Here is a 55851-nt window from a genome sequence, read left to right as displayed (position 1 = left end):
AGGCGCCGCGGGCGCGGCGGGCCTGGAACTTCTCGCGGATCTCGGCGACGGAGGGGACGACCTGGGGGCCTACGCCGTCCATGACGTAGTCGGCGTGGCCTTCGAGGAGGGACATGACGGCGGTGAGGCGGCCGAGGATCTCGCGCTGTTCGGGGGTCTGGACGAGTTCGACGAGGGACGGGGAGGGGTCGCCCTCCTCGGCCTCGGGGCGGCCGCCGGCGAGGGTCTGGGCGGCTTCGCGGAGGCGTTCGACGAAGGTGCCGGGGTCGACCTCGGTGGCGGCGAGGAATGACTGGATCTCGCCCTGGAGGTGGTCGCGGAGCCAGGGGACGGCGGTGAACTGGGTGCGGTGGGTCTCCTCGTGGAGGCAGACCCAGAGGCGGAAGTCGTGGGGGGAGACCGCGAGTTCGCGCTCGACGTGGACGATGTTGGGGGCGACGAGGAGGAGGCGGCCGCCTTCGGGGGCGCCGGGGAGGTCGCGGGCGGCGGGGGCGAAGGTCTCGTACTGGCCGAGGATGCGGGAGGCCAGGAAGGAGAGCAGCATGCCGAGCTCGACGCCGGTGACCTTGCCGCCGACGGCGCCGAGGACGGTGCTGCCGGGGGTGCTGGTGCGGCGTTCCTGCATCTTGCCGAGGAGCGGGGTGAGGAGTTCGCGGAAGCCGGCGACGTTGGCCTTGATCCAGCCGGCGCGGTCGACGACGAGGACGGGCGTGTCGTGCGGTTCGGCGCCCTCGGGGAGCATCCGGGTGTAGGCGCGGACGTGTTCCTCGGCGGCCTTGGCGTGGCGGCGGAGTTCGGCGACGACGGCGCGGGCCTCGTCGCGTCCGACGTCGGGTCCGGGGCGGACCAGCCTCGTCGCGGTCGCGACCGCGAGGTTCCAGTCGACCATTCCGGACGTGCCTGCACCACCGATGCTCGTCATGCGTCAACGGTACGGGTTCGGGCCCCGTTCGGGTCCTCTCCCGCGGGTGGCGTGGGGGTCAGTTCTGGCCGGTGAGGGCGGCGGAGAGGCGGTCGAGGGCGGGCTGGGCGAGGTCCGGGGAGGGGGTGCGGCCGGCGAGGAAGGCGAAGGCGAGGAGGCGTCCGTCGGTGGTGACGACGGTGCCGGCGAGGGTGTTGACGCCGGTGAGGGTGCCGGTCTTGGCGCGGACGAGTCCGGCGCCGGCGGGGGCCTGTCCGTAGCGGCCGGCGAGGGTGCCGGTGAAGCCGCCGACGGGGAGGCCGGTGAGGAGGGGGCGGAGTTCGGGGTGGGCGGGGTCGGCGGCGCGGGTGAGGAGGGCGGTGAGGAGGGCGGCGGAGACGCGGTCGCGGCGGTCGAGGCCGCTGCCGTCGGCGAAGCGGGCGCCGTTGAGGGGGAGGCCGAGCTTGCCGAGTTCGTCGCGTACGGCCTTCTCGGCGCCCCGGAAGGAGGCGGGCTGCCGGTGGGCGAGGGCGGTCTGCCGGGCGAGGGCCTCGGCGAGGTCGTTGTCGCTGTTCGTGAGGGTGCGTTCGACGAGGTCGGCGAGGGGGGCGGAGTGGGTGCGGGCGAGGGGGGCGCCCTGGGGGGTGCGGCCGGGCGCGGGGTCGCCGGTGACCTTGAGGCCGGCGTGGGCGAGGTGGCCGGCGAAGGCGGTGGCGGTGTCGAGGGCGGGGTCGCCGGAGCGGGGGGCGGGGCCGCTCGTGCTGTTGTCGAGGCGGCCTTCGCGGGTCATGAGGGCGGTGACGGGCGCGAGGTTCTCGTTGGGCCCGATGGGGTGGACGGCGGGGCCGGGGTAGAGGCGCGTGTCGTAGGCGAGGCGTACGGAGGTGTGGCCGCGTTTCCGGAGGGCGCGGGCGGTGTCGGCCGCGAGCCTCTTCAGCCGGGCGGGGTCGAGGGTGGGGTCGCCGCCGCCGGTGAGGGTGACCGTCCTGCCGTCGGGGGCGGCGGAGACGGTGGTGGCGATGCGGTGGTCGGGGCCGAGGGCGGTGAGGGCCGCGGCGGCGGTGGCGATCTTGACGGTGGAGGCGGGCGTCATGGGGGTGCCGGCGCCTTCGCCGTACAGCTGGCGGCCGGTGGCGGTGTCGACGACGGAGGCGCTGCGGACGGTGCCGAGGCCGGGATCGGCCAGGAGGGGGACGAGGACGCGGGCGAGGTCCGCGGGGCGGGTGCCGGGGGCGGCCGGTCCGGTGAGGGCGGTGAGGACGCCGGGGGCGCTGGGCGCGGGGGCCGGTCGGGCGGGTCGCGGAGGGGCGGAGGGCGCGGCGGCCGGGGCGGGGTGACGCTCGCCACCGGTCGCGGGGGCGGCGGCGCGGGCCCGCTCGGCCGTACGCTGGCCTCCGTCCCATGGGCCGGCCGCGGTCGCCGCTGCGGCGGCGAGAGCCAGACCGAGCACGGCGGAGCCCGCCGTGAGCTGCCACACCCTCGGCTCCGGCATTGCTGACCAGCCCCTTTCGCGATCACGTACGTGCGTGAGAGACACTTAATCACCGCGCGTCGTCGCGAGCATTCACTTGTGTTGATTCAGGAGGAGCCACCCGTGGAGTTCGACGTTCTCATCGAGATCCCCAAGGGATCGCGTAACAAGTACGAGGTCGACCACGAGACCGGTCGCATCCGTCTGGACCGTCGCCTCTTCACGTCGACGGCCTACCCGACCGACTACGGCTACGTGGAGAACACGCTGGGCGAGGACGGCGACCCGCTGGACGCGCTGGTCATCCTTGACGAGCCGACCTTCCCGGGCTGCCTGATCAAGTGCCGCGCCATCGGCATGTTCCGCATGACGGACGAGGCCGGCGGCGACGACAAGCTGCTGTGCGTCCCGGCGACGGACCCGCGCATGGAGCACCTGCGCGACATCCACCACGTGCCGGAGTTCGACCGCCTGGAGATCCAGCACTTCTTCGAGGTCTACAAGGACCTGGAGCCGGGCAAGTCGGTCGAGGGCGCGGACTGGGTCGGCCGCGAGGAGGCCGAGGCGGAGATCGAGAAGTCGATCGCGCGCGCCAAGGAGCAGGGCGCTCACTGACGCCCCTGGTCCGATGGGCTTCGCGGGAGGCGGTACACCCTTCGGGGTGTGCCGCCTTTCGCGCATCCGCGTTTCGCACGCCCGTCTGACGCCCATACTGGAATTCAAGATTCCCCGGGTGTGAGCGGAGAGAGTGGTGGCGGAGCCGGCGGGCCCCGAGGAGGCTCCGGAGGACCGGAAGCCCCTGTCGGACGAGGCGACCTCGGAGTTCGCCCTGCCGGAGGGGCTGGTGCCGGAGCCGCCGCCGGCCGAACCGGAGGGCTCGGCCTTCGTGGTGCCGGAGGGGCTGGCGCCCGAGCCGCCGCCGGAGCCGGAGGGCTCGGCCTTCGCCACCCCGTCGACGTACTCGGCGAAGGACTCGCCGCCGGCCTTCACCCCGGCGTACGGGGTCCCCCTGGCGCGGCTGCCGCACAACGCGCCGTGGCAGGACCGGATGCGGACGATGCTGCGGCTGCCGGTGGGTGACCGTCCGGTGCCGGAGCGGGCGCCGAAGGACGAGACGGGGCCGTCGGTGCCGCGTGTGCTCGACCTGACGCTCCGCATCGGGGAGCTGCTGCTGGCGGGCGGGGAGGGCGCGGAGGACGTCGAGGCGGCGATGTTCGCGATCTGCCGGTCGTACGGTCTCGACCGGTGCGAGCCGACGGTGACCTTCACGCTGCTGTCGATCACGTACCAGCCGTCGCTGGTGGACGATCCGGTGACGGCGAACCGGACGGTGCGGCGCCGGGGCACGGACTACACCCGGCTGGCGGCGGTCTACCAGCTGCTCGCGGACATCAACGCGCCGGCGCACGAGGTGTCGCCGGAGGAGGCGTACCGGCGGCTGGCGGAGATACGGCGCAACCGGCATCCGTACCCGGGCTGGGTGCTGACGGCGGCGGCGGGCGTGCTCGCGGGCGCGGCCTCGACGCTGCTGGGCGGCGGGGCGTGGGTGTTCTTCGTGGCGGCGCTGGGCGCGGTGCTCGGCGACCGGCTGGCGTGGCTGTGCGCGGGGCGCGGGCTGCCGGAGTTCTACCAGTTCCTGGTGGCGGCGATGCCGCCGGCCGCGATGGGGGTGCTGCTGACGCTGCTCCACGCGGATCTGCGGCCCTCGGCGGTGATCACGGGTGGCCTGTTCGCGCTGATCCCGGGGCGGGCGCTGGTGGCGGCGGTGCAGGACGGTCTGACCGGTTTCTACATCACGGCCTCGGCGCGGCTCCTGGAGGTCGCCTACTTCTTCGTGGCGATCGTGGTGGGCGTGCTGTCGGTGCTGTACGTGGCGGTGCAGTTCGACGCGCAGCTCAATCCGGAGGGGGCGCTGAGCCCGGTCGAGCGGCCGGTGACGCAGATCGTGTCGTCGATGGTGCTGTGCGCGACCTTCGCCATCCTGTTGCAGCAGTCGCGGGGGACGGTGCTGTTCGCGACGTTCAACGGCGGGGTGGCCTGGGTGGTGTACGCGTCGATCGCGGTGACCGGCGAGGGGTCGACGGTGATGGCGACGGCGGTGGCGGCGGGTCTGGTGGGCCTCTTCGGGCAGTTGATGGCGCGGTACCACCACACGTCGTCGCTGCCGTACGTGACGGCGGCGATCGGGCCGCTGCTGCCCGGTTCCGCGACGTACTTCGGGGTGCTGGCGATCGCCCAGAACAACCTGGACCAGGGCTTCACCTCGCTGGCGAAGGCGGCCGCCCTGGCGCTGGCGATCGCGATCGGGGTGAACCTGGGAGGCGAGCTGGCCCGCCTCTTCATGCGGGCCCCGGGCGCCGTCTCGGCCCGCAGCGCGGCGAAGCGGACCCGAGGCTTCTGAGCCGTCCGGGCGGCGGCGCGAAGAAGCCCCGCCGCCGGCCGGGAGGGCCGGGGGCGGGGCTCTGTGGTGCGGTGGGGCGCCGTCGGGGGGGTCAGCGCTGGACGGGCCGGCCGTCCCCGCCGTGCGGCGGGGGGTTCTGGCCGTCGTGGCCGCCCTGCCGGCCGTATCCGCCCTGGCCGTCGTAGCTGCCCTGGCCGTCGTAGCCGCCCTGCCCGCCGTATCCGCCCTGACCGGGCTGCTCGCCGTAGCCGGGCTGGGCGTTGTAGCCGGGCTGGGCAGGGTGACCGGGCTGGGCGTGGTGACCGGGCTGGTTGCCGTACGCGCCCTGGTCGCCGTATCCGGCCTGGGCGCCGTAGCCGCCCTGCTCGGCGTAACCGCCCTGGCCGCCGTAGCCGCCTTGGCCCGCGTACCCGCCCTGGCCCGCGTACCCGCCCTGGTCGCCATAGCCGGCCTGACCGCCCTGAGCGGCGTAGCCGCCCTGCTCCGCGTAGCCGCCCTGGTGGCCGTACCCGGCCTGACCGGTCTGCCCCGCCTGGCCGGTCTGCCCCGCCTGGCCGCCGTATCCGCCCTGACCGCCCTGACCGCCGTAGCCGCCCTGCTCGGCGTAACCGCCCTGGCCGCCGTAGCCGCCCTGGCCCGCGTACCCGCCCTGGTCGCCGTACGCGGCCTGGTTGCCGTAGCCGCCCTGGCCGCCGTAGCCGCCCTGCTCGGCGTAACCGCCCTGGTGGCCGTAGCCGCCCTGGTCCCGGCGGCCGTCGTGGCCGGGCTCGCCGTCCTGGCCGGGCTGCTCGCCGTAGGGGCCCTGGTCGCCGGGGGCCGCGGGGGCCGACGGGTCGACGGGGGCCGGTCCCTGGGCGGCGGCCTTCTTCGACTGGGAGCGGGCCCGGAGGTACTCGATCACGATCGGGACGACCGAGAGGAGGACGATGCCGACGAGGATCATCTCGATGTGCCGGTGCACGAAGTCGACCTTGCCGAGCGAGGCGCCGAGCAGGGTCACGCCGGCGCCCCAGAGGACGCCGCCGATGATGTTGAAGGTGATGAACGAGCGGTAGTTCATCTTGCTGACGCCGGCGATGATCGGCGTGAACGTGCGGATGATCGGCACGAAGCGGGCCAGGATGAGCGACTTCGGGCCGTGCTTCTCGAAGAACTCGTGGGCCTTCTCGACGTTCTCCTGCTTGAACAGCTTGGAGTCGGGGCGCCGGAACAGCGCGGGACCGACCTTCCGGCCGAACAGATAGCCCACCTGGTCGCCGATGATCGCGGCGGCGACGACCAGCGTGCAGACCAGCCACAGCGGGGAGTCGAGCTTGCCGGTGGTGACGAGGAGGCCGGTGGTGAAGAGCAGCGAGTCGCCGGGGAGGAAGAACCCGATGAGGAGGCCGGACTCGGCGAAGACGATGGTGAGGACACCGATCAGGCCGAAGGTCTGGATCAGGTAGTCCGGATCCAGCCAGCTCGGTCCGAGGGCAAGCGTGTTCACGGTTCCGGGCTCCTGGCGGTCGGTGTGGGGGCATGTCGGGCGGGGACATGCCGACGGCGCGCCCCAAGCTATCAACGTGGAGGGAAGGGCCCCGGTTCCGCCCGGGTGCCACGGGATGCAGAGCCGCGCCCTTCCGGCGACCCTGGGTGACCAGGAGGTGAGTGCCGATGGGCATCGAGGAGTACGGAGGCGGTCAGGGACCGCACCCCGAGGTGCTGGTGGTGACGACGAACGACGTCCCCGGCTACGAGGTACGGCAGGTGATCGGCGAGGTCTTCGGGCTGACGGTCCGCTCGCGTCATCTGGGCAGCCAGATCGGCGCCGGTCTGAAGTCGATGATCGGCGGTGAGCTGAAGGGTCTGACGAAGACCCTGGTGGAGACCCGGAACCAGGCCATGGAGCGTCTGGTGGAGCAGGCCAGGGCGCGCGGCGCGAACGCCGTGCTGATGTTCCGCTTCGACGTGACGGAGGCCGCGGACGTGGGCACCGAGGTATGTGCCTACGGGACGGCGGTGGTCATCGCGCCGCGCGCCTGAGCCCTCCCGGGGTCCGGGGCCGGGCCCGGTGGGGCCCGTGCCGCTGCGTGACCGCAGCGGCTCCCGGGCTCCACCGGCGCTCCGGCCGGGCGCTACGGGCGCTCCGGCCGGGCGCTACCGGCTCCGCGTCTCCGCCCGCCGGGCGTTCGCCCGGACGGCGGCGGCGAGGTGTTCGGGCAGTCCCTCGTGGATCGAGGCGTAGAAGGCGTGGAAGTTCTCGTCGGCCAGGTACGTCTCGGCGATCCGGACGTGGGTCGCCGGGTGGCAGTCGAAGAACCAGGTGGTGAGGTGGCGGCGGTGGGCCTCGGCGAGGTCCATCGCCTCCGCCGTCTCCGGGTCCAGCCCCCGGTCCATCAGGTCCGCGTAGGCGGCGCCCCAGGCGTCCACCTCGTCCTTCATCCGCTGCCAGTCCTCCTTGGTGTAGGCGGCGGCGCGGGCCTGGGCCCGGGTGTGCGAGTCGGTGCCGCCCCAGCGGCGCGCGGACTCCTCCGCGTACCGCTCGGGGTCCTTGTCCCCGAAGACCTCGAACTTCTCCTCGGGGGTGAGGTTGATGCCCATCTTCTTCGCCTCCATGGCGTGCTCGACGGCCGCCGCCATCCTCCGGAGCCCGTCGATCCGCGCGGTCAGCAGGGTGTGCTGCCGCCGCAGGTGTTCCCGCGGGTCGGCGTGCGGGTCGTCGAGGAGGACGGCGACCTCTTCGAGGGGGAAGCCGAGCTCCCGGTAGAACAGGATCTGCTGGAGCCGGTCGAGGTCCGCGTCGTCGTAGCGGCGGTGGCCCGCCGCGCTCCGCCCGCCCGGGCTGAGCAGTCCGATGGCGTCGTAGTGGTGCAGGGTGCGCACCGTGACCCCGGCGAAGCCGGCGACCTGTCCCACGGAGTAGCCCATGCGGCCGTCCCCCTCTGCTCTGTCGGTACGCCGTCAGCCTCGGTCCTGACGTGACGTGAGGTGCAAGCCCCGACGCCCGGCCCGTTCGAGGTGTTGTGCGGCATTTGCTCACTTATGGTGGGGCGGTGGCCACCGATCATGACGCGACCGCCCCCGCCGAGTCCCCGGTACGGATCCTGCTGCCGCAGGTCCTCCCCGCCCTCGTGGTGGGCGTCGGATCGGCGCTGCTGTTCCTCGGCGTCAGCAAGCTCGCCGAGGAGCTCCAGTCGGTGCTCTGGGAGACCCTGCCCGACGCCCTCGACATCGGCCCCTACTCCTCCCTGTGGGTGATCACCGTCCTCACGGCCACCGGCGTCGCCGTCGGGCTGGTGATCTGGAAGGCGCCCGGGCACGCGGGACCCGATCCGGCCTCCGAGGGGCTGGGCGGGCCGCCGATGGCCCCCGGCGTGGTGCCGGGCCTCCTGATCGCGAGCATGCTCGCCCTCGCGGGCGGCGTCAGCCTCGGCCCCGAACAGCCGACGATCGCCTCCGCGATCGCCCTGGCCGCCTGGCTGGGGCTGCGGGCGGCGCCGGGCGTGCCCGGCGCCTTCTGGGTCTCGCTCGCCATCGCCGGCACCTTCGGCGCCCTCTTCGGCACCCCCGTGGCCGCCGCCCTGGTCCTCTCCGAGGCGCTCGTCGGACGCCCGGGGCAGGGCTCGCTGTGGGACCGGCTCTTCGCGCCGCTGGTCGCCGCGGGGGCCGGGGCGATGACCACGCAACTCCTCTCGGACCCCAGCTTCGCGATGGGCCTTCCCCCGCTGACCGACCCCGGCTGGGAGGACCTGCTCGCCGCCCTCGTCGTCGCCGCCCTCGGCGCCCTCTTCGGCCTGCTGGGCTGCTGGGCCTTCCCGCACCTCCACCGGGCCTTCGGGCGGCTGCGGCACCCCATGGTGATGCTGCCCGTCGGCGGTCTGGTGCTGGGCCTCCTCGGCGCCCTCGGCGGGCAGCTGACGCTCTTCAAGGGCCTGCACGAGACCGAGGAACTCGTCGCTTCCATCGGGGAGTACTCCTCCGGCGAGCTGGCCAAGCTGGCGGTCGTGAAGCTGGCCGCGCTGCTGGTCGCCGCCGCCTGCGGCTTCCGGGGCGGCCGGGTCTTCCCCGCGGTCTTCATCGGCGCCGCCTTCGGCCTCGTCGCCCAGGCGCTCGTCCCGGAGATCCACCCGGCGGTCGCCGTCTCCTCCGCGGTCCTGGGCGTCCTCCTCGCGACCACCCGGCAGGGCTGGGTGAGCCTCTTCATCGCCGCCGTCATCGCCTCCTCCCCCGCCATGCTCAGCCTGCTCTGCCTGGCCACCCTGCCGGCCTGGCTGATCGTCACCGGCCGCCCCCAGCTCGAACTCGACCACCAGGGCCGCGCCCTGCGCTGACCCGCCCGCCGAAGCCCGGCCCGGCCGCGACCCGGCCCAGCCGCGGAAGGAGCTCCCGATGGCCCCCCTCCACAAGGGATCCGACGACACCGACAGCGAGCACTTCCGCCGGCTCGCCCTCAACCCCTTCTACGGCGAGGCGGACCCCGTCGGCGGGATGACCCAGGCGCCGCCCCGCCACCGGATGCCCGACGGTCCGCTGCCCCCGTCCAGCGCCTACCAGCTGGTCCACGACGAGCTGATGCTGGACGGCAACTCCCGGCTCAACCTCGCCACCTTCGTCACCACCTGGATGGAGCCCCAGGCCGGTGTCCTCATGGCCGAGTGCCGCGACAAGAACATGATCGACAAGGACGAGTACCCGCGCACCGCCGAGCTCGAACGCCGCTGCGTCGCCATGCTCGCCGACCTCTGGCACGCCCCCGACCCGGGCGCGGCCGTCGGATGCTCCACCACCGGATCCAGCGAGGCGTGCATGCTCGCCGGGATGGCGCTCAAGCGCCGCTGGGCCAAGCGGAACGCCGACCGGTATCCGGCCACCGCCCGGCCCAACCTGGTGATGGGCGTCAACGTGCAGGTCTGCTGGGAGAAGTTCTGCGATTTCTGGGAGGTCGAGCCCCGGCTGGTCCCCATGGAGGGCGACCGCTACCACCTCGACGCCGCCTCCGCCGCCGCCCTGTGCGACGAGAACACCATCGGGGTCGTCGCCGTCCTCGGCTCCACCTTCGACGGCTCCTACGAACCCGTCGCCGAGATCTGCGCCGCCCTGGACGAGCTCCAGACGCGCACCGGTCTCGACGTCCCCGTCCACGTCGACGGCGCCTCCGGCGCCATGGTCGCCCCCTTCCTCGACGAGGACCTGGTGTGGGACTTCCGCCTCCCCCGCGTCTCCTCCATCAACACCTCCGGCCACAAGTACGGCCTCGTCTACCCGGGCGTCGGCTGGGCGCTGTGGCGCGGCGCCGAGGAGCTCCCCGAGGAGCTGGTCTTCCGGGTCAACTACCTCGGCGGCGACATGCCGACCTTCGCCCTCAACTTCTCCCGCCCCGGCGCGCAGGTCGTCGCCCAGTACTACACGTTCCTGCGGCTGGGCCGGGAGGGCTACCGGGCCGTCCAGCAGACCAGCCGGGACGTCGCCCGGGGCCTGGCCGAACGCATCGAGGCGACGGGCGACTTCCGGCTCCTCACGCGCGGCGACCAGCTGCCCGTCTTCGCCTTCACCACCGCCTCCGACGTCACCTCCTTCGACGTCTTCGACGTCTCCCGCCGGCTGCGCGAACGCGGCTGGCTCGTCCCCGCCTACACCTTCCCCGCGCACCGCGAGGACCTGTCCGTGCTGCGGATCGTCTGCCGCAACGGCTTCTCCGCCGACCTCGCGAGCCTGCTGGTGGAGGACCTGCACCGGCTGCTGCCCGAACTCCGCGCGCAGTCGGGCCCCTCGACCCGGGACAAGGGCGCCGCGACCTCCTTCCACCACTAGGACGTGCCCACGGTGGCGTCGTCGCCGCAGGCCAGCGTGAACTCCGTCCAGCGGACGCCGTCACGGGTCAGCTCGTACCGGCAGCGCGAGCGCTCCCGGAGCAGTCCGGCGGGGGTCCGGCGGACGTGGGCGCTGCCGTCGTCCAGTTCGCGGAAGGTCCGGCCGCCGTCCAGGCTGCGGTAGCCGGACCACTGGGCGGCGATCTCCACCCGGCCGCCGGGGCCGGGCACCGGCAGCCCCTCCAGCGAGCGCGGCTCGTCCGTCGCGCCCGGGGTCCACGTCCGCTGCCAGGTCCGGCCGCCGTCCCGGGAGCGATGGAGCGCCCACAGCGGGTTCTTCACCGGCTCGCCGCCCGGCCGTTCGCCCATCTCCGCCGCGTACACCGCGTCCGGCCCCACCACGATCCGGGCGTGACGGCCGGGGCCGTCGGCGGGGCCCGGCAGCCGGCTCACGGTCCAGCCTCGGCCCGCGTCCCGGGACACCGCGACCGCCGGTCCGCCGGTCAGCGGGTCCGTCCCGGACACCCACCAGGATCCGTCGGGCTCCACCACCGTCATCGGGATCGGGTGCGCCCCGAGGAGCGGCTGCCGCACCAGCGTCCGCCGCCGCCCGTCGGACGGCGAGACGACCGCCAGCCGCTCGCGGGCGCACCGTTCGGCCGGGGCGCCCGGGTCCGTGGCGCACTCCGTGGTGAGTCGCGCGCCCCGCGGTATCTCTGGGGTGCGGCCGGCCGTGCGCGGGTCGGTCGGCCGCCAGTTCCGGCCGCCGTCGGCGGTGAACCAGCTCCGTCCGGTCCGCTCGCCGCGGCCGTCCTCGATCAGCGCCCGCCCCGGTCCGAGCACCGAGAGGATCGCCGACACCCCTGCCGTGCCGCGCAGTTCGGGCAGCGGGGAGGCGCGGAGCTCCCAGCGGGGGGCGCCCCGGTCGAGCACCGCGACCCGCTGCCGGCAGAAGCCGTTCTCGGGGCGGGCCGCGTCGTCGACGCACTCGGCGAGGAGCGCGAAGCCGCTGCCGTCGGCGGCGAGGCCCAGGTCCGCGACCCAGCCGGGCAGTCCCGCCCCGTCGGCGATGTCCGGCGGATCGCCGAACGCCCCCGCGCCGGGCGTCCGTTCGCCTCCGCCGCTCGGTGCCGGTCGGGCGTCCGGGGCGGGCTCGGGCCCCGTGGTGCAGGCGGCGAGCAGCCAGGCGAGCAACAGTGCCACGAGCGCGCGGAGCGGAGCCGGCGCCCGCGAGGCGGGTACGCGCATCGGACTTCCCCCTGTCCGTCGGGCGGTTCGCGGTGAACCGTCTGCTTCTGTTACACCGCTCACCGCCTTCGGGTTCCCACCTCGGCGCCCCTTTCTTCCTCGGTCCCGCACGCGAGGCCGCCCGGTTCACCTCCCCAGGCGCCGGAACCTCCTGACCGCCAGCGGGAAGAACACGGCGAGCAGTGCCAGCGGCCACAGCACGGCGGCGGTCACCCATCCCGGCTCGCCGCCCGGGTTGCCGAAGAGGTCGCGGACGGCCGTCGCGGTCGCCGACATCGGGTTCCACTCCACGACCGTGCCGAGCCAGCCCGGCATCGACTCCGGCGCCGCGAAGGCGTTGGAGAGGAAGCCCACCGGCCAGACCAGGATCTGCACGGCCTGCACCAGCTCCGGCTTCCCCGCCACCAGGGCCAGGTGGATCCCGATCCAGAGCATGGCGAAGCGCAGCAGCAGGAGCAGCCCGAGCGCCCCCGCGAAGGCCGCGGGTCCGCCCTGGGCGCTCCACCCCATCGCGTACCCGACCCCGACCATCACGAGCAGTCCGGCCGCGGACTGGAGCATGTCGGCCGTGGCCCGGCCGACGAGCACCGCCCCGTCGGTCATGGGCATGGAGCGGAAGCGGTCGACGACGCCCTTCTCCAGGTCCCGGGTGACCGCCGTCATCGTGCCTTCGAGCCCGAACACCATGGTGAGGGTGAGCATCCCGGGCACCAGGAAGTCGACGTACTCCCCCTCCACGGCCCGGCCGCCGCCGACCAGATAGCCGAACATCAGCAGCATCATCACCGGGAAGACCAGTCCGACGAGGACCGCCACCGGCTGCCGCGCCCAGTGGGCCAGCTCGCGCCGGGTCATGGTCCAGCAGTCGCTCAGCGCGTACGCGGCGCTCATGCCGCCACCTCCGTCCTGTCCGTGAGGCGCAGGAACGCCTCGTCGAGCGTGGGGCGCCGCAGCGCCACGTCCTCGGCCTCGATGCCGGCGGCCTCCAGGGCTCGTACGACCTCGGCGAGCGTGGCCATCCGGTCCCGGACGGGCGCGCTGATCAGCCTCCGGTCGCGGTCGACGTCCGTCTCGGCGGGGCGGAAGGGCAGCGCCCGTACCGCCTCGTCGAGGCGGGCGGCGTCGCGGACGACGACGTCGATCCGGTCGCGGCCCGCCCGCGACTTCAGTTCGCCGGGGGTGCCCTCGGCGACCACCCGGCCGCCGTCGACCACCGAGATCCGGTCGGCGAGCCGGTCCGCCTCCTCCAGGTACTGCGTGGTCAGGAGCACGGTGGTGCCGCCGTCGACGAGGGACCGCACGGCCTCCCACACCTCGCCGCGCCCGCGCGGGTCGAGTCCGGTGGTCGGCTCGTCCAGGAAGAGCACCTCGGGGTCGGTGATGAGGGAGGCGGCGAGGTCGAGCCGCCGCCGCATGCCGCCGCTGTACCGCTTGACCGGCTTGCGGCCGGTGTCGGTGAGCCCGAACCGCTCCAGGAGCGCGTCGGCCCGCTGCCCCGCGCCCCGGGCGCCGAGGTGGAAGAGCCGGCCGAACATCTCCAGGTTCTGCCGGCCGCCCAGTTCCTCGTCGAGGGCCGCGTGCTGTCCGAGGAGCCCGATCCGGCGCCGGACCCGCGCGGCCTCCTTCCGCACGTCGTGTCCCGCGACCCGCACCAGGCCCTCGTCGTGCCGCAGCAGGGTCGCGAGGACCCGTACCGTCGTGGTCTTGCCCGCGCCGTTGGGGCCGAGCAGGCCGTGGACCGTGCCGCGCCGGACGGCCAGGTCGAGGCCGTCGAGCGCGGGCTTGTCCCCGTACCGCTTGCGCACGCCTTCCATGAGGATCGCGTCGCCACCCACAGACATCCGTTTCCTCCTGCTATCCGTCTAGTCAAATTTGACCAGCAACCCGGCGGAGAGGGTATGCCCCGCCCGAGGGCTAGTCAAACTTGATTAATAAGTGTGCTCGCGGGCCGGGTCCTACGGGCCCGCGGTCTCCCCGTCGCCACCGGTCGCGTACGGGTTCTCCTGCCCCTCGGCGAGGACGCCCACGAACGGATCGCCCTCCCCCGCGAAGGTGTACGCCCCGCCCTCGATCCGCTCGATCAGCCCGAGCGTCCACGCGCGGCCGGCGTCCGCCGAATGCACCCAGAGGTGCATGATCTCGCCGATGTGCCCGAGCTGCCCCGGGCCGCCCTCCGGCGTGTAGTACTCCGTCACCGACGTCCGCCAGGCGTCGAGCCCCCGCAGTCGCTCCCGCAGCAGCTCCACCGCCTCCGCCCGCGGCAGGTCGACGACGAAGCCGACCGCCGCCGACAGGACGTCCATCTGCTGGTCGTAGGTGGACAGCGCCTCCCGCAGCAGCCGGAGGTGCTCCGCCCGGCCCGCCTCGGTGATCTCGTACTCGACCCGGGGCGGACCGCCCGCCGTGCTCGGCGCGATCTCGTCGGCGCGCAGCAGTCCCTGCTTCGCCATCTGCTTGAGCGCGTGGTAGATCGAGCCGGGCTTGGCGCTGGACCACTCGTGCGCGCCCCAGTACTCCAGGTCGTTGCGCACCTGGTAGCCGTGGGCGCGGCCGTGCTGCTTCACCGCGCCCAGGACGAGAAGGCGGATCGCCGACATCCCCACGTACCTCTCTGGTCGATTCCGACCAGGGTAGGCGGGTCAGGACCCGGCGGTACGACCGCTCTCCTCCGCGATCAGGTCGAAGGAGCCCTTGCCGTCCAGGGACTCGCGGATCACGTCCGCGTGCCCGGCGTGCCGGCCCGTCTCCTGGACCAGGTGGAGCAGCATCCAGCGGACCGACACCCGCCCGTCCGCCGGGAACCACGGCGCGGGCGGCAGCGGGAAGGTGTCGTCCAGGCTCGGTGCGGAGCGGACGAACTCCTCGGTCTCCTTCGCCACCCCGTCCCAGAAGCCCAGCACCTCGGGGATCGTCTCGCCGTCGACGAGCCGGAACGCCTCGCCCCAGGTCTCCTCGGTCCGCTGCCGCTCGTTGGGCTTCCCCTGCGCGAGGCGCAGCCAGTTCAGCTCGACCTCGGCCACGTGCTTGACCAGGCCGGAGAGGCTGAGCTCGCTCGCGCTGGGGCGGCTCGCCGCCTGCTCCTCGGTGAGGCCGAGGAGCGTGCGGCGGAGCGCGGCGCGCTGGGCCTCCACGAAGTTGAGGAACGCGCCGCGCTCGTCGCCGGGGGCCTCCGCGGGAACAAGAGCCACCATGATGTCCGCCTTCCGTCTGTCCGTCTCTCGGGCAGTGCCCACGTTACGGAGGAAGTAGGACAGCTCTTGTCCTAGAAGAGGAACGTCCCAGAAGAGAACGTTCTAGAAGGGGAAGCGGCTGCGGCCGTGCTGGATCGAGATCCACTTCTGGGTGGTGAACGCCTCCACCATGGCGTCGCCGTTGAGCCGTCCGATGCCCGAGTGCTTCTCGCCGCCGAAGGGGACGATCGGCTCGTCGTGCACCGTGCCGTCGTTGATGTGGATCATGCCGGTGTGGATGCTCCGCGCCACCCGGACGCCGCGCTCGATGTCACCGGTGTGGACGGCGCCGCTGAGCCCGTACGGGGTGTCGTTGGCGATCCGCACGGCCTCGTCCTCGCCGTCGAAGGGGAGGATCAGGGCCACCGGGCCGAAGATCTCCTGGGAGAGGACGGGCGCGTCGGCGGGCACGCCGGTCAGCACCGACGGGGAGACGAGGCTGCCCTCGACCGTGCCGTGCAGCAGCGCGGTGGCGCCGGCCGCCACGGCCTGCTCGACGGCCCCGGAGACCGACTCGGCCTGCTGGGTGTTGATGAGCGGGCCGATGTGGGTGGCCGGGTCGGCCGGGTCGCCGACCCGCAGGGTCCGCACCTTCGCCACGAACTTCTCGGTGAACTCCGCCTCCAGACGGCGGTCGACCAGGATCCGGTTGGCCGCCATGCAGACCTGTCCCTGGTGGACGAAGCGGCTGAAGACGGCCGCGTCGACCGCGTAGTCGACGTCGGCGTCGTCGAGGACGATCAGGGCGCTGTTGCCGCCGAGTTCGAGGACGGCGTGCTTGAAGTTCTGGGCGCAGACCGTGGCGACGTGGCGGCCGACCCGGTCGGAGCCGGTGAAGGAGATGACCTTCGGGACCGGGTGGGTCAGCAGCGCGTCGCCGATCTCGGCGATGTCGGTGACGACGACGTTGAGCAGGCCGGCCGGGAGGCCCGCCTCCTCCAGGATCTTCGCGACCAGGGTGCCGCCGCAGATCGGGGTGTTCTGGTGCGGCTTGAGGACGACCGCGTTGCCCAGGGCGAGGGCGGGGGCGACCGACTTGATCGAGAGGAGGAAGGGGAAGTTGAAGGGGGAGATGACACCGACGACACCGACCGGGAGGCGGTAGACGCGGTTCTCCTTGCCGTCGACCGGGGACGGCAGGATGCGGCCCTCGGGGCGCAGCGCCAGCTGGACCGCCTCGCGCAGGAACTCCTTGGCGAGGTGCAGCTCGAAGGCGGCCTTGAGGCGGGTGCCGCCGAGCTCGGCGACGATCGTCTCGGCTATCTCGGCCTCGCGGTCCTCGACGATCCGCAGGGCGCGCTCGAAGACCAGGCGGCGGGTGTAGGGGTTGGTCTCGGCCCAGGCGGTCTGCGCGCGCTCGGCGGCCCGGTAGGCGCGGTCCACCTCCTCGGCGGTCGCCACGGTGATCGAGGCGAGCTTCTCCCCGGTGTAGGGGTTGAAGTCGATGATGTCCCAGGAGCCGCTGCCCGGCTTCCACTCGCCGTCGATGAACTGGTGGGCCAGGTCGGTGAAGTGCGACATGGACGAAGAACCCCTCTGCCGGCTGCCGGTCGCCCGGGCGCGTGCGGGCGCCGGTCGCCGGGGCTACTGATGCGCCGTCATCGTACTGATGTCTCAGGAGAGTTGAAGGAGGCCCCGGAGAAGATCACGGCTTTCGGCCGGATCCGGACTGTCCTTCGCGAGTTTCTCCATCACGGCGGCGTACTGGGCGACCTCCTCGCGCTTGTCGAGGTAGAGCGCGCCGGTGAGCTGTTCCAGGTAGACGACGTCGGAGAGGTCGGACTCGGGGAAGCTGAGCATGGTGAAGGAGCCGCTCTCGCCGGCGTGGCCGCCGAAGCTGAAGGGCATCACCTGGAGGGTGACCCCCGGGTGCTCGGAGACCTCGATGAGGTGCTTCAACTGCCCCCGCATGACGGCGCGGTCGCCGTACGGACGGCGGAGCGCGGCTTCGTCGAGGATCACGTGGAAGTGCGGGGCGCGCTCGGAGACGAGGACCTTCTGCCGTTCGAGGCGGAGGGCGACGCGGCGGTCGATCTCGGCCCGGGAGGCGCCGGGCATGCCCCGGGAGACGACCGCGTGGGCGTACTCCTCGGTCTGCAACAGGCCGTGCACGAACTGCACTTCGTAGACGCGGATGAGGGAGGCGGCCGCTTCGAGGCCGATGTACGTCTGGAACCAGCCGGGCAGGACGTCGCCGAAGCTGTGCCACCAGCCGGCGAGGTTGGCCTCGCGGGCGAGACCCAGGAGCGCGCCGCGCTCGGTCTCCTCGGTGACTCCGTAGAGAGTGAGCAGATCCTCTATGTCCCTGGCCTTGAAGCTCACCCTTCCCAACTCCATGCGGCTGATCTTGGATTCGGAGGCGCGGATCGAGTAGCCGGCGGCCTCGCGCGTGATGCCCCTCGACTCGCGCAGGCGCCTCAGCTGGGAGCCCAGCAGGATGCGCCGGACGACGCTCCCGCCCGCTCCGTTCATTTCGCCTGCGGTCACGGCTCCAGCCTTCCCTTCACGGTGACGAGCCCCCGTCGAGCCCCGGATTCTGCCACCAAACGCTTCAGCGCGTACACATCTGGTTACGGAAGGGGATGCGAAGGGACGGCTTCCGGACGGGAACCGGACACGCCGCCGTCAAGAAGATTTCCACAGATTCACCACAGGGTCGGACAGGTCCGGCACCTGCCACCGCGTGCACGTGCATCTGCCCTTGCATCCCGTGGGCGCATTCGGAACCATGGACCCCGCGCAGCCGCGTCTCGTGTCGCGTTGTCGTGTTGTTGCACCGTTTCGCACCGTTGTCGCACCACCGCCGCGATTCCCGGGAGTGCCTCGCATGGGGACGAATGGATCGACCGTGCTCGAGCCTTTACGGCAGGGTCTCCCGCCGATCGATCCCGGCGCCGTCTCCACCTCCGCCTCCTGCGCCCTGCCCGCCCGCTACGAAGCCGTGCGCGGGGCCCGGAAGTTCACCAGCGCGACCCTGGACAGCTGGGACCTCGGCGACCGTTTCGACGACGTGGCCCTCGTGGTCTCCGAACTCGTCACCAACGCGCTGCGGCACGCCGTCCCGGAGGGCTCGCCGGACGAACCCCAGGGTCCGCCGGTGCGGCTGCACCTGATGCGCTGGGCTTCCCGTCTGGTGTGCGCGGTGCGCGACCCCAGCCGGCAGAGCCCGGAGGCGCGCGGCGGCGAGGAGGACTTCTCGGCCGAGTCGGGCCGGGGCCTGTTCCTGGTGGAGTCGTTCAGCGACAGCTGGGGCTGGCACCCGCTCGCCGGGACCTTGCAGGGCAAGGTGGTGTGGGCGCTGTTCCGGGTGGGCCCGGAGGAGTAGCCGGCGGTCGAACGTGAGGAAGGGCCCGGGCGGGCGACCGCCGGGGCCCTTCTCTCCTTTTCCGGGTACGGGTCCCTCGTCCGCGTCCGGGGTTTCCGCGCGCCCGTCCACGGGCGGGGCGGACCAGGCGCGTCGCGCCCGTCCACGGGCGGGGGTCAGACGAGGTGGTCGAACTCCCCGTCCTTGACCCCCAGCAGGAGGGCCTCTATCTCGGCCGGCGTGTAGACGAGCGCCGGGCCGTCCGGGTGGCGGGAGTTGCGCATGGCAACGTTTCCCCCCGGCAGTTTGGCGAACTCGACGCACGAGCCCTGGGAGTTGCTGTGCCTGCTCTTCTGCCAGACGACACCGCGCAGCTCGGTGGCCGCCATGCCGTTGTACGCGTGGTGCGCGTGATGCACTGGTAGCTCCCCGAGTTGCTTCGTTCGTATGTCAACTTCCCCGGATCATAGCTGCGTTCATATGCCGCTGCATGAGCAGATGCACGTGCACGAGGCGTGGCGTAGCCACTACGCGACGCTGCGTGCGAGAGGCGTCCGGCGACACGGGAACGCCCCCGCGATCTTCCCATCCGGGTGGACGGAAGCGCGGGGGCGGTGGTTCCCCGGGCGCGGGCCCGGTTCGGCTCAGCGCTCCTCACGGAAGTCGACGTGCCGGCCGGCGACCGGGTCGTACTTGCGCAGGGTGAGCCGGTCGGGGTCGTTGCGGCGGTTCTTGCGGGTGACGTAGGTGAAGCCGGTCCCGGCGGTGGACCTGAGCTTGAGGACCGGACGTATCTCGTTGCGTGCCATGCGGCCGAGGGTAAACGAAAACGAATCCCATTGCCAATATGATCTCCCGCCCCTGCCGACGGAGACATCGGCGCAGCTCAGAGGGGTGGAAGCTCGGACAGGAGACGGCCGGCGCGGTCGTACAGCCGGAGGCCCAGGGCGCCCCCCTCGCGCGTCACCGTGTACCAGACGCCCCAGCCGGGGCGGCCCGGCAGCTCCAGGAGGGCGGCGGCCGTGGCCCGGCCGCGGTCGTCCACGAGCTCGACCCGGCCCGCGTCCCGGGTCCCGTAGTAGAGGCCGGAGTGGAAGGCGCCCTCGCCCTGGTGGCTGATCCCGGGCCGGGCGAGGTCGATGTTGCCGTCGGTGACGCTGCGGAACTGTTCGAGCGGGTCCTCGCCCCCCTGCCAGTGCTTGCCGTCGGCCGTGAGCCACACCTTCCACCCGGGGGCCGCCGCCACCCGCTCCCCGGGCGCGACGGTCCGCACCGGCGTGGGGATCTGCCGCCCGGAGGAGAAGGACGCGGAGGTCCGGGGGACGGCCGGCGGGGGCGGGCCCGCGGTCGGGGCGAAGGCGCTGGTGGCGGGCCGGGCCGGCGGGGCGGCGAGGCCGGCGGCGGGGTGCGGGTCGCGGCCCAGGGACGTACCGGCGGCCACCGCGAACGCGACGCCGAGCACGGCGAGGACGGAGAGGGCGACGGTACGGCGCCGGCGGCGCGCGCGGCCGGCGCGGACGACCGCCGCGACGGGCGCGGGCCCCGGGGTCACGTCGTGGGCGGCGCGGGCGAACTCGGCGCGCAGCAGGTCGTCCCACGCGCCGGCGGCGTCGGGCCCGGCATCGGGTGCGGGGGTCATGGGCGGGCTCCGTAGGGGGTGCGGAGGGGCGGGCCGGGCAACGGCGCGGGAGCGGGAAGCGGCGCGGGGCCGGAGGCGAGCCGGGGGTGGGCGCGCAGCGCGGCGAGGCCGCGCCGGGCGTGGGTCTTCACCGTGCCGATCGAGCACTGGAGGACGTCGGCGATCTCCTGCTCGGTCAGGTCGTCCCAGTACCGCAGGACCATCACGGTGCGCTGGCGGGCGCTCAGATCGGCTAACGCCGCCAGGAGCACGGCCCGTTCCTCGACGTGCTCGGCGTGGCCCGCGTCCCGGTGCCGGGCGGGTTCCGGCAGCACCGGGACGAGCAGGTGGGCGACCCGGCGGCGGCGCAGGCGGCTGAGGTTGTTGTTGACGAGGGCGCGGCGCACGTAGAGGTCGACGCCCTCGGCCGGGATCCTCCGCCAGCGGCCGTACACCTTGGCGAGGGTCGTCTGCACCAGGTCCTCGGCCTCGTGGAAGTCACCGGTGAGCAGCTGGGCCGTGCGGACGAGCCGGGGCCAGGCGGCGGTGGCGAACGCGGCGAAGCCGTCGTCCGTCTCGGGTTCTGCTGCGTGCGTCACGGTGGCGGACCTCGCGATCGGGAGGTGGTACGGCGGGGCCCGCCCCGTGCCGGGCCCCGCCGAGCGTGGTGGACGGCCCGTCAGAAGTCCATGGCGGGCAGCTCGACGAGGAGCCGCCCGTCACGGGCGTGGAAGGCGACGGAGACGTCACGGTCGGAGGGCGCGGTGTGGGCGTACCAGACGCCCCAGCCCGGGCGGCCCGGCAGCTGGAGCAGGGTGGCGCGGGTGACCCGCCCCTCGGCGTCGGTCACGTCGACCCGGCCGGGCGCCTCGGGGCCGCCGTAGATCCCGGAGTGGAAGGTGCCCTCGCCCTGGTGGCTGAGGGCCGGCCGGGTCAGGTCGAGGTTGCCGTCGACGACGCTGCGGAACTGCTCGAAGCCGTCGGGGCCGGTCCAGTGCTTGCCCTCGCGGGTGAGCCAGAGGGTGTAGCCGCCGCCGGCGTCGACGCGCAGGCCCTGACGGACGGTGCGGACGGCCGGGGCGGGGGCGGGGGCGGAGACCTCGGCCGCGGAGGGGGCGGGTACGGAGGCGGTGACGGGCGCGGCGGGGGACGGGGCGGCGGTGGCCGGGGCGGCGAGGGCCGCCGCGGCCGCCGCCGCCGTCACGGCGGCGCCCGCGGCGAGCAGGTACTTCTTCATGGGACGGCTCCTGTTTCGGCGGACGGTCTTCCACCCTTCTCAACTCCGCCCGGCCCGGCCCGGGATGACAGCGCGGCGCAAGATTTTCCCCGCGGCGGAGGTTTTCCCGGCGGCGGAGGACCTCCCGGCGGTGGAGGACGTCCCGGCTCAGGCGTCGGCGAGCGCCGCCGACAGGTCGTCCAGGGCGTCCACGAGCAGCCGGCCCGCCTTCCGCAGCAGCGGGTCGGTGACCTCGGTGTCCCAGGCGGCGACGGTCTCGCGGAGGTCGTCCCAGACGGGTTCCCCGCGCTCGCGGACCGCCTTCGCACCGCGTTCGGTCGCCTCGCGCAGCGCCTCCGCGAGACCGGCGGCGGCGGGCAGGGGCGGGGCGCCGTGCTCGGGCAGATGGGCCTCCAGGAGCATGGCCGCCCGCCCGAACTCGGCGAGCGCGTGCCCCGCGCCCTCGGCCGCCGCGTGCGAGAGCCCCCGGTGCCGGACCAGCTCGTGGCCGGCCCGCCCCAGCGCGTCGTGCCAGGCCACGCGCGCGGCCCGGGCGGACAGCAGGGCCTCGCGCACGTCCGGGCTGCCGGGGCCCTCGGGAGCGGCGTACCGGGCGGCGACGGCCGCCGCGTACCGCCCGGAGGCGGCGAGCCAGTCGGCGAGCCGGCCCCGCAGCCGGGGCGTCTCCCAGGCCGGGTAGACGGCGTAGGAGAGCATCGCGAGGAGACCGCCGAGGAGGGTGAGCAGGACCCGGTCCCGGACGGTCTGGGAGACGCCGGACCCCTCCATGCCGAGGAGGAAGACGACGTACGCGGCGACGCAGACCTGGCTGACCGCGTACCCCGTCCTCATCAGCAGGTACATGCCGAAGGCGCAGAGGACGGCGAGCGCGGCGGAGAGGTACGTCCCCGGGTGCGCCGTCTGCACGACGGCGCTGGCCAGCCCGACGCCGACGAGCGTGCCGCCGAAGCGGGCCACCGAGCGGGAGTACGTCTGCGAGAAGTCCGGCCGCATCACCATCACGGACGCCATCGGCGCCCAGTAGCCGTGCCCGAAGGGCAGCACCAGACCGAGCAGATACCCGGCGGCGGCGACGGCCGAGACCCGGATCGCGTGGCGCAGGATCGCCGAACCCGGCCGCACCTCGGCCCGCATCTTCGCGAGGACGAGCGGCGCGAGCCGGACGAGGGTGGGGCGGCTGCGGGGCGTGGGGCGCTCGGGGAGGACGGTGGCCTCCGGCGGCCCGGGGCTCCCGCCGGGAGCCGGACCGGCCCCCGGCCCCGCACCGGACCTCTCCGGCCCCGCCCCGGGCTGCCCCGTCTCCGTCCGCGGGTCCGCCGTGTCCACGACGTCGCCGAGGAGGGCTGACAGCCGGAGGGCGGCGCGATGGGAGCGGTCGGAGAGGATCGATCCGGTGTCGGGGGTGCGCAGGGCGGCGACGGCGGCCGGCGGCAGCCGGACCGGCTCGCCGTGCCGGATGGCGCGCGCGGCGGCGTCGAGGATCTCCCCCGCCGCGGCGAGCAGCTCGCGGACCCGGTCGCGCTGCGGGCCCTCGGCGGGGGCGCCGACGGCGGGGTCCGCGAGCGAGGCGAGGACGGGCCGGATCCGCTCGGCGAGCCGCCGGGGCCCGTGGAGTTCGGCGGGCCGGCGGCGGGCCTGCCGCGAGGTGACGGCGGCGGCGATGCGGGCGGTCATGAGCGGGACCGGGTCGAAGGGCGCGACCGGGTCGTGGCGCAGCCGGCGGGCGTAGTCCGCCTCCGCGGCGAGCGCGTCGGCGAGGGCGTCGCGCTGGGCGCCCCAGGGCCGGACGGGCAGCAGCACCACCAGCGCGGCCTGCACGACCCCGCCCGCGAAGATCATGGCGGCGTGCCCGGCGGCGGTCGCGACGGAGGTGGGCAGGGTGACCGTGACCAGCATGATCGCCACGTTGGAGGAGGCGATGATGCCGGCCGTGGGGCCGGCGGCCCAGGCGAGCCCGGAGAGGAAGGTCCACAGCACCAGCAGGGCGAGGAAGAGGACCGTGTGGGTGCCGGTCAGATAGCCGAGGAAGGTGGAGACGGCGAGGCTGCCGCCGGAGGCGAGCGCGAGGGTGGGCCGGGGCCGCCAGGACCGCTGGAAGGTGGCGATGGCCGCCTGGAAGGCGCCGAACGCGGAGGCCGCGGCGACGGCCGGCCCGAAGAGGGCCAGCGAGAAGCCGAGGACGAGCGCGAGCCCGAGGGCGCCGCGGGCCGCGACGACCGGCGCGAGCCGCCGCCGCTCGACGGTGAGGCCGGAGCGGGCGGTCTCCTTCAGCGCCCGGAGCCAGCTCATGATCCGAGCGTAGCGACCAACCCCCCGTAAGCCGACATTTCACCCACGGCGCCGGGGCCCGTCCGAGCCGTTCGCGTCGGATCGGGCCGGGCCGTCCGGGGCGTGCGCGCCCGGCGGGCCGGACCGACGGGAAGGGTCGGACAGGCCCTACCCCCGGGCGCGGCGGTCCAGACGCGCCCGGTCCGGGATGAGGGTGGCGGACTCGGCGGCGGTGGCGCCGTGGTTCCAGCCGTCCTCGTCCCACATCGCCCGGACGCGGGTCGCCCGCGTCTCCGGGAAGAGCTCGTCCGTGCGGGCCGTCACCGCGACCTCCCGGGAGGCGAGGACCGGGAGGAGCGTCGGGGCCTCGGCGGCGACCCTGCGGGACGTCGCCTCCAGACGGGCGCCGAGCCGGTTCGCGTACGCGAGGAGGAAGGACTGCCGGAAGGACTTGGTGCGCTTGCGGCCGCCCTTCCGCTGCTCCGCCTCGGCGCGCGTCATCGCCGCGGTGCCCTGGACGAGGAGGGAGGTGTACAGCAGCTCGACCGGATCCAGGTCCGCCTCGAAGCCGACCACCGTCGAGAAGCCGTACGTCTCGTTCCACACCGCCCGGCAGTGGTTCGCGCCCGCCACCGCGTCGAGCAGGATCGCCTTCGCCTGCTCGTAGGGCGGCTCCACGCCGATCCGGATCGCGCCCGGCGTCTGCGGCGACGGCGCCCCGGCCGCGAGCCCGGCCTCGTCGAGGCTGTGGCGGGCCATCAGCTCCTGCGCCTTCGCGGCCAGCGCCTCGGCCTCCTCCGGATAGCCGGTGGCCTCCGCCTTGGCGAGCAGCGCCCGGATCCGGGTGAGCATCCGCGGCTCCCCCGCGGCGGCCGGCGGCAGCGTCTCGCCGGGTACGGGTCCCACCGCGTCGAGCCGGGGCAGCCGGACCAGCAGCCGGTACAGCTCCAGGACGGCCGTCGCGTGCGAGAAGCGGTCGGCGGTGCCGGCGCCCGCCCCGGCCCCGTCGTCCAGTGCTTCGAGCTGCTCGCGCCAGCGCCGGGGCAGCGTCGCGTACCGGGCCGTCTCGGCCCGCACCAGCACGCCGAGCAGCCGCAGGTGCTCCTCCGCCAGCTCGCGGCGGACGGTGCGCGCGAGGTCGGCGGGCTGCCAGCCGTGCTCCCACAGGGTCCGTACGAGCTCCTCGCCGCGCCGCGCGAGGCCGGCGTCGGCGGCCGGGTCGGCGGCGAGCAGCGAGGCCGCCGTGTCGAGGGAGCGGTCGTCGCGGCTGTGGAGCGCCTCCCCCAGCGCCCGTCCCACGGTGGACTCCCGTGCCTCGTCCCGCATGACCGCGCCCTCTCCGTGCCTCTCGTCGCCTCGCGCCGCCTCGCGTCCGGCCTCCTCCGATGGTCTCAGGACGGCCGGGCCCACCCGGTCGCACCCCGTCCCGGGGTAGGTCTGGCCCTACCCCGGGACGCCCGGCAGACGGCGTGACCCGACCCCCGGCGAAACGGTTCGCTGGAGCCATGACCAGCACCCTTTCCCTTCCTCCCGCCGCCGTACGGCTCCGGGGGCTCGTCCGGCGGCACGGGGACGTCCTGGCCCTCGGCGGCGTCGACCTCGACGTCGCCGCCGGCACCTTCACGGCCGTCATGGGCCCCTCCGGCTCCGGGAAGTCCACCCTGCTGCGCTGCGCCGCCGGACTCGACCGCCCCGACGCGGGCCGCGTCGAGGTGGCGGGCACGGCCCTGGAGGGGCTGAGCGAGCGGCGGCTGACGCTGCTGCGGCGGGACCGGATCGGCTTCGTCTTCCAGTCCTTCAACCTGCTGCCGACGCTGACGGCCGCGCAGAACGTGGCCCTCCCGCTCCGGCTGGCCGGCCGCCGCCCGGCCCGCGGCGCGGCCCGGGCGGTGCTCGCCCGGGTCGGCTTCGCGGTCCTCGAGCGGCACCGCCCCGCGCAGCTCTCCGGCGGCCAGTGCCAGCGGGTCGCCCTCGCGCGGGCGCTGATCGCCCGCCCCGCCGTCCTCTTCGGCGACGAGCCGACCGGCGCGCTGGACTCCACGACCGGCGCGGAGGTGATGGACATGCTCAGGGCCCTCGTCGACGAGGAGGGCCGCACGCTCGTCATGGTCACCCACGACCCCGTCGCCGCCGCCCGCGCGGACCGGGTCGTCTTCCTCGTCGACGGCCGCCTGGCGGGCGAACTCACCGCCCCGACCCCGACCGCCGTCGCCGCCCGCCTCGCCCGCCTGCGCCCGGCGACGGGCGGCGCGCGCGGGGAGCCGGTCGAACCGGCGGGTGCGGTCGAACCGGCGGGTGCGGTCGAACCGGCGGGTGCGGTCGGATCGGCGAGCCCGGTCGGATCGGCGGGTGCGCCGTGCTGAGCGTCGTCCTCGGCGGGCTGCGGGTGCGCTGGGCCTCCTTCCTGGGCGCGTTCCTGGCCCTGGCGCTCGGCGTCGGGCTGCTGACCGCGACCGGGCTCGGCCTCGCCGCCGCGCTGGACCCGCCGGCGCACGCCCCCGAGCGGTTCGCCTCTTCCCCCGTCGTCGTCCTCGGCCAGGACCGGCTGACCGTCGAGGTCCGGCGCGGCCCCGGCACCGCGCTCGTCTCCCGGCCGCTCGACCGTCCACAGCCTGTGGACACCGCCGTGCTGCGCGAGCTCCGCGCCCGGTGGACCCTCACGGAGCGCCCGGCGGACCCCTCGGACACGGCCGCCGCCCACCCCGACGCCGTCGGCCTCGACGCCCCCGCCGCGCGGGTCAGGGCCCTGGTCGGCGACCGGGCGCAGGTGCTCACCGGCGACGAGCGCCGCCGCGCCGACCCCGGCCACGAGCGGGACGGCCAGGAGCTCACCGGCCTGAACGCCCTCCTCGGCACCGTCGGCGGCGTCGCCGCCTTCGTCTCCGTCTTCGTCGTCGCGTCCGTCTTCGCCTTCTCCGTGGCACTGCGCCGCCGCGAGTTCGGCCTGCTCCGCACCGCCGGGGCCACACCCGGCCAGGTCCGGCGGCTGCTGCTCGCCGAGGCGGCGGTGCTGGGCGTGACCGCGTCCGCGGCGGGCTGCGGGCTCGGCGCCCTCGCCGCGCCCCCGATGGCGCGGGCGCTGGTCGCCCGGGAGCTGGCGCCCGGCTGGTTCGCCGCCGTCTCGGGCGGGACCGCCGGATGGCCGTACCAGCTGGCCTTCTGGACGGGGCTCGGCGTCGCCCTCGCCGGGTCGTCCGCCGCCGCGCACCGCGCCGGGCGGACCGGGCCGACGGCCGCGCTGCGCGAGGCGGACGTCGACCGGGACGTGCTGCCGCCGGGCCGCGCGCTGCTCGGCGCCGGGCTCCTCGCGGCCGGGCTCGGACTGCTGGTCTGGACGTACGCCACCGAGCCCGAGGCGCTGCTGAAGCGCAAGACGTACACGACCCTGCCGATGCTCCTGACCGGCGGCGCCGCCCTGCTCGCCCCGCTCCTGGCGCGGCCCGCGGCCCGGCTGCTGCCGGTCCCGCGGGGCGGGGCGGTCGGGCTGCTCGTCCGGGCGAACGGCGCGGCGGCCGCGCGCCGCACCGCCGCCGTCCCCGCGCCGGTCCTGGTGACCGTGGCGCTGGCGGGGACGCTGTCCGGCGCGTCGGAGAGCGTGGCGCGCGCCAAGGAGACGGAGGCCCGGGACCGGACGTCCGCCGCGTACGTGGCCGAGGGCCGGGAGGTGACGCTCCCCGGCCGGACGCCGGCGGGGACGGTCGTCGCCGCGTCCGGGCCGACCTCCCTCTTCGTACGGGACGGGGCCGAGGCGGTCGTGAAGTACCGGGCCCGGGCGGTCGCCGACCCGGCGGCCTTCGCCGAGCTGGCCCGGCTCCCGGTGGTCGCGGGCGACCTGCGGGACCTGGACGACCGGTCGATCGTCGTCAACGAGGAGTTCGAGCGGCGGCGGGTCGGCGAGGAGGTGGAGGTGTGGCGGGCGGACGGCAGCGGCCCGGTACGGCTCCGGGTCGCGGCCGTCCTGGCCCGCGGCACCGGCGACAACGGGCCCTACGTCACCCGCGCGCAGGCTCCGGGGTCCCGTCTCGACCGCCTGGAGTCGAACCGGCCCCTGGCGGCGGACGCCGGCCCCGCCGCGGCCCCGCCGGCCGCGAACCGGGCCGCCCGGCTGGGCCTGCGCCTGCTGCTCGCGCTGGTCCTCCTCTACACGGTGATCGGCCTGGCCGGCACGCTGCTGATGGCCACGTCGGTCCGGGGCGGGGAGCTGGCCTCGCTGCGCCTGGCGGGCGCCACGCGCGCGCAGGCGCTGCGGGCGGTGACGGGCGAGGCACTGCTCGCGGTGGCGATCGGCACGGTCCTCGGGCTCGCCGTGACGGCCGTGGTCCTCGGGGCCCTCGGAGCGGGCCTCGCCGCGCTCTCGGCGCCGGTCGCGCTCGCCGTCCCCTGGGCCTGGGCGGGCGGGGCGTCGACCACCTGCCCGGTCGTCGCCGTCGCCGCCCCGGCCCTCCCCGCGTGGCGCCTCAGTCGCTGAGCGGCGAAGGTGGGACGGGGCGGTGGCCGGGGTCGGAGCCGGGCCACCGCCCCGCCCCCGTGCCCTCCCGCCGCGCGCCGGGAGGGGTCAGGGCCGCAGGACCAGCTTGCCGCGCACGTGCCCCGATTCGCTGAGCTCCTGCGCGCGGGCGGCCTCCTTGAGGGGGAGGGTCTCGGCGTGCCGCAGCCGCAGGGTGCCCGCGAGGACCCCCTCCGCCTGGGCGGTGAGCCAGCCGCGCACCCGCTCGAAGTCCGACTCGGGAAGGCTGTAGGCGATCCCGTACGCCTCCGCGTCCGTCGCCGCGATCGTCGCGATCCGCTCCTTGCGCGCCGTGCCCTCCCCGCCGAGCAGCTCGATCGCCACGGGCAGCACCCCGTGCCCGGCCGCGTCGAAGACCGCGTCGACGCCCTGCGGGGCGGCGGCCCGCACCCGGTCGGCGAGGCCGTCGCCGTACGCGACCGGGACCGCTCCGAGCCCGCGCAGATAGGCGTGGTTGGCGGTGGAGGCCGAGCCGACGACCGTGGCGCCGGCGGCGACCGCGAGCTGCACCGCGATGGTGCCGACGATGCCGGCCGCGCCGTGCAGGAACAGCGTCTCCCCCTCCCGTACGCCGAGCTGCGCCAGCACCCGGGCCGCGGTCTCGCCCGCGACCGGCAGGCCCACCGCCGCCTCCCAGGACAGCCCGGCCGGCTTCGGCAGGACGTCGCCGGCGAGGGCGTACTGCGCGTAGGCGCCGGTCCTCGACCAGCCGAACACCTCGTCGCCGACGGCGAGTCCGGTGACGCCCTCGCCGAGCGCGTCGACCGTGCCGGCCACCTCGATCCCCGGCACGGCGGGGAACGTCGTCGGGAAGTGGGCCTCCAGCAGGCCCCGGCGCACCTTCCAGTCCATCGGGTTGACGCCCGCCGCCGCCACCCGCAGCCGCACCTCGCCGGGTCCCGGCTCCGGCACCTCGGCACCGGTCTCGTGCCGCAGCACCCCGGGCCCGCCGAACTCCTCGAACACGATCGCTTCCATCGTCGCCATGTCGCCCTCCCTGTCCGCCCGTTCGGCTCCCGGATCCCCCGGGCGCCGGTCTCTCGGCGTGATCGACGTGATCCATCCTGCGCCGCACGACCGCCCCGCCAGGCCCTCCCTCCAGCCAGTCCCACCCGTCCGAAAGACCAGCCGCCCGGGCCCGCCCACTGGCTAGGCTGGCCGCCATGGACGCGTTCACGCTGACCACCGCGTACGAGATCCTCCGCCGGCCGCTCGACCAGGTCCTCGGGCAGCTCTCCGCCACGCTCGCCCCGGCCGTCCCGCACACCGGCGCGGCCGAACTCTCCACGCACTGCGCGCACTCGCCGTTCAAGACGACCGGCGCGGCCGACGGGCTCGGCACCGCCGACCTGGCGCCGCTGCTCGCCGCCGGGGTGCCCGGCGAGCCCTGGCAGGGAACGGTCCGGCTCGGCGGCCGGAGCCGTACGGTCCTCGCGGTGACGAGCGGCGCCACCGCCCGCCACTCGCTGCTCGTGCTGCTGCGCGAGGACGGCTCGCCGCCCGCCGGACCGGACGGGCTGGCCCTGGCCCAGGGCCTGTGGAACCTGGTGACCGCGCATCTGGACCGCTTCGCGACCGAGGCCATGCCGGGGGCGCTGGCCCGGTCCCGGACCGCCGCCGACACCCGCGCCCGGGTCACCGCCGAGCTGACCACCGCCCATGTGGCCGCCCTCTCGGGCCTCCTCTCGGTGCTCCGCAGCGGCGGTCTGGACGCCCCGGCGGCCCGGGCGGCCGCCACCGAACTCGCCGCCGCCGCGCTCGTCGAGGCCCGCGCCGCGCGGCGGCAGGACCGGGAGATCGCCGAGGAGCCGGCCCGCGAGGCGTTCGGCCGGCTGGCCGAACAGCTCCGGCCGATGCTCCGGCACAGTCCGGTCCGGCTCGAACTCGGCCCGCCGCCGGAGAGCCGCTCGCTCCCCGCCGACGTGGCGCACGGCGCCCGGTCCATCGTCCGGGCGCTGCTCCTGATCCTGCTGGACCAGGAGGGCCTGAGCCGGGTGCACGTCGGCTGGCGGCTCACCGAGGACGAGCTGTGGGCGGCCGTGCGCGACGACGGGCCGGGCCTCTTCGAGGCGTGCGAGATCGGGGCGGGCACGGTCCGGGACCGGCTGGACGTCCTCGGCGGGCGGCTGGAGATCGAGGCGGTGCCGCACTGGGGCACGACCATGACCGCCGTCCTGCCGCTGGCCTCCCCCGACCCCCGGGTGGCGGCCGTCCACCCGCTGGCCGGGCTGGGCGAGCGGGAGGTCGAGGTCCTGACGCACCTGGCCCTCGGCCACCGCAACCGCCGCATCGCCGCGGAGCTGCACATCAGCGAGTCCACGGTGAAGTTCCACGTGGCGAACATCCTCGGCAAGCTCGGCGTCGCCTCCCGCGGCGAGGCGGCGGCCCTGTTCCACGCGGCGGCGTAGCCCGGGCTCCGGGCGGCGGCCCGCCGCCTCCGTCCCGCCCGTCCGTCCCGCCCGTCCGTCCCGCCCGTCCGTCCGTCCGTCCGGGATGTCGTGCTCCGCCGCTGTCAGTGGCGGATGCCAGACTCGCACCCATGAGCGAGAGGTGGGCGCTGGCCCCGGAACCGGAGGGGGAGGGCGCGGTCCTCGTCCCCCTCGGGCCGGACGGCGCGCCCGCTGGGGAGGCGCGCCGCGAGCCGGACCTGGTCGAGGCCGTCCGGTCCCGGCCCGGCGTCGCGCGCTGGGTGTGGCGGTCGACGGCCGAGGTGTACCCCCGGCTGCTCGCCGCCGGCGTCCGCGTCGAGCGGTGCTACGACATCGAGGACGCCGAGCAGCTGCTCCTGGGCCACGAGGGCCGGCTCGGCGAGCCCCGCTCGGCGGCCGCCGCGTGGGCCAGGATGCGGGACGCCCCGGTCCCGCCCGATCCGCCGCAGCGCACGGCCGAGCCCGGCTCCCAGGACTCCCTCTTCGAGCCGCGGCCGGTCGCGACCGTCCCCTTCGAGGGGCTCCTGGCGGTCTACGCGGAGCAGCAGCGCCGCCACGACCGGGCCGGGCACCCGGGCCGGATGCGGCTGCTCACCGCCGCCGAGTCCGCCGGGATGCTGGTGGCCGCCGAGATGCACCGGGCCGGGCTGCCCTGGCGGGCCGACGTGCACCGGGAGCTGCTGCACGAGCTGCTGGGCGAGCGGTACGCGGGCGGGGGCGAGCCGCGCCGCCTCGCGGAGCTGGCGGACGAGGTGTCGGCCGCCTTCGGCCGCCGCGTCCGGCCCGATCTGCCCGCCGACGTGGTGCGGGCCTTCGCGCAGGCCGGGATCCGGCTGCGGTCCACCCGCCGCTGGGAGCTGGAGGAGGTCGACCACCCGGCGGTGGAGCCGCTGATCGCCTACAAGAAGCTGTACCGGATCTGGACCGCGCACGGCTGGTCCTGGCTGGCGGACTGGGTGCGGGACGGCCGCTTCCGGCCGGAGTACCTGCCGGGCGGCACGGTCAGCGGCCGCTGGACGACCAACGGCGGCGGGGCGCTCCAGATCCCGAAGGTGATCCGGCGCGCGGTCGTCGCCGACGAGGGCTGGCGGCTGGTGGTCGCGGACGCCGACCAGATGGAGCCGCGGGTGCTGGCCGCGATCTCCCGCGACCCCGGTCTGATGGAGGTCGCCGGTCACCCCGACGACCTCTACACCCGGCTGTCCGACCGGGCCTTCTCCGGCGACCGCGACCACGCCAAGATCGCCCTGTTGGGCGCGGTCTACGGCCAGACCAGCGGCGACGGGCTGAAGAACCTGGCGGCGCTGCGCCGCCGCTTCCCCCGCGCGGTCGGCTATGTCGACGAGGCGGCGAAGGCCGGCGAGGAGGGCCGCCTGGTCCGCACCTGGCTGGGCCGCACCAGCCCGAGGGCGGTCGGCGCCGGTGACGACGGCGAGGCGGGTCTCCCCCAGGAGGGGCCCGAACAGCCCGTCGCCGAGGAGGGCTTCACCCCCGGCTACGCCTCGGGGAACGCCCGGGCGCGCGGCCGGTTCACCCGTAACTTCGTGGTCCAGGGCAGCGCCGCCGACTGGGCCCTGCTGATGCTGGCGGCCCTGCGCCGCTCCCTCTCGGCCGCCGGGATGCGGGCCGAGCTGGTCTTCTTCCAGCACGACGAGGTGATCGTGCACTGCCCGGCGGAGGAGGCCGGGGCGGTGACGGAGGCGATCCGGGCGGCGGGCGACGAGGCGGGCCGGATCGCCTTCGGCGAGACGCCGGTCCGCTTCCCGTTCACGACGGCGACGGTGGAGCGGTACGCGGACGCCAAGTAGCGTCCGCGTACCGCCCTTTCCCCCGTGGTACCGGCCTACTTGGCCGGGATCTTCGCCCACTTCGGGTCGAGGGCGATCGTCTTGAGCTGCTCCATGGTGAGCGCGGGCTCGGCCCGGGTGGCGGCCTCGTGCTGGGCGCCGGTGTTGAAGGCGGAGACGACGACGCGGAAGCCGGCCCTGGTCATCGTGTCGGCGGTCCACCAGACGACGCCCTCGCCACCCTTCTCGCCGGGCTGCTGAGTGAGCTTGACCCTGCGGCCGTCGGGCAGGGTGGTGACGTCGCCGGAGCCGAAGAGGTCGCCGGAGGCGCCGCCCATGCCGTACTGGACGTTGACCTGGACGAGGCTCTTGCCCTTGCCGTCGTCGACGACGACGAAGGCGAACTCGCCCTCGCCGCCCTTGTCGGCGACCGTGAGCCCCTTCGGCAGCAGGGCCCGCAGGGTGTTCTGCACGCCGTTGCCGGCGATCCGCGGCGGCGCCTTGGGCGCCTTGCCGGGCTGGGCGGGCGCGGTGGGCAGCGGCGGGATCTGCCGGAGCAGCGGCCGCCACGCCTCGGCGGCGACGAGCTTCTTGAGCTGGGTGGCGGTGAAGGGCGGGTCCTCCCGGGTGATCGTGCCGCCCTTCTCGATGGGCGCGTTGTACTCGCTCGCGTCGACCAGGAAGCCGTCCTTGGTGAGCAGCACGGCCCGCCAGCTCTTGGTCTCCTCGCGCTTGTCCGGGTACTCGTAGCCCTCGATGACCATCACCCGGGAGCCGTCCGCGATCCGGCCCTCGACGCAGCGGTCGTAGGGGACGTACGCCTGCTCGGGGCAGGTCACCATGTCGAGGCCGGCGTCCGGACCGCGTCCGGCGCGGGAGAGGGAGATGCCGACGGCGGCCTCGCCCCGGCCGTCGTCGTAGACGCCGCCGAGGGCCTGGCCGGTGCCGTCGAGGCCGTCGAACCGCCACTGGCCGGCCGGGGTGTTGGCCTTGAGGACGTCCGCGATCTGGGAGAGGGGGATCTCCGCCATGCCCGGCTTCAGCGAGTCGGAGGCGGGTTCCCCGGTCGACCCGGGGGTCGGCGTGGCGGTCGGCGCGGGGGTCCTGGGGGCCGCCACGGACGCCTTCTCGGCGGACTTTCCGGGGGTGAGGACGGAGCCGGCGTACACGCCGCCGATGCCGATGCCGGCGAGCGCGAGGGCGCCTCCGGTGACGGCGAGCCGGCGGCGCAGCAGCCGGCGGCGGCCGCGGGCGAGCCCGCCGGAGACCAGTTCGGGCCGGCCGTCGAGGCCGAAGCTCTCTCCGGTGCTGCGGAGCGCGGAGCCGAGTTCGTCGGCGAACCCGCCCTCGGGGTCGTGGTGTTCGTGCTGGGACATGACGAGATCACCGTCTCTGCTCGAAAGGGGTGAAAGAAGGAAAGCGGTCCGGCGGCCGGGTCAGCGGGTGGCGAACTCGCCGATGCTGCCGCCGAGTCGCTGCCGCAGCTTGCCGAGCGCCCGGGTGCAGCGGGTGCGGACGGCCGCGGAGCTGGTGTGCAGGGCGTCGGCGGTCTCCTCGACGCTGCGGTCCTCCCAGTAGCGCAGCACCACGACCGCCCGGTCCTTCGGGGGCAGTGCGGCGAGCGCGTCGAGGAGGGCGATCCGCAGCAGCGGGTCGGTGCCGTCGTCCGGGGTGTGGTCGGGCAGTTCGCCCAGCGGGCGCTCGGTGGCGGAGCGCCGGCGCTGGTGGCTGAGGAACGTCCGGACGAGCACGGTCTGGGCGTACGCGGCGGGGTTGCCGATCCGGGCGACCCGCCCCCAGAGGGCGTACATCTTGCCCAGCGTCTCCTGGGTGAGGTCCTCGGCGAGGTGGACGTCCCCGCTGGTCAGCAGGCAGGCCGAGCGGAACAGCTGACCCGTGCGTGCCGAGGCGAACTCCAGGAACTCGTCCGCGCGGGACGTTCTCATGCCCCTCCTCTCCGTTGCGGTCGCGTGTGGTGACGTGCGGTCGCCCTGAGCGAGCGGCGGGCTCGCCCGGGTGGCGTCACACCCCTTCGACGCGGCGGGGCCGGGGAAATGTTTCATCGAACCCGCTCTCGAACGCATCCAAAGAAGCGGAATCGGGTAATCCTTTTGGTATGAACACTCTCAGCGCAGAGATCCTGGCCGCTGGGGTCTGGCAGTCAGGTCTGGGACAAGTACTCGGCGGCCTCGTTCTCGTCGCCATCCTGATCGGGGCCTTCTGGTTCGGTTACCGGGTCCGCACCCGCGAGCCGCGCCCACCCGAGCCCGAAGAGCAGCCGCACCGCCCGGACACCGGCGCGATCCCCGGCGAGATGTCGGAGTACCGCCGGGGCACCGAGATGCCGCACACCGACGGCGAGCACCGGCTCATGCCGTACCAGCTGAAGGACGGCGGCGGCACCGAGACCTCGCCCACGCCACCGAGCGAGGAGAAGCGCAAGTGGGGCGGGATCTCCAGCGGTGGCTTCGGCAGCGGAGGCACCGGACACGGCGACTGACGTGCACACCGTCCCGCGCGCCCGGCTGCGGGCGATGGCCCTCGGACTGCTCGGCTCCGCCCCCGAGGCGGACCGGGCCGTCCGGACCACGGAGCGCGCCCTCGCCTCGTACGGCCCCGGTCCCCGCGCCCGCCGGGGACCCGGGCCCGTCCCCGATCCCGGCCCGCCCCCGGAGGCCGTCCTGGCGCGGGTCTGTCTCGGCCGGCTCCGGGCCCGCGAGGCCCGCCGAACCGACCCGTGGGACCCCTGGTCGGACGCCCCCGGCCCCTCGCCCGGCCTGACCCCGGCGGAGCGGCTCGTCCTCGTCCTCCACGACCTCTTCGACGTCCCGTACGAGACCCTCGGCCTCGTCCTGGAACGCGCCCCCGCGGCCGTCCGCCAGATCGGCGCCCGCGCGCGGGCCAGGGCCCGGGGCACCGAGGAGATGCCCCCGTCCGATCCGGCCCGCCTCCGCACGGCCGTGGACGCGGTCCTCGCCGCCGCCCGCGAGGGCGACCCGGCGGCCCTGCTCGCCCTGCTCGACCCGGACGCCGGCCAGCGCGCCGACCCCGGCGCCGTGCGCGGCGGGGTCCGCCCCGGCCACGGCGCCCCGGCCGTCGCCCGCGACCTCGGCGCCCGCGCGGCGATCGCCCGCCCGGTCCTGGTGGACGGCACCCCGGGCCTGGTCGCCGCCCCGGACGCGGTCTACGTCTTCACGGCCCCGGCCGGCCCGATCACCTCGATCGACGTCCTGGCCGACCCGCCCCACGTCTCCCGCCGGGCGATCGCCACGCCGTAGGAACGGCCCGGGACCGGACGCCCGGCACCGGCCCCGGGCCTCGGCGCCCGCCCGGGCCCCCGCCCCGCTTCCTCAGTCCCGCCCGTCGGCACTCGTCCCGGCCCGCCCGGCGATGTGCCCGGGTACGGCCGCGGCCAGCTCCGCCGGCAGCGCGGGGTCGGGCACCGGTACGCCGAAGGTGGTCACCACCGGCAGCACCCCGGCCCACAGCCCGAGCTCCGCGTCCTCGGAGTCCCCGTCGTCCGGCGGCCCGCTCCGCGTCTTCACGGACGCCTCGGTGAGGTCCAGCGCCAGCAGCGAGGTGGCCGCCAGCTCCTTGCGGCTCGGCCGGCGCACGTACTCCCACTGCCCCGGGCTGCTCTGCTCGGTCAGCGCCCGCAGCCCCCGCAGCTTCTCCTCCGGGTCGGTCACCAGCTCGGGCACGCCGTAGACCATCGCGCACCGGTAGTTCACCCCGTGCTCGAACACCGACCGCGCGAGCACCAGCCCGTCCACGTGCGTCACGGTCACGCAGACCGTGGTGTCCGGCGCCCGCACCAGACTCCGGCTGGCCACCGACCCGTGCACGTACAGCCGGTCCCCCTCGACCCCGTACGCCGTCGGCACCACCATCGGCACCCCGTCCACGGTCACCCCGAGGTGGCACAGCCATCCGGCCGCCAGCACCGCGTCGAGATCCGCCCGACGGTGCGACCCCTTCTCCCGCATCCGCCGCAACCGAGTCCGCTCGGTCACCTCGATCTCGTCCCGACCCATGCTTCCCCCAACTTCTCGAAACCTGTGGGGACATCATGCAACCCCGGCCGGCCGGAACGAGCGGGGCTACCGCCGGTCGCCCGCGCCGACCCCCGCCACCAAGGCGTGCGCCCGGGTCGCCGTGTGGGTGAGGCTGACCAGCCAGGAGCGGACGCCGGCCGCCTCCGCGAGGGCCGCCGCGCGGCCGAGCAGGACGAGGGAGGGCCGGCCGTCGGGGGCCCGCCGCACCTCGATCTCGGTGAGGGCCGCGCCGGAGAGGCCGGTCCCCAGGGCCTTCAGCACCGCCTCCTTCGCCGCGAACCGGACCGCGTACCGCTCCGCCGGGTCGTCGAGGACATCGCAGTAGGCGCGCTCCGCCTCGGTGAACGCCTTGGTCCGAAAGCGTGGTTGCCGGGCCAGGGCGGCCCGCATGTCGGCCACGTCCACCAGGTCCGTCCCGACGCACAACACCCGTCTCCCGACCAGGTCTTGCGTCCACTCCGCGTGGGGCACCACTCGCGATCCGTCTCCTTGCCGCACGACCGCCCTCAGGCTAGGGTGCCTGCCGCCACCCGACACAGCACCACAGTAGCGAGAGGTCCCCGCGATGAGTGTGCGGTTCACGATCGAGGCCAACCCCGCACCTGCGAGCAGCGCCCGTCGCGCCGAGATCCTCCAGGACCCCCGGTTCGGTCAGTACTTCACCGACCACATGGCCCGCGTCGTCTGGACGAAGGACGGCGGCTGGCGGGACGCGGCCGTCGTGCCGTTCGCCCCCATCCCGATGCACCCGGCCGCCGCCGTCCTGCACTACGCCCAGGAGATCTTCGAGGGCATGAAGGCCTACCGGCACGCGGACGGTTCGGTGTGGACCTTCCGGCCCGAGGCCAACGCCGAGCGCTTCAACCGCTCCGCCCGCCGGCTCGCCCTGCCGGAGCTGCCCGTCGACGTCTTCCTCGAATCCGTCACCCAACTGGTGCGCGCCGACCGCGACTGGGTGCCGGACCAGGGCGAACAGAGCCTCTACCTGAGGCCGTTCATGTTCGCCTCCGAGGCGTTCCTCGGCGTGCGGCCCGCGGCCGAGGTGACGTACATGGTCATCGCCTCGCCGGTCGGCCCGTACTTCTCCGGCGGCGTGAAGCCCGTCTCCATCTGGCTCTCCGACCAGTACACCCGGGCCGGGCGCGGCGGCACCGGGGCGGCGAAGTGCGGCGGCAACTACGCGGCCAGCCTCGCGCCCATGCTGGAGGCCGGCGAGCACGGCTGCGACCAGGTCTGCTTCCTGGACGCCACCGAGGGGCGGTACGTCGAGGAACTCGGCGGCATGAACCTGTACTTCGTCACCCGCGACGGCCGTCTCGTCACCCCCGAGCTCGGCACCATCCTGGAGGGCGTCACCCGGGCCTCCATCCTCACCCTCGCCAAGGAGCTCGGCCTCGACGTCGAGGAGCGGCAGGTCGACATCCGCGAGTGGCAGGAGGGCGCCCGCACCGGCGAGATCCGCGAGGTGTTCGCCTGCGGCACCGGCGCCGTCGTCACCCCCGTCGGCCGTCTCGTCTGGGAGGGCGGCGAGGTGACCGCCCCGGACACCGCCGCCGAGGACTCGGTCACCATGCGGCTGCGCCGCCGGCTGGTGGACATCCAGTTCGGGCGCGCCGAGGACCCGCACGGCTGGATGCGGCGCCTCGTCTGAGCGGGCACGCCCCCGGCGGCCGGGTCCGGTCGGACCCGGCCCGGTCAGGCCGGGGCGGTGAGCAGGCCGAGGCCCACCGCATCGTTCGGGCAGGCCCCTCCGCAGTCGTCGCCGGTCTGGGTCCGCCCCTCCGTCACCGGCAGACAGGCGTCCGCCAGGTCCGCCGCGGTCAGCGCCCGCCCCTTGCCGACGCCCCGCCCCACGGCGAGCGCCACCACCCCGGCCGCGTAGGCCGTCGCCCCGGACGTCCCGCTGGAGACCAGCCAGCCGTCGTCCGGGGCGGTGTCGTCGTAGGCGCTGTTGCGGCGGTCGAACATGCATCCCGGCTGGGTCGGGAACACCACGTAGTCGCCGTGCGGCAGCATGCCGCACGGCCCGGACAGGTCGGGGACCCGGCGGCCCGGGAAGACGTCCGAGCGGTAGCTGGACGCCAGGTCCGCCGCGCGCCTGCGGCCGTCCGGCGTCACGTGGACGCCGCCGACGGTGATCGCGCCCGGCGTCGCCACGGACTGGAACATGGCGGTGCGCCGGTCCGTGGAGCCGTTCCCGGCGGCGAACAGGACCGTGATCCCGCGCCGGACCGCGTCGGCGACCTCCAGGTGGAGGTGCGGTTCGGCGCGCAGGGTGCCCCAGCTGCACGAGATGACGTCCGGGGCCAGCTCCACCGCCCGCTGGAAGGCCGCCACCGGGAAGGAGAAGCTCTCGCAGGCCATCTTGACCATGGTGAGCTCGACCGCCGGGGCGACCGCGAGCAGCAGGGCGGACATGGCGGTGCCGTGGCCGCGCTCGTCCACGGCGGGATCGAGGGCGGACAGCGCGGGGACCACCGAGGTGCGGTAGCCGTGGGCGCGGTGGTGCGGGTGGTCGTACAGGCCGGTGTCGACCATCACCACCCGGACGCCGTCGCCGCGGTTCCCGGCCTCGTGCGCCGGCCCCGCGCCCGCGAGCCGCACCGCGTCCTCGGGCAGGCGCAGCCGGCGGGGGTCGCGGGGCAGCGGCGGGACGGCCCGGGGCGGCGGCGGGGCGGCCAGCTCGAAGCCCGCCCGGGGCACCCGTACCTCCGCGACCAGATCGGGGTGCGGCCTGGAGCGGAGCGGGCCCGCGGCGGCGAACTCGTGGCGGACGGTCTCCCGGATGTACTTGTTCCGCACCGGCCGCACCGGGTGGCCGAAGACCTCCGCGAGCAGGTCCGGGGGGCCCGAGACGGTGAGCCCCACCTCGGTGCGGGCCTCCACGGCGAGGCCCTCGCGGGCGTACGCGTCGGCCAGCCGGTCCACGGTGCCGGGGGCCGGGAGGAACGCCTCCACCCCGTGCCGCAGGAGCAGCGCGGGGTCGTCGCCGAGCGTCGGTCCGCCCGCCGAGCGGGGCACGACCGTCACCACCCCGCACCGCTCGAAGCGGGCCCTCTCCGCCTCGCTCACCGCGCGACCGTCCTGTCTCCCGCCGCGTCCGCGGCCTCCCGCAGCCGGGCGCGGTCGAGCTTCCCGCTCGCCGTCAGGCCCACGTCCCCGTCGGCCGGGAACTCGATCGTGGCCGGCAGCATGTAGTCGGGCAGCCGCAGCGCCAGCTCCCGGCGCAGCTCCTCCTCGCGGCGGGCCGTGTCGCCGTCCGACGCGCCCAGGACGAAGAGGGTGATCGCCCGGCCGGTGAGCGGGTGCTCGACCGGCACCGCGCAGCAGTCCGTCACCCCGGCCGCGGCCAGGGTCGCGGCCTCGACCTCGGAGAGGTGGACGAGGTTGCCGTTGATCTTCAGGGCGTCGTCGCGGCGGCCCAGGAAGACCAGCTCCCCGTCTTCGGGACGCTGCCGCACGTAGTCGCCCGAGCGGTAGTACCGCCGCCCCGAGCCGGCCGGGAGCTCGACGACGGAGCGGGCGGTGCGCTCCGGCTCGCCGCAGTAACCGACCATCACCTGCGGCCCTCCGATGAGCAGTTCACCGGTCTGCCCGTCGGGCACCGGCCGCAGCCCGTCGTCCACGACGAGGACGTCGACGGCGGGCAGGGGACGGCCGATGGGCAGGAACTCCCCGCCGTCCGCGCCCGGGGCGTCGGTGAGGAAGAGCGTGGCGCTGTGGGTGGTCTCGGTGGGCCCGTACCCGTGGACGTACCGCAGTCCCGGCACGAGGGCGGAGAACGCCTCCAGGACGGAGACCGGGCACGACTCGCCGCCGAACCAGAGCCGGCGCAGCGAGCCGAGGTCGCGCCGCCCGGCGTCGCTGAACCGGCCGACGAGCATCCGGATCACCGACGGCACCAGCAGCGTGTCGGTGATGCGCCACTCCTCGATCGCGCGGGTGACCTGGCTGGGCATGCGCAGCCGGGGCAGCAGGTGGACGGTGCCGCCGACCAGGAACGTCGACCACAGGTCCACGACGGAGGCGTCGAAGAAGAGCGGCGCCACGTTGAGGAAGCGCATGCCGTCCTCGAAGCCGACGGTCTCCTGCACCCCGGTCAGCAGGGCGCACATCGACCGGTGGCTGATCACGACGCCTTTGGGCGAGCCGGTCGAGCCGGAGGTGAAGACGACGTACGCGTGGTCCTCGGGGCTCCGGCCGGCCACCCCGGCCGGCCGGGGCTCGGCCTCGGCCGACGGGTCCCAGCCGAGGCCGTCGTCCACCGGGTCCGCGCCGACCACGACCACCTTCCCGGCCGGCGCGCCGTCGAGCAGCTCGCGGTGGGCGGGCCCGACCACCGTGACCGTGGGCGCGCACTTCCCGAGCAGCAGCCCGATCCGGGCCGCCGGCAGCGACTCGTCCAGCGGCACGTAGCGGGCGCCGAGGCGCAGCGCGGCCCACATGACGGCCACCGAGGCGGCCGACTTGTCCGTCAGCAGGGCGACGGTCCCGCCCCGGCCGACGCCGAGCCCGGCCAGCAGGTCCGTGAGGGCCTGGACGCGCCGGGCGAGGGACCGGTACGACACCTGCTCGCCGGTGCCCAGGTCCACGACGGCGATGTCCGTGCTGTCCCGCCGCCGTTCCAGCAGTTCGTCGGCGAGCGTGACGTTCATCGGTCCTCCGTGTGCGTCCCGGAGAGCCGGCGGCGGATCGCCTCCAGCAGTTCCGGGAAGGTGTCCATCTGCTGGTCGTACGAGCCGAAGTGCCCCATGCCGTCCATGGCGTGGAAGGTGCTCCCCGTCAGTTCGTGGAGCTCCTCCGCGACGTCGAAGGGCACCCAGGGGTCGTCCTTCGAGTGGAACTGCTCGATGAACGACTGGTGGGCGCGGACGGCGTCCCAGTCCCACGGGGTGTCGAAGAAGCCGCTGCGCCGCTCCAGTTCGAACCCGCAGTCGTGGTGGTGGCCGGCCACGGCGAAGGTGCCGAGGAGCGGCGCCTTCTCGGCGTACCGGAAGGCGGCCAGCGCGCCGGACGAGTGACCGACGATGACGGTCCGCTCGTCCGGGCGGACGACGTCGCTGAGGTAGGGCAGCCAGTAGCGCATCCGGCCCTTGATGGGGTCGGGGAAGGTCTCGGCCACCACCTCGACGCCGAGGGCCTCCAGTTCCCGCTTGAGGTAGGGGAACCAGATGCCCTCGACGCTCGCTCCGGCGTTCCCGTGGATCAGCACCACGCGCACGTCCGAACGGATCTCAGACAGGGGACACCTCGTCTTCGAGCAGTTCCTCCAGGAGTCCGGCGAGGGAGCCCAGGGTCGCGAAGTTCTCCGTCGTCAGCAGCTCGGGTTCGAGCTCGATGTCGTAGAACGTCTCGAAGGCCAGCGTCAGTTCGATCATCTGGGTCGAGTTGAGCGACAGGCCGCCGTTGAACAGCGGAGTGTCCGAGTCGAGTTCGACCCGCTGCCCGGGGAAGATCTGGGCGATCACCCCGCGGAGGTCCTCCTCGATCACCTTCTGGGTCTTGCGGTCGTCCACCGGTGCCTCAGCTCCCCTCGGTCTTCGTGGAGCCGGCCTCCTGCGCCGTCTCCTCCGCCGACTTCGGGCGCGTCTGGAGGAAGAGCGGGGTGCGCGGGATGTTCTGCGCGTCCTGGTGGAACGGGTTGCGCTTGTTCTTCAGGGAGAGGTACATGGTGCGCCGGGCGCGGGCCTTCTCCTCGTCCGAGTAGAAGAGGAAGGCGATGTTGCCGGCGTTCTCCCGGCCGACCTCGGTGAGGGTCAGGTCCTCGTCGGTCTCGACGGCGTAGCCGCCCTCGACCAGCCAGTCGACCTCGCGGCGGTACTTCTCGAAGTTGGCGACGTCGGCCTTGCGGACGGTGCCGAAGACCGGGAAGAAGACCATGACCCGGTTCTCGACCTCGTCCTCGGAGCAGATGCGGCCCTGCTCGATCGGGATGATGCCTTCCTCGACCTCCCGCATCCACCGGTCGACGTCGGTGTGGTTGCGGTAGCTGCGCTCGCCCATGTAGTTCTCGGCGGCCGGACCGATGCCGAGGGTGTAGCTGGCGCGGTAGCCGTTGCCGCCGCAGGCGTGGTTGAGGCCGATCTCGCCCGCGTCGTCGAGGTGGGTGAAGAAGTTGATCAGGAGCTGCTTGTCGTAGCCGTACCCGGCCAGGCCCTCCTTGATCTGCCGGTACTGCTCGCGCTCGATGGCCCCCGACGGCTTGACGTCGGCGACCTTGCCCGCCCTGATCTGCTGGTCGAGGCGGGTGCCCTCCCACTGGTTGAAGCGGTACGTCTGCACGAAGCTGGGGCGCAGCTCGCCGCAGATGCCGGCCAGGTCCTTGGCGAGGACCTCGTCGTCCTGCCCCGGCAGGTTGTACATGAGGTCCAGGGCGAAGGTGCGGATGCCGGCCTTGCGGATGTTCTCGGCGGTCTGGTGGACCTGCTCGACGGTGGCCTTGATGGTGAGCTTCTTGCGGATCTCCGGGTCGAGCGTCTGCACGCCGAAGGAGATGCGGGTGATGCCGAGGGACTTCAGCATCTCGATGTAGCCGTCCTTGGAGAGGCCGAGCGGGCTGCCCTCCAGGGAGATGCCGTCGACCTCGCTGAGGTCGAACTCGCGGTGGACGGCCTCCAGGATGGCGGCCATCGACTCCTGCTCCAGCGCGGAGGGCGTGCCGCCGCCGAACTGGACGTACTTGATCTTGGTGCCCTGGAAGTACTTCGACCGGGCGTTGCGCTGGATCTCCTTGACCATCGCCTGGACGAAACGCTTCTGCCGCTCGCCCTGGTACTTCGCCGCCGACTCCTTGAAGCAGGCGCAGAAGTTGCAGAAGGCCTCGCAGAACGGGATGTGGAAGTAGAGCAGGATGTCCGTCTGCTCCGGGTGCGACTGGCGGTCCAGGAAGGAGAAGTACTCCGCCTTCTTGCCCTCGGAGTCGAGGGCGTCCTGGAAGGCGCAGATCTTGGGGTAGAACCAGGTGACGTTGGTGCGCTTCTCCGGGCTCTCGAACTCGTCCTTCAGGTAGAAGTTCGAGTCGAGGCCCAGCATGAAGGGGTTCTCGACGTGGGTCGTCATGACCTAGGCTCCCGCTCTTGGGGTCAGGAAGGCTGGCTGGAGGGCTCGGCGGAAGCCTCGGTGGGCTCGCCCTTGGTGCCCCGGCTCTCGTGGATGACCGGGTACTTGTTGCTCATCTCGCCGTTGATCTCGATCCACTGGAACTTGTCTTCCGGCAGGTCGACGTCCGCCCAGATCGCCTCGGGCGGACACTCGGAGACGCACGCGTTGCAGTCGATGCATTCCTCGGGGTTGATGTAGAGCATGTCGGGACCCTCGTGGAAACAGCTCACGGGGCAGACGTCCACACAGTCCGTGTACTTGCAGCCCACGCATTCGTCGGTGACGACATACGCCATGGTTCTCTCCTCCCTCAGGCGTGGACGGGCGCCACTTCGGTGATCCGCCGCATCCAGCCGAACCGGTCGACGGACTCTCCCCGGTGGATCCCGGCCAGCAGGTCCCGGAAGCGCGCGGTCACCGGACCGGCCTCCTCCGAGGCGAGCCGGTACTCCTCGCCCTGGTGACCGAGGGAGACCACCGGGGCCACCCCGGCGGCCGTGCCCGTGGCGAAGCACTCGGTGACCGAGCCGTCGGCGATGCCCTTCAGGACCTCGGCGAGCTCCACCGGCCGCTCGACCACGGCGGTCCCGGCGTCCCGGGCGAGCTTCACGACGGAGTCGCGGGTGACGCCGGGCAGCACGGTGCGGTCGAGCGCGGGCGTGGTCAGCACGCCGTCGATCACGAAGAACGCGTTCAGCTCGCCGATCTGCTGGACGAAGCGGCCCTCGCCGTCGAGCCACAGCACGTGGTCGTTGCCGTAGTTGGCGGCGATCTCGGCGGGCACCACACCGGCCGCCAGCCCGCCCGCCGTGTTCAGGTCGCCGGTGCCGCCGGGCCAGGCCCGCACGTACCCGTCCAGCGTCATGGCCTTCAGCGGCCCGGACTCCGCGGCGGCCGGCACCGAGCCGAGCACGTAGAAGAGGCAGGCGCCCGCGGGCCCGGGGGTCAGCTCCGTGCCGTCCGCGGCGAGCACCGCGCGCAGTCGCAGCGAAGCGCCCGCCTCCCGCGGCAGCCAGCCCTCGTCCAGCTCGACCATCGCCCGGACCGAGCTCCACACCCGGTCGAAGTCGACCTGCGGCATCGCGAGCCGGCGGGCCCCGTTGTTCAGCCGCTTGATGTGGCTGTCCGGACGGAAGACGGCGACCGAGCCGTCCGCGAGCCGGTACGCGGCGAACTCGTCGACGACGGTCTGCCCGGCGAGTACGGCGCCGGCCGTGGGCCGCAGCGGCGGGATGCCGTCCCGGTCCGCCACGGTCAGTCCCTGCCAGCTGCGCCGCTTGCCGGTCCGCATGAAGAACGCGTGGTCGGTGAGGACGGCCCCGGCCGACCCGTCCGCCTCGGCCCGCGGCCTCGGGGTGGTCGTGGGGGTGACGGTCAGTTCGTTGCTCATGCGGGGGCACCCTTCTTGTCCTGGTGGCCGGCGTCCTCGACGCCGACCCTCACCTCTGCGAGGACCGAGGCGACGAGGCGCTCGACCCGGTCGAGGTCGCCCTCGAAGTGGATACGGGCGACGCGGTTGCGGAAGATGTCGCCCGGGTCCAGCACCGCTCCCGGCTCCTCCTCCGGCAGGAGGCCGCGGAACTCGGCCGCCTCCGTGAAGGCGTCGATGCCGTGGAGCGTTCCCGTGAAGGTGCCGGACCGGTCGGTCGTGACGAACGCGAGACCCGCGCTCACCGGCGACAGCGCGCCGGGATCGTGGGACAGCCCTCGCGCGGCGTCCGCCGTGGCGGCGCACAGGTCCACGCCGGGGCCGGCGAGCACCAGCTCGGGGATGTTGTCCCCGGCGAGCCGGGCCCCGACCTCGATCAGGACCGGGCCGCGGCCGCGGACGATCCGGGTCTCGATGTGGAACGGCCCCACCGTGAGGTCGAAGGCGGCCACCACCTGGCGGGCGAACCGCTCCAGGACCTCGCCGTGCGGCGAGCACTCCGGCGCGGTGGCGATGTGGCCCATCTCGAAGAAGTCCGGCGGGGCGGAGAGGAACTTGCTGGTGACGCTCGCCAGGTGCGGCCCGTCGGCGTCGACCCAGCCGTCGAGGGAGAACTCGGGGCCCTCCACGTACTCCTCGACGACGGCGGTCCGGCGCGGGTTCGGATGGAACTTCACCTCCTCACCCGGGTCGTGGACGACCGCGCGGGCCCGCGCGTACTCCTCCTCGTCGCGGCAGAGGCTCACCATCAGGCTGCCGCCGCAGTCGACGGGCTTGACCACGACCGGGAAGGGCAGCGGGCAGGGGCCGGCCTCGTCGGGGCCGACGGCGATCGAGCGCGGGTGGGCGACGCCGCGCTCCTCGCACCGGCGGCGCATGACGTCCTTCTGCCGCACGGCCTCGGCCGCCGGGGCGTCGAGCGCGGGCAGCCCGAGGGTGCGGGCCAGCTCGGCGGCCTCCGGCACCGCGTACTCGAAGCCCGCGATCACCCCGCTGGGCGCGGTGCCGGTCTCCGCGACGGCCTTCTCGACCAGGCGGAGCAGCCCGGCCACCCCCGCGTCGGGGTGCCAGTCGACGACGGTGGCGCCGGCGCGCACCTCGGGCGGCAGCAGTTCGGGGAACTGGGTGGGGACGAGACAGGGGACTCCGGCGGCCACCATCCGGGCGGTGAGCCGAACCCCCGCCGACAGGGGCTGGACGACGATCAGCATGCGCGTACGCTCCCCGCCCCGCGGCCTTCGCCGGGGTTCCGGCCGATGTGCAGCGTGAAGATCATCGGCACCGGGCCGAAGTTCTCGATCAGCCGGAGCCCCTCCGCAGCGGCGGCGGGCCCGGTGGTCACGCAGGCGTCGTACTCCCCGGCCGCGCACAGCGCCGCGGCGCGCGAGTTGCTGCTGGCCAGCGTGATCTCGCCGCGCTCCGCGACCAGGCTGCTGGGGGCCGGGTGGCTGACGATCGTGGACACGGAGGTGCGGTCCGGGCGACCGGCCAGCACCATGTCGTGGGTGTCGAGGATGAAGCTGTCGGCCATCTCCAGCCGGTGCAGGTTCTGGAAGACGAGGTCGTGCAGCCGGGGGTAGACGGCACAGGCGAGGATGGCCTCGGTGCTGTCGAAGGCCATGGCGTCGAGGCCGTCCTCCACCTCGGCGTGGAGCACCACCTCGCCGGCGATCCCGCGCTCCGCGAGCCAGTGGTGGGCGGCCTTCTCCAGGTTGGTGCCCGCGGGCCCCAGGGTGTGGATGACCGTGACTCTGGACAGGGCGTCCTCCCGGTCGCCCTTCGAGCCGACGTGTTCGTCGTTCATGCGCGTCGTTCCCCGTTCTCGTCGGCCCGCGGGACGGGCCACAGCCAGCCGTGCGCGTCGGACGCGCGTCCGTGCTGGACGTCCAGCAGGCCGCCGCGCAGAGCCGTGGTCATCGGTCCCTCTCCCCCGTCGCCCACCGTCAGGTCCTCGGCGCCGATGCCGAGCCGGCCCACCGGGACCACGACGCCGGCCGTGCCGCAGGCGAACACCTCGGCCAGCCGGCCCGAGCGCAGGCCGTCCCGGACGGCGTCGATCGTGGTGTGCTCCTCGGCGGCCGCGATCCCGCGGTCCCGGGCCAGGGTCAGCAGCGAGTCGCGGGTCAGGCCCCGGACGATGGTCCCGTCGCACGGCGGGGTGGTCAGCCGGGAGCCCTCCGCGTCGCGCCAGACGAGGAAGAGGTTCATGGTGCTGAGCTCCTCGATCCGGCTCCGTTCCAGCCCGTCGAGCCACAGCACCTCGTCGTACCCGGCGGCCTGCGCCTCGGTGCGGGTGAGCAGGCCGGCCGCGTAGTTGCCGGCGCACTTGGACTCTCCGGTGCCACCGCGCACGGCGCGTACCGTCTCGGTCGCGGTGGTCACCGACAGCGGCCGGAAGTCGGCGCCGAAGCAGGGGTCCGCCGGGTAGGCGAGGATCACGCAGCGGTAGCGCCTGGAGGGCCGGAGCCCGAGGTCCGCCTCCGTGGCGATGAGGAGCGGCCGCAGGTACAGGCTCTGCCCGTACCCGCCCGGCACCCACGCCGCGTCGGCCGCGACCAGCTCGGCGCACGCCCGTACGAACAGCTCGGGGGGCATCTCGGCCATCGCGAGCCTGGCGGCGGACCGGGCGAGGCGGACTCCGTGGTCCTCGGGACGGAAGAGGCGCACCGAACCGTCCTCGGCCCGGAACGCCTTCAGGCCCTCGAACACCGCCTGCCCGTAGTGGAGTCCGAGCGTGGCCGGGTTCATCGTCAGGTCGGACCGGGGTTCGATCCGCGGCTGCGACCAGCCGGTGTCCGCGTCCCAGTCGACGACGGCGGTGTGCGGGGTGGAGTGACGGCAGAAGCCCGGATCCTTGAGGATCGCCGCGAGCTCCGGCGTGCTGCGGGACTCAGACATGGACTTCGGCACCCCACAGGGCGAGCGGGGCCAGCGGCCCGCCGTAGCGGTCGGGCTTGGCCTCCGGGCGGCGGAGCAGCGTCCCGAAGAGGAAGTCCACGGCCTCCGCCTTGTAGGCCGCGTCGTCCTCGTTGCGCTCGATCTCCTCGATCAGGCCGACGAGTTCGCGCACGGACTCCACGATCTCGGCCTTCGAACCCAGCGACCGACGCCCCTGCGCGTCCTGGGTGAACAGCCCCTTCGCGGCGAGCCAGGTGCCCAGGGCGAAGCCGGTGCCGGCGTCGAAGTTGCGCAGCGGCTCGGGCTGCGCCGGGTAGCGGAAGAGGCGTTCCAGGATGACGTACTCGAACACGAGGGGACCGTGCGGCACCTGCTCCTCGAAGCAGGCGATCGCCGACTTCATGTCGACCTTGAGCTCTTCCAGGAGCCCGGGCCGCCACGTCGTCTTGATGGCCAGGTGCTCGTCGAGGGGGCGCGGCCCGGTGTGGTGGAAGTAGTCGTGCATGTACCCCCAGACACAGCGCGCCTGGTAGGTGGTCTCGGGGTCCACGTCCGCCGAGACGAGTGCCGTCTCGCCGGCGAAGGGCGAGCCCGGTCCGCACAGCCGCTCCGTGATCGCCAGGGTCTGGGCGTAGATCTCGGTGTGCCGGTTGAAGAAGAACCAGGCGAAGTTCTGGTCGGTACATCGCGTGGCGGCCGGGATGTTCTCCGGGAAGAAGACCACGCAGTTGCCCTCGCGCAGGCCGCGGGAGGCGGACAGCAGCCGGGTGGACTGGAAGACGGCCTTGGGGTGCGGGTAGTCCGCCTGGAGCCGGGGCGTGCTCTCCGGGTCCTCGCGGACCACCGAGAACGCCTCGATGTGGACGTCGTGCCGGTCGCTGTTGGGGAGCGTCACCGGCCCCACGTAGGCGGCGGCCTCGCCGTCCTCGGGGGCGGGCACCGCGTCACGGGTGGCGTCGAAGTGCGGGACGCCCTCGCAGCCCGTCTCCCGCCACGCTCTCAACTCCGCGCAGGTGGCGGCGATCTGGGTGTCGGGCATCAGGCCCCGCAGCCCCTCGACGGCCGTGATGACGGCGTCGACGGCGCGGCGGACCTCCTCGTCGGTGACGGCCGGCGCGCCGCCGTCCGCGCGGCCGGCGGCCTGACGTCCGGTGCGCAGCTCGCGCAGCGAGTCGACCGCGGGCACGACGTGCCGCTCGAACTCCAGAAGTGTGGCAACGGTACGCGCCCGCACAGTCCCCCCGTTCGGTAACCCTCGGCCGCCTCCCGCGGGGACGAACCCACGGTCAACGCCTCGCCCGAGGCATTCGATTGGGAAAGCTAGTCTCGTACTCCCGCGCAGACAAGGGGTGTTCGGATGTCGACACTCCCGGCGTGTCGATCACCGCTCTCCGGAGCGGCCGACGGGGCCCGCGGACCAACTGCCGCCCGCAGCCGAGTGCTTATACTCTGGCACTGCCCTGCGGGTGAGACCCTCGCCCGGCCTTACGGAACACGGACGCGGGACGCGTTCCGCCTCCGGCAGACCGAGGCCGCGGAGAGCCTGTCCAACGGACTCGGTGACACGAACGACGGGGGAGCATGAGCCACGAAGCGAGCGAGAAGACGGCCGACGGGCCCGTGGGGGGCGGGGGCGGCACCACGCCGGAAGCCCCGCACGCCTACATGCCGGGCCCCCAGGTGGCGCGATTCGTCGCCGGTCGTGGACTGGCCGCGCTGGGCGACCAGTTCCTCCTGTTCGCCATTCCGCTGCTGACCTACAAACTGACCGGCAGCGCGTCGCAGACCGGCCTCATCTTCCTGGTCGAATGGCTCCCCCGGGTGCTGTTCCTGCCGGTGGCCGGGGTGTTCGCGGACCGCATCCGCAGCTACGTCCTGTACATCGGATCGGACTTCTTCCGCTCGGCCCTCGGGCTCGCCGCCTTCGCCCTGATGTTCCTGCTGCCCGACGGCCAGTTCATCACCCTGTGCGTACTCGCCGCCGGAATGTCGGTGGCCGGCGCCCAGTCGTACATCGCCCTGGAGGCCACGCTCCCCCGCTTCGTCCCCATGGACCAGATGGTCCGGGCGCAGTCGATCATCCAGGGCACGGAGCAGACCAGTGAGGTCATCGGCCCGGTCCTGGCCGCGCTGCTCGCCTCGGCGCTCCCGACGACCAGCCTCCTCGCGATCATCGGCGTGGTGTACGGCCTCACCACCCTCAACACCCTCTCCCTGCGCCGATGGTTGCGCACCGAGACGCTGACGGCCGCGGGAGCCGGGGAGCCCACCACGGTCCGCTCGGTGGCCGTCGGCATCGCCGAGGGCGTGCGGACGCTGCGGAAGCTGCCCGCGGTCCTCGGCCTGGTCGGCCTGACCATGACGGTCAACCTCATGGTCGGCGTCGGCATGGCCACCAGCGCCGCCACCACCGTGGGCTCCTTCGGCCGACCCGACGGGTACTTCGGCGCCCTGAGCACGGCGGCGGGAATCGTCGGCGTCCTGACACTCTTCGTCGTCCCGCGTCTGACGAGGTGGATGAATCCTTTCGCCGCCCTGATGACGTCCTACGGCCTCATCTGCCTGGGCGGCGTCGGAGTGGGCCTGGCGCAGACCTTCACCCAGTACGCCGTGGGCTACGCGGTGCTGCTCGGAACCGTCGGCTTCTTCAACGTCGTCATCCGTACGGAACGCGTCCGAAGGGTTCCGCGCGAGCACTTCGCGAAGACGATCGCCATCATCATCCTGCTGCACCAGCTGTCCCTGCCCGCAGCCGGACTCCTGGTCGCCCTCTTCACCCAGTCCTTCAGCCCCCAGAGCATCGTCCTGGGCTCCGTCATCGGCTCCGCCTGTGCCGTCGTCCTGCTCATTCCGCTACTCGCACGCCTGAGGACCCCACCATGCGCATCCTGATCCTGCACCGAGTCACGGACAAAATGATCCGGCACGCGGACGGAATCGACCACGCGGCCCACGACGTCACCTACGTGGGCCCCGCCGACCGGCTGGCCACCCTCCCGTCCGACCTCCGCTGCACGCGCATCGAACGGCCCGACACCGGCGACCTGACGGAAGAGGTGCTGGCCGCGGTCGAAGGGCTGCCCGCCTTCGACATGGTGCTCGCGCTCTCCGAGTTCGACCTGATCGCCGGCGCCCGGGTGCGCGCGGCCCTCGGGGTGCCCGGCGACCGGGAGGAGGACATCGCGCCCTGGCGCGACAAGGTGATCATGAAGTCGATGGTCGCCGCGGCCGGTCTGCGGGTCCCCCGCTTCCTCTCCCTGTCCGAAGCCCTCGCGGCCGGCCCCGGGGAGATCCCCTGGACCGGCGGGACGGTGCTGAAGCCGCTCGACGGCGCGGCCAGCCTGGACGTCCACGTCTACCCGACGCCGGACGAGGCCCTGGCAGCGGTCCGCGAGGGCGCGGTGGCCCCCGAGGGCACCCAGTGGGACGGCTTCGAGGTCGAGGAGTTCGTCACCGGCCCGATCGTCCACGTGGACGGCATGCTGATCGACGGCAAGCCCATGGCGATCCAGGCCAGCCGCTACGTCGGCACCTGCCTGGGCTTCGCCGAGGGCACGCCGCTGGGCTCGGTGCAGATCGAGATGACCCCGGAACTGAGCCGCTGGACCGCCGACTGCCTCGCCGCCGTCTCCCTCACCACCAGCCTCTTCCACCTGGAGGGCATCGAGACCCCGGACGGGCTGGTCTTCCTGGAGGTCGGCGCCCGCTTCGGCGGCGCGGACGTGGTGGACACCTTCGAGCTCGCCACCGGGGTGCACATGCCCTCCCGGTACCTGCAGATGGTCACCGGCGGCGTGTCCGCCGAGGACCTGACCTGGCCCGAGTCCGACGGGTCCCGCTACGGCTGGTTCTGCTGGCCGAGCCACACCCTGGGTGCCGAACGCTGCCGGATCGAGGGCGCGGACGAGTTCCGCGAGAGCCCGCTGGTGTACCGGTGGAGCCAGCGGACCGAGGACGAGTCGATCAAGACGGTGCTCAGCTACGCGGACACCGACGTCCCGATCGCCGGCGTGGTCGGCCCCGGCACCTCGGCCGAACTCACCCGCTTCCTCTCGGACGCCTTCGCCACCATACGCGTCACCCCGCTCACCCCGACGGCCCCCGCCGCCACCGAAACCACCGGCTGACCCCCCGGGGAGGCCGCCGGGCACCCGCGGCCCGGCGCCCTCCCCGGCCACCCGCCCGACCCCACGCGAACCCGGGTACAGAAAAACCCAGGTCACGAAGGACGTGACCTGGGTTTCGATCTGAGCCGCCTTCGGGATTCGAACCCGAGACCTACGCATTACGAGTGCGTTGCTCTGGCCAACTGAGCTAAGGCGGCGTGCTGCGCGACACCATGGTGGGTGCAGCAGCGTCGCCAAGTCTACACAGTTTCCGGGGGTGCTCCGACCAGGGGCGGAGCACCCGGGTCCGGGGGTCATGAGCAGCGCTTTCCCGCGGGAGGCGGGGTTCCTTCGAGGAGGTAGGTGTTGATGGCGGTGTCGACGCAGTCGCTGCCGCGGCCGTAGGCGGTGTGGCCGTCGCCCTCGTAGGTGAGGAGGGTGCCGGAGGAGAGCTGGTCCGCGAGGGCCTCGGCCCACTTGTAGGGGGTGGCGGGGTCGCGGGTGGTGCCGACGACGAGGATCGGTGCGGCGCCTTCGGCGGTGATGCGGTGCGGGCGGCCGGTGGCCGGGGAGGGCCAGTAGGTGCAGTTCAGGGCCGCCCAGGCGAGGCCCGTGCCGAAGACCGGGGACGCCTCGTCGAAGGACGGGGCGGCCCGCCGCGCGGCGGCCGGGTCCCGGTAGGCGGGGGGCAGGTCGAGGCAGTTCACGGCGGCGTTGGCGAACATCAGGTTCGCGTACGAGCCGTCCGGCTCCCGCTCGTAGTAGCTGTCGGCGAGCGCCAGCAGCGCCGAGCCCTCGCCGCCGATCGCCCGGGTCAGGGCCTCCCGCAGCTGCGGCCAGGCGCCCTCGTCGTACATGGCCGCGATGACGCCGGTGGTCGCCAGCGACTCGCCGAGCGCGCGGTCCTCGCCGGTGGGGACGGGCTCGGCGTCCGTGGCGCGGAAGAAGGACTTCAGGGCCTCCCCGGCCGCCTCGGGCGAGCCGGTGCCGAGCGGGCAGTCGGGCCGGGTGACGCAGTCGGCGGCGAAGGCCCGGAAGGCGGTCTCGAAGCCGGCCGTCTGGTCCCGGTTGAGGTCGAGCGCCGAGAGGGAGGGGTCCATCGCCCCGTCGAGGACGAGCCGGCCGACCCGGCCGGGGAACAGCTCGGCGTAGGTCGCGCCGAGGAAGGTGCCGTACGAGGCGCCGACGTAGTGCAGCTTCCGGTCGCCCAGGACCGCCCGCAGGATGTCCATGTCGCGGGCGGTCTCCACCGTGGAGACGTGCGGCAGGACCGCGCCGGTGCGCTTGCGGCACCCCGCCGCGAACCGCTTGAAGGAGGCGGCCAGCGCGTTGACCTCCGCCGTGTCGTCCGGGGTCTGGTCGACCTGGGTGTACGCGTCCATCTCCGGGCCCGTCAGGCAGTCGACCGGCTCGCTGCGGCCGACCCCGCGCGGGTCGACGGCCACCATGTCGTAGCGGGCCCGCACCGGTTCGGGGTAGCCGATGCCCGCGTACCCCTGGAGGTAGTCGACGGCCGAGCCGCCGGGGCCGCCCGGGTTCACCAGGAGCGAGCCGATCCGCTCGCCGGGCCCGCTCGCCCGCACCCGGGACACGGCGAGCCGCACCTCGGGCCCGTCCGGCTTCGCGTAGTCCAGCGGGGCCCGCAGCGTCGCGCACTGGAAGCCGCTGACGCCGCACTCCCGCCAGGCCGGCTTCTGCTCGTAGTACTTCCGCAGCGCCTCCGGGGAGGGCGACGGCGAGGCGACCGGCCGCGCCGATCCGGACCCCGGGCCCACGGGGGCGGCCGCGTCGCTCCCGCCCGTGCAGCCGGAGAGGATCAGCCCGGCGGCGGCGAGCGCCGTGGCGGAGATGCGGAGGAGACGCCTGGAGTCCATGCCCGGAGCGTATCCGGACGGGTACGCAACGTGTCCAATCGCGGAGCGGGGGCTTCCGGTGCCGGCCGGGTGGTCGGTCGCGCAGGGTGGTCAGTCGCGCAGGGCCATCGTCATCGCCTCCACCGCGAGCAGCGGCGCCACGTTGCGCTCCAGGGCCTCGCGGCAGGCGAGGACGGCCTCGACCCGGCGCAGGGTCCGCTCCGGGGTGGTGTCGCGGGCGATCCGCTCCACCGCGTCCCGCACGTCCTCGTTGGCCAGCGCCGAGCGGGTGCCCAGCTGGAGGGTGAGCACGTCCCGGTAGAAGCCGGTCAGGTCGGTGAGGGCGAGGTCCAGGCTGTCGAGCTGGGTCCGCCGGCCGCGGCGCTTCTGCTTGTCCTCCAGCTCCTTCATCAGCCCGGCGGTGCCGCGCGGCATCCGGCCGCCCTGGACGGCGCCGAGCGCCGCCTTCAACTCCTCGGTCTCCTTGGTGTCGACCTCCTCGGCGACCTGCTTCGCGTCCTCCGCCGCCGCGTCCACCAGCTCCTGGGCGGCCTTGAGGCAGCCGCCGATGTCCGCCACCCGCAGCGGCAGCTTGAGGACAACGGCGCGGCGGGCGCGGGCCCGCTCGTCCGTGGCGAGCCGCCGGGCCCGGTCGACGTGCCCCTGGGTGGCGCGGGCCGCCGCGTGGGCGGCCTCCGGCTCGATGCCGTCGCGCCGGATCAGCACGTCGGCCACGGCCTCGACCGGCGGCGTACGCAGGGTCAGGTGGCGGCAGCGGGAGCGGATGGTCGGCAGGACGTCCTCGACAGAGGGGGCGCAGAGCAGCCAGACGGTGCGCGGGGCGGGCTCCTCGACGGCCTTGAGCACGGCGTTGGCCGACTTCTCGTTGAGCCGCTCGGCGTCGGTGACGAGGATGACCTGCCACCGGCCGTTGGCCGGGGAGGTGAAGGACTTGCGGACGGTGTCGCGCATGTCCTTGACGAGGATCTCGGTGCCGACGGCGGAGACCGTGGTGACGTCGGCGTGGGTGCCGACGAGGACGGTGTGGCACCCGGTGCAGAAGCCGCAGCCCGGCACCCCGCCGAGCGCCCGGTCGGGGCTGACGCACTGGAGGGCGGCGGCGAAGGCCCGCGCCGCGTCGACCCGGCCCGCGCCGGGCGGTCCGGTGAAGAGCCAGGCGTGGGTCATCTTCGACGCCTCGGGGTCGGGCTCGCCCGCGGCCTGGGCGGTGACGAGCGCGTCGGCGTCCCGGGCGGCGGCGGCGAGCTGCTCCTCGACCCGCTGCTGCCCGACCAGGTCGTCCCATACGGCCATGTCTGCCCCTCCTGAAGGTACGCCCTCCATTGTGGGGCAGCCGACTGACAACCCGGTCCGGCCCGCACCCACTGCAGGACCTCACCGCCCCGCATCGGACGGGACCGCCACCGTCCCGGACCGGGCCGCCCGGGGAGGGAGCCGGGTCGTCCGGTGCGTGCGATCGGCGTGCGGCCGGGGCGTCCTCGTAGCGGCGCTACTCGGGCGTTTCGGCCGTGCGGCGAGCGTGCGTGCCGGACGGCCCGGACCCGACGGGAATGGTCGGACAGGCCCTAGCGGCGGCGGCCGCGTCCGTCCCCGTCCTCGTCGCCTTCGTATCCGCCGAACAGCTCGTCCGCGAGGGTCGGCAGGTCGTCCAGCGGGGTCTCCTCGGCCCAGTCCGAGCGGCGGCGCGGCCGGCCCGCCTCGTCGAGCTGCGGCAGCTCGCGGGTGACGTCGTTCGAACCGGCCCCGCCGGCCTCCGGCTCGTCCCGCTCCTCCCGGAAGAAGTCCCGCGGCACCCGGTCCACCGGATCGGCCCGCCGCGCGTCCGTCACCGGCGGCAGCACGGCGGTCTCGTCCACGGCGGTGTCCCGCACCGGCGGCAGCACGGCGGTCTCGTCGGCGGCGCGGTCGGTGACCTGCGGTAGGACCGCCGTCTCGGCCTCGGGGCGGCGCGGGTCGTCCGGGCGGACGACCGGCGTCGGCACGGTGACCTCGTTCGGCGAGACGGTCGGGGCGGCACCCGCCCCCGGAGCCGTACCGGAGTCCTTGCCGAGGTTCACGACCGGCGTCTGGACCGTGACCTCGCTCGCCGACTCCTCGGCGGCCCTCCGCTCGGCGGCGGCGCGGCGTTCCGCTTCCGCCCGCTCCGCCGCGGCCCGCTCGGCGGCGGCCTTGCTCGCGGCCTCGGCGGCGGCCTCGGC

At 74.3% G+C, this 55851-nt stretch carries 51 protein-coding genes, 1 tRNA gene and 1 pseudogene (1 of these 53 only partly in view); 15 read left to right on the top strand and 38 right to left on the bottom strand.

Annotation, left to right across the window (positions count from 1 at the left end):
• Together IE321_RS16720 and dacB are read right to left on the bottom strand one after the other, a co-directional pair.
• Positions 1-922 carry the 5' portion of an Rv3626c family coenzyme F420 biosynthesis-associated protein gene (locus IE321_RS16720; protein WP_079022200.1) on the bottom strand. 215 nt of this gene lie to the left of the window's left edge, so only the first 922 of its 1137 coding nucleotides appear in the window; the start codon lies at positions 920-922; its stop codon lies beyond the left edge, outside the window.
• Positions 923-980: 58 nt separating this feature from the next.
• Complete coding sequence (dacB, locus tag IE321_RS16715; RefSeq protein WP_190223474.1) at positions 981-2393, bottom strand: D-alanyl-D-alanine carboxypeptidase/D-alanyl-D-alanine endopeptidase; 1413 nt, start codon at positions 2391-2393, stop codon at positions 981-983.
• A 102-nt stretch (positions 2394-2495) separates the two neighbouring features.
• Here dacB and IE321_RS16710 point away from each other — a divergent pair, with 102 nt between their 5' ends.
• Both IE321_RS16710 and IE321_RS16705 read left to right on the top strand, forming a co-directional pair.
• Positions 2496-2987, top strand: a complete 492-nt coding sequence (locus IE321_RS16710) for an inorganic diphosphatase (protein ID WP_043226556.1) — start codon at positions 2496-2498, stop codon at positions 2985-2987.
• A 133-nt stretch (positions 2988-3120) separates the two neighbouring features.
• Complete coding sequence (locus tag IE321_RS16705) at positions 3121-4773, top strand: threonine/serine exporter family protein (RefSeq protein ID WP_043226555.1); 1653 nt, start codon at positions 3121-3123, stop codon at positions 4771-4773.
• Between the two features lie 91 nt (positions 4774-4864).
• On the opposite strand, the gene IE321_RS16700 is transcribed toward IE321_RS16705, so the two are convergent.
• A complete protein-coding gene (locus IE321_RS16700) occupies positions 4865-6259 on the bottom strand; it encodes a DedA family protein (protein ID WP_190223473.1) in 1395 nt (464 codons plus the stop codon).
• A 167-nt stretch (positions 6260-6426) separates the two neighbouring features.
• Here IE321_RS16700 and IE321_RS16695 point away from each other — a divergent pair, with 167 nt between their 5' ends.
• The gene (locus IE321_RS16695; RefSeq protein ID WP_043226554.1) at positions 6427-6795 is read left to right on the top strand and encodes a YbjQ family protein; all 369 of its coding nucleotides are present in this window, start codon (positions 6427-6429) and stop codon (positions 6793-6795) included.
• A 114-nt stretch (positions 6796-6909) separates the two neighbouring features.
• Here the strand turns inward: IE321_RS16695 and IE321_RS16690 are convergent, their stop codons facing one another.
• Positions 6910-7680: a MerR family transcriptional regulator gene (locus tag IE321_RS16690; protein WP_043226553.1), complete on the bottom strand. Its 771-nt coding sequence runs from the start codon at positions 7678-7680 to the stop codon at positions 6910-6912.
• A gap of 125 nt (positions 7681-7805) precedes the next feature.
• Here IE321_RS16690 and IE321_RS16685 point away from each other — a divergent pair, with 125 nt between their 5' ends.
• Entirely contained in the window at positions 7806-9083 is a 1278-nt protein-coding gene (locus IE321_RS16685) for an ion channel protein (RefSeq protein ID WP_190223472.1), read from the top strand.
• A 58-nt stretch (positions 9084-9141) separates the two neighbouring features.
• Entirely contained in the window at positions 9142-10563 is a 1422-nt protein-coding gene (gad, locus tag IE321_RS16680; protein ID WP_190223471.1) for a glutamate decarboxylase, read from the top strand.
• Here the strand turns inward: gad and IE321_RS16675 are convergent.
• The 7 genes from IE321_RS16675 to IE321_RS16645 form a co-directional block, all read right to left on the bottom strand.
• Positions 10560-11810 carry a beta propeller repeat protein gene (locus IE321_RS16675; protein ID WP_226652118.1) on the bottom strand — a complete coding sequence of 417 codons (1251 nt, stop codon included), beginning with the start codon at positions 11808-11810 and terminating at the stop codon, positions 10560-10562. The genes gad and IE321_RS16675 overlap by 4 nt on opposite strands.
• Before the next feature lie 126 nt (positions 11811-11936).
• Entirely contained in the window at positions 11937-12701 is a 765-nt protein-coding gene (locus tag IE321_RS16670) for an ABC transporter permease (RefSeq protein WP_043226550.1), read from the bottom strand.
• Positions 12698-13651: an ATP-binding cassette domain-containing protein gene (locus IE321_RS16665; RefSeq protein ID WP_190223470.1), complete on the bottom strand. Its 954-nt coding sequence runs from the start codon at positions 13649-13651 to the stop codon at positions 12698-12700. Before IE321_RS16665 ends, IE321_RS16670 begins: the two co-directional genes overlap by 4 nt.
• A gap of 114 nt (positions 13652-13765) precedes the next feature.
• Positions 13766-14407 (bottom strand): PadR family transcriptional regulator, encoded by a 642-nt coding sequence (locus IE321_RS16660; protein WP_190223469.1) that lies wholly within the window; start codon positions 14405-14407, stop codon positions 13766-13768.
• 42 nt (positions 14408-14449) lie between these two features.
• Positions 14450-15001: a DinB family protein gene (locus tag IE321_RS16655; protein ID WP_190223468.1), complete on the bottom strand. Its 552-nt coding sequence runs from the start codon at positions 14999-15001 to the stop codon at positions 14450-14452.
• A 102-nt stretch (positions 15002-15103) separates the two neighbouring features.
• Positions 15104-16561: an aldehyde dehydrogenase family protein gene (locus IE321_RS16650; RefSeq protein ID WP_043226544.1), complete on the bottom strand. Its 1458-nt coding sequence runs from the start codon at positions 16559-16561 to the stop codon at positions 15104-15106.
• 93 nt (positions 16562-16654) lie between these two features.
• The gene (locus tag IE321_RS16645; RefSeq protein ID WP_043226543.1) at positions 16655-17527 is read right to left on the bottom strand and encodes a Sco1979 family transcriptional regulator; all 873 of its coding nucleotides are present in this window, start codon (positions 17525-17527) and stop codon (positions 16655-16657) included.
• Between the two features lie 340 nt (positions 17528-17867).
• On the opposite strand from IE321_RS16645, the gene IE321_RS16640 reads away from it, so the two are divergent.
• Positions 17868-18365 (top strand): ATP-binding protein, encoded by a 498-nt coding sequence (locus IE321_RS16640; protein ID WP_043226541.1) that lies wholly within the window; start codon positions 17868-17870, stop codon positions 18363-18365.
• A 155-nt stretch (positions 18366-18520) separates the two neighbouring features.
• Here IE321_RS16640 and IE321_RS16635 read toward each other — a convergent pair whose 3' ends face one another.
• The 7 genes from IE321_RS16635 to IE321_RS16605 form a co-directional block, all read right to left on the bottom strand.
• Positions 18521-18733 carry a DUF397 domain-containing protein gene (locus tag IE321_RS16635; protein ID WP_043226629.1) on the bottom strand — a complete coding sequence of 71 codons (213 nt, stop codon included), beginning with the start codon at positions 18731-18733 and terminating at the stop codon, positions 18521-18523.
• A 255-nt stretch (positions 18734-18988) separates the two neighbouring features.
• The gene (gene rpmG, locus IE321_RS16630) at positions 18989-19153 is read right to left on the bottom strand and encodes a 50S ribosomal protein L33 (protein ID WP_043226540.1); all 165 of its coding nucleotides are present in this window, start codon (positions 19151-19153) and stop codon (positions 18989-18991) included.
• A 77-nt stretch (positions 19154-19230) separates the two neighbouring features.
• Positions 19231-19983, bottom strand: a complete 753-nt coding sequence (locus IE321_RS16625; RefSeq protein ID WP_190223467.1) for a hypothetical protein — start codon at positions 19981-19983, stop codon at positions 19231-19233.
• Positions 19980-20561: a SigE family RNA polymerase sigma factor gene (locus tag IE321_RS16620; RefSeq protein ID WP_190223466.1), complete on the bottom strand. Its 582-nt coding sequence runs from the start codon at positions 20559-20561 to the stop codon at positions 19980-19982. Before IE321_RS16620 ends, IE321_RS16625 begins: the two co-directional genes overlap by 4 nt.
• Positions 20562-20641: 80 nt before the next feature.
• Entirely contained in the window at positions 20642-21199 is a 558-nt protein-coding gene (locus IE321_RS16615; protein WP_190223465.1) for a hypothetical protein, read from the bottom strand.
• A gap of 147 nt (positions 21200-21346) precedes the next feature.
• Complete coding sequence (locus tag IE321_RS16610) at positions 21347-23488, bottom strand: FUSC family protein (RefSeq protein WP_190223464.1); 2142 nt, start codon at positions 23486-23488, stop codon at positions 21347-21349.
• Positions 23489-23635: 147 nt separating this feature from the next.
• Positions 23636-24793, bottom strand: a complete 1158-nt coding sequence (locus IE321_RS16605; protein ID WP_190223463.1) for a DUF2786 domain-containing protein — start codon at positions 24791-24793, stop codon at positions 23636-23638.
• Positions 24794-24972: 179 nt separating this feature from the next.
• Between IE321_RS16605 and IE321_RS16600 the strand changes: the two genes are divergently transcribed.
• Positions 24973-25830, top strand: coding sequence for an ABC transporter ATP-binding protein (locus IE321_RS16600; RefSeq protein ID WP_190223462.1), 858 nt, complete (start codon positions 24973-24975; stop codon positions 25828-25830).
• Entirely contained in the window at positions 25824-27935 is a 2112-nt protein-coding gene (locus IE321_RS16595; RefSeq protein WP_190223461.1) for an ABC transporter permease, read from the top strand. The genes IE321_RS16600 and IE321_RS16595 overlap by 7 nt, the downstream gene beginning before the upstream one ends.
• Before the next feature lie 87 nt (positions 27936-28022).
• Here IE321_RS16595 and IE321_RS16590 read toward each other — a convergent pair whose 3' ends face one another.
• Positions 28023-28952, bottom strand: a complete 930-nt coding sequence (locus tag IE321_RS16590; protein ID WP_190223488.1) for an NADP-dependent oxidoreductase — start codon at positions 28950-28952, stop codon at positions 28023-28025.
• Between the two features lie 185 nt (positions 28953-29137).
• On the opposite strand from IE321_RS16590, the gene IE321_RS43045 reads away from it, so the two are divergent.
• Entirely contained in the window at positions 29138-30382 is a 1245-nt protein-coding gene (locus tag IE321_RS43045) for a helix-turn-helix transcriptional regulator (RefSeq protein WP_190223460.1), read from the top strand.
• A gap of 131 nt (positions 30383-30513) precedes the next feature.
• Positions 30514-32211 carry a bifunctional 3'-5' exonuclease/DNA polymerase gene (locus IE321_RS16580; RefSeq protein WP_190223459.1) on the top strand — a complete coding sequence of 566 codons (1698 nt, stop codon included), beginning with the start codon at positions 30514-30516 and terminating at the stop codon, positions 32209-32211.
• Positions 32212-32246: 35 nt separating this feature from the next.
• On the opposite strand, the gene IE321_RS16575 is transcribed toward IE321_RS16580, so the two are convergent.
• Together IE321_RS16575 and IE321_RS16570 are read right to left on the bottom strand one after the other, a co-directional pair.
• Complete coding sequence (locus IE321_RS16575) at positions 32247-33566, bottom strand: hypothetical protein (protein WP_190223458.1); 1320 nt, start codon at positions 33564-33566, stop codon at positions 32247-32249.
• 60 nt (positions 33567-33626) lie between these two features.
• Entirely contained in the window at positions 33627-34136 is a 510-nt protein-coding gene (locus IE321_RS16570) for a SigE family RNA polymerase sigma factor (RefSeq protein WP_043221056.1), read from the bottom strand.
• Positions 34137-34306: 170 nt separating this feature from the next.
• Between IE321_RS16570 and IE321_RS16565 the strand changes: the two genes are divergently transcribed.
• Together IE321_RS16565 and IE321_RS16560 are read left to right on the top strand one after the other, a co-directional pair.
• The gene (locus IE321_RS16565; protein WP_043221058.1) at positions 34307-34690 is read left to right on the top strand and encodes a DUF6479 family protein; all 384 of its coding nucleotides are present in this window, start codon (positions 34307-34309) and stop codon (positions 34688-34690) included.
• A 1-nt stretch (position 34691) separates the two neighbouring features.
• A complete protein-coding gene (locus IE321_RS16560; protein WP_229916420.1) occupies positions 34692-35468 on the top strand; it encodes a sigma-70 family RNA polymerase sigma factor family protein in 777 nt (258 codons plus the stop codon).
• A 72-nt stretch (positions 35469-35540) separates the two neighbouring features.
• Here IE321_RS16560 and IE321_RS16555 read toward each other — a convergent pair whose 3' ends face one another.
• Entirely contained in the window at positions 35541-36224 is a 684-nt protein-coding gene (locus IE321_RS16555) for a pyridoxamine 5'-phosphate oxidase family protein (protein WP_043221061.1), read from the bottom strand.
• A gap of 66 nt (positions 36225-36290) precedes the next feature.
• Positions 36291-36674 (bottom strand): holo-ACP synthase, encoded by a 384-nt coding sequence (gene acpS, locus IE321_RS16550; RefSeq protein WP_226652200.1) that lies wholly within the window; start codon positions 36672-36674, stop codon positions 36291-36293.
• Positions 36675-36810: 136 nt separating this feature from the next.
• On the opposite strand from acpS, the gene IE321_RS16545 reads away from it, so the two are divergent.
• A complete protein-coding gene (locus IE321_RS16545; protein WP_190223455.1) occupies positions 36811-37896 on the top strand; it encodes a branched-chain amino acid aminotransferase in 1086 nt (361 codons plus the stop codon).
• A gap of 44 nt (positions 37897-37940) precedes the next feature.
• Here the strand turns inward: IE321_RS16545 and IE321_RS16540 are convergent, their stop codons facing one another.
• From IE321_RS16540 to IE321_RS16490, 11 genes are read right to left on the bottom strand one after another with little or no spacing between them, the layout of a single operon-like run.
• The gene (locus IE321_RS16540; protein WP_190223454.1) at positions 37941-39317 is read right to left on the bottom strand and encodes a S8 family serine peptidase; all 1377 of its coding nucleotides are present in this window, start codon (positions 39315-39317) and stop codon (positions 37941-37943) included.
• Positions 39314-40900, bottom strand: a complete 1587-nt coding sequence (locus IE321_RS16535; protein WP_190223453.1) for an amino acid adenylation domain-containing protein — start codon at positions 40898-40900, stop codon at positions 39314-39316. Before IE321_RS16535 ends, IE321_RS16540 begins: the two co-directional genes overlap by 4 nt.
• A complete protein-coding gene (locus tag IE321_RS16530; RefSeq protein WP_043221072.1) occupies positions 40897-41466 on the bottom strand; it encodes an RBBP9/YdeN family alpha/beta hydrolase in 570 nt (189 codons plus the stop codon). Before IE321_RS16530 ends, IE321_RS16535 begins: the two co-directional genes overlap by 4 nt.
• 13 nt (positions 41467-41479) lie before the next feature.
• Positions 41480-41761 carry an acyl carrier protein gene (locus IE321_RS16525; RefSeq protein WP_043221075.1) on the bottom strand — a complete coding sequence of 94 codons (282 nt, stop codon included), beginning with the start codon at positions 41759-41761 and terminating at the stop codon, positions 41480-41482.
• 7 nt (positions 41762-41768) lie between these two features.
• Complete coding sequence (locus tag IE321_RS16520; protein WP_043221077.1) at positions 41769-43304, bottom strand: coproporphyrinogen-III oxidase family protein; 1536 nt, start codon at positions 43302-43304, stop codon at positions 41769-41771.
• Between the two features lie 23 nt (positions 43305-43327).
• A complete protein-coding gene (locus IE321_RS16515) occupies positions 43328-43642 on the bottom strand; it encodes a 4Fe-4S dicluster domain-containing protein (RefSeq protein ID WP_043221079.1) in 315 nt (104 codons plus the stop codon).
• Positions 43643-43656: 14 nt separating this feature from the next.
• A complete protein-coding gene (locus IE321_RS16510; RefSeq protein WP_190223452.1) occupies positions 43657-44736 on the bottom strand; it encodes an aminotransferase class IV in 1080 nt (359 codons plus the stop codon).
• A complete protein-coding gene (locus tag IE321_RS16505; protein ID WP_190223451.1) occupies positions 44733-45986 on the bottom strand; it encodes an ATP-grasp domain-containing protein in 1254 nt (417 codons plus the stop codon). The genes IE321_RS16510 and IE321_RS16505 overlap by 4 nt, the downstream gene beginning before the upstream one ends.
• On the bottom strand, positions 45980-46579 hold the full coding sequence (locus tag IE321_RS16500; RefSeq protein WP_043221085.1) for a type 2 periplasmic-binding domain-containing protein: 600 nt from the start codon (positions 46577-46579) through the stop codon (positions 45980-45982). Before IE321_RS16500 ends, IE321_RS16505 begins: the two co-directional genes overlap by 7 nt.
• A complete protein-coding gene (locus tag IE321_RS16495; protein WP_190223450.1) occupies positions 46576-47673 on the bottom strand; it encodes a branched-chain amino acid aminotransferase in 1098 nt (365 codons plus the stop codon). Before IE321_RS16495 ends, IE321_RS16500 begins: the two co-directional genes overlap by 4 nt.
• Positions 47666-48907, bottom strand: a complete 1242-nt coding sequence (locus IE321_RS16490; protein WP_190223449.1) for a DUF6421 family protein — start codon at positions 48905-48907, stop codon at positions 47666-47668. Before IE321_RS16490 ends, IE321_RS16495 begins: the two co-directional genes overlap by 8 nt.
• Before the next feature lie 347 nt (positions 48908-49254).
• Here IE321_RS16490 and IE321_RS16485 point away from each other — a divergent pair, with 347 nt between their 5' ends.
• Together IE321_RS16485 and IE321_RS16480 are read left to right on the top strand one after the other, a co-directional pair.
• Positions 49255-50565: an MFS transporter gene (locus IE321_RS16485; protein WP_226652122.1), complete on the top strand. Its 1311-nt coding sequence runs from the start codon at positions 49255-49257 to the stop codon at positions 50563-50565.
• Positions 50553-51800: an ATP-grasp domain-containing protein gene (locus IE321_RS16480; RefSeq protein WP_226652123.1), complete on the top strand. Its 1248-nt coding sequence runs from the start codon at positions 50553-50555 to the stop codon at positions 51798-51800. The genes IE321_RS16485 and IE321_RS16480 overlap by 13 nt, the downstream gene beginning before the upstream one ends.
• A 123-nt stretch (positions 51801-51923) precedes the next feature.
• Here the strand turns inward: IE321_RS16480 and IE321_RS16475 are convergent.
• The 4 genes and pseudogenes from IE321_RS16475 to IE321_RS16460 all read right to left on the bottom strand — a co-directional run.
• Positions 51924-51997, bottom strand: a tRNA-Thr gene (locus IE321_RS16475).
• A gap of 96 nt (positions 51998-52093) precedes the next feature.
• Positions 52094-53653, bottom strand: a complete 1560-nt coding sequence (locus IE321_RS16470; RefSeq protein WP_190223448.1) for an alpha/beta hydrolase — start codon at positions 53651-53653, stop codon at positions 52094-52096.
• A 90-nt stretch (positions 53654-53743) separates the two neighbouring features.
• On the bottom strand, positions 53744-54946 hold the full coding sequence (locus IE321_RS16465; RefSeq protein WP_043221095.1) for a DNA polymerase III subunit delta': 1203 nt from the start codon (positions 54944-54946) through the stop codon (positions 53744-53746).
• Between the two features lie 272 nt (positions 54947-55218).
• Positions 55219-55851 (bottom strand): annotated as a pseudogene (locus IE321_RS16460) (dTMP kinase); the annotation flags it as partial.

Source organism: Streptomyces hydrogenans, from assembly GCF_014656075.1.
In the GTDB taxonomy this organism is placed as follows: domain Bacteria; phylum Actinomycetota; class Actinomycetes; order Streptomycetales; family Streptomycetaceae; genus Streptomyces; species Streptomyces hydrogenans.
This window is presented reverse-complemented; position numbering and strand designations above follow the sequence as displayed.

Excerpts from the sequence above, each read along its gene's own strand:
- IE321_RS16535 (WP_190223453.1), bottom strand. The coding sequence starts at position 40,900 with ATGAACGTCACGCTCGCCGACGAACTGCTGGAACGGCGGCGGGACAGC.
- IE321_RS16570 (WP_043221056.1), bottom strand. The coding sequence starts at position 34,136 with ATGAGAACGTCCCGCGCGGACGAGTTCCTGGAGTTCGCCTCGGCACGC.
- IE321_RS16580 (WP_190223459.1), top strand. The coding sequence starts at position 30,514 with ATGAGCGAGAGGTGGGCGCTGGCCCCGGAACCGGAGGGGGAGGGCGCG.
- IE321_RS16555 (WP_043221061.1), bottom strand. The coding sequence starts at position 36,224 with ATGGGTCGGGACGAGATCGAGGTGACCGAGCGGACTCGGTTGCGGCGG.
- IE321_RS16605 (WP_190223463.1), bottom strand. The coding sequence starts at position 24,793 with ATGCGGGACGAGGCACGGGAGTCCACCGTGGGACGGGCGCTGGGGGAG.
- IE321_RS16640 (WP_043226541.1), top strand. The coding sequence starts at position 17,868 with ATGGGGACGAATGGATCGACCGTGCTCGAGCCTTTACGGCAGGGTCTC.
- gad (WP_190223471.1), top strand. The coding sequence starts at position 9,142 with ATGGCCCCCCTCCACAAGGGATCCGACGACACCGACAGCGAGCACTTC.
- IE321_RS16660 (WP_190223469.1), bottom strand. The coding sequence starts at position 14,407 with ATGTCGGCGATCCGCCTTCTCGTCCTGGGCGCGGTGAAGCAGCACGGC.
- IE321_RS16510 (WP_190223452.1), bottom strand. The coding sequence starts at position 44,736 with ATGAGCAACGAACTGACCGTCACCCCCACGACCACCCCGAGGCCGCGG.
- IE321_RS16665 (WP_190223470.1), bottom strand. The coding sequence starts at position 13,651 with ATGTCTGTGGGTGGCGACGCGATCCTCATGGAAGGCGTGCGCAAGCGG.
- IE321_RS16600 (WP_190223462.1), top strand. The coding sequence starts at position 24,973 with ATGACCAGCACCCTTTCCCTTCCTCCCGCCGCCGTACGGCTCCGGGGG.
- rpmG (WP_043226540.1), bottom strand. The coding sequence starts at position 19,153 with ATGGCACGCAACGAGATACGTCCGGTCCTCAAGCTCAGGTCCACCGCC.
- IE321_RS16575 (WP_190223458.1), bottom strand. The coding sequence starts at position 33,566 with ATGTCCCAGCACGAACACCACGACCCCGAGGGCGGGTTCGCCGACGAA.
- IE321_RS16500 (WP_043221085.1), bottom strand. The coding sequence starts at position 46,579 with ATGAACGACGAACACGTCGGCTCGAAGGGCGACCGGGAGGACGCCCTG.
- IE321_RS16670 (WP_043226550.1), bottom strand. The coding sequence starts at position 12,701 with ATGAGCGCCGCGTACGCGCTGAGCGACTGCTGGACCATGACCCGGCGC.
- IE321_RS16635 (WP_043226629.1), bottom strand. The coding sequence starts at position 18,733 with ATGGCGGCCACCGAGCTGCGCGGTGTCGTCTGGCAGAAGAGCAGGCAC.
- IE321_RS16695 (WP_043226554.1), top strand. The coding sequence starts at position 6,427 with ATGGGCATCGAGGAGTACGGAGGCGGTCAGGGACCGCACCCCGAGGTG.
- IE321_RS16690 (WP_043226553.1), bottom strand. The coding sequence starts at position 7,680 with ATGGGCTACTCCGTGGGACAGGTCGCCGGCTTCGCCGGGGTCACGGTG.
- IE321_RS16515 (WP_043221079.1), bottom strand. The coding sequence starts at position 43,642 with ATGGCGTATGTCGTCACCGACGAATGCGTGGGCTGCAAGTACACGGAC.
- IE321_RS16480 (WP_226652123.1), top strand. The coding sequence starts at position 50,553 with ATGCGCATCCTGATCCTGCACCGAGTCACGGACAAAATGATCCGGCAC.
- IE321_RS16565 (WP_043221058.1), top strand. The coding sequence starts at position 34,307 with ATGAACACTCTCAGCGCAGAGATCCTGGCCGCTGGGGTCTGGCAGTCA.
- IE321_RS16650 (WP_043226544.1), bottom strand. The coding sequence starts at position 16,561 with ATGTCGCACTTCACCGACCTGGCCCACCAGTTCATCGACGGCGAGTGG.
- IE321_RS16675 (WP_226652118.1), bottom strand. The coding sequence starts at position 11,810 with ATGCGCGTACCCGCCTCGCGGGCGCCGGCTCCGCTCCGCGCGCTCGTG.
- IE321_RS16625 (WP_190223467.1), bottom strand. The coding sequence starts at position 19,983 with ATGACCCCCGCACCCGATGCCGGGCCCGACGCCGCCGGCGCGTGGGAC.
- IE321_RS16655 (WP_190223468.1), bottom strand. The coding sequence starts at position 15,001 with ATGGTGGCTCTTGTTCCCGCGGAGGCCCCCGGCGACGAGCGCGGCGCG.
- IE321_RS16465 (WP_043221095.1), bottom strand. The coding sequence starts at position 54,946 with ATGGCCGTATGGGACGACCTGGTCGGGCAGCAGCGGGTCGAGGAGCAG.
- IE321_RS16495 (WP_190223450.1), bottom strand. The coding sequence starts at position 47,673 with ATGTCTGAGTCCCGCAGCACGCCGGAGCTCGCGGCGATCCTCAAGGAT.
- IE321_RS43045 (WP_190223460.1), top strand. The coding sequence starts at position 29,138 with ATGGACGCGTTCACGCTGACCACCGCGTACGAGATCCTCCGCCGGCCG.
- IE321_RS16505 (WP_190223451.1), bottom strand. The coding sequence starts at position 45,986 with ATGCTGATCGTCGTCCAGCCCCTGTCGGCGGGGGTTCGGCTCACCGCC.
- IE321_RS16615 (WP_190223465.1), bottom strand. The coding sequence starts at position 21,199 with ATGAAGAAGTACCTGCTCGCCGCGGGCGCCGCCGTGACGGCGGCGGCG.
- IE321_RS16520 (WP_043221077.1), bottom strand. The coding sequence starts at position 43,304 with ATGACGACCCACGTCGAGAACCCCTTCATGCTGGGCCTCGACTCGAAC.
- IE321_RS16610 (WP_190223464.1), bottom strand. The coding sequence starts at position 23,488 with ATGAGCTGGCTCCGGGCGCTGAAGGAGACCGCCCGCTCCGGCCTCACC.
- IE321_RS16470 (WP_190223448.1), bottom strand. The coding sequence starts at position 53,653 with ATGGACTCCAGGCGTCTCCTCCGCATCTCCGCCACGGCGCTCGCCGCC.
- IE321_RS16485 (WP_226652122.1), top strand. The coding sequence starts at position 49,255 with ATGAGCCACGAAGCGAGCGAGAAGACGGCCGACGGGCCCGTGGGGGGC.
- dacB (WP_190223474.1), bottom strand. The coding sequence starts at position 2,393 with ATGCCGGAGCCGAGGGTGTGGCAGCTCACGGCGGGCTCCGCCGTGCTC.
- IE321_RS16545 (WP_190223455.1), top strand. The coding sequence starts at position 36,811 with ATGAGTGTGCGGTTCACGATCGAGGCCAACCCCGCACCTGCGAGCAGC.
- IE321_RS16590 (WP_190223488.1), bottom strand. The coding sequence starts at position 28,952 with ATGGAAGCGATCGTGTTCGAGGAGTTCGGCGGGCCCGGGGTGCTGCGG.